Annotated in this window: 57 protein-coding genes and 1 riboswitch (1 of these 58 running past the window's edge); of the genes, 17 read left to right on the forward strand and 40 right to left on the reverse strand. The window is 64.2% G+C overall.

All coding sequences use genetic code 11. The features are described 5' to 3' along the window. The 10 genes from AC19YR_RS05905 to AC19YR_RS05950 all read right to left on the reverse strand — a co-directional run. Positions 1 to 982: type VI secretion system Vgr family protein (locus tag AC19YR_RS05905; RefSeq protein ID WP_500597547.1), on the reverse strand; the 982-nt coding region annotated here is incomplete at its 3' end. 313 nt (positions 983 to 1295) lie between these two features. Next, positions 1296 to 2873 (reverse strand): flagellar hook-associated protein 3, encoded by a 1578-nt coding sequence (locus AC19YR_RS05910; RefSeq protein WP_095106980.1) that lies wholly within the window; start codon positions 2871 to 2873, stop codon positions 1296 to 1298. Between the two features lie 14 nt (positions 2874 to 2887). Then, positions 2888 to 4945 carry a flagellar hook-associated protein FlgK gene (gene flgK / locus AC19YR_RS05915; protein ID WP_500597548.1) on the reverse strand — a complete coding sequence of 686 codons (2058 nt, stop codon included), beginning with the start codon at positions 4943 to 4945 and terminating at the stop codon, positions 2888 to 2890. A 10-nt stretch (positions 4946 to 4955) separates the two neighbouring features. Then, complete coding sequence (gene flgJ / locus AC19YR_RS05920; protein WP_500597549.1) at positions 4956 to 6227, reverse strand: flagellar assembly peptidoglycan hydrolase FlgJ; 1272 nt, start codon at positions 6225 to 6227, stop codon at positions 4956 to 4958. 9 nt (positions 6228 to 6236) lie between these two features. Then, a complete protein-coding gene (locus AC19YR_RS05925) occupies positions 6237 to 7346 on the reverse strand; it encodes a flagellar basal body P-ring protein FlgI (RefSeq protein ID WP_095106974.1) in 1110 nt (369 codons plus the stop codon). Between the two features lie 15 nt (positions 7347 to 7361). After that, positions 7362 to 8057, reverse strand: a complete 696-nt coding sequence (flgH, locus tag AC19YR_RS05930) for a flagellar basal body L-ring protein FlgH (protein ID WP_095106972.1) — start codon at positions 8055 to 8057, stop codon at positions 7362 to 7364. A gap of 51 nt (positions 8058 to 8108) precedes the next feature. Then, complete coding sequence (flgG, locus tag AC19YR_RS05935; protein ID WP_095106970.1) at positions 8109 to 8894, reverse strand: flagellar basal-body rod protein FlgG; 786 nt, start codon at positions 8892 to 8894, stop codon at positions 8109 to 8111. Positions 8895 to 8939: 45 nt separating this feature from the next. Next, positions 8940 to 9680, reverse strand: a complete 741-nt coding sequence (locus AC19YR_RS05940; RefSeq protein ID WP_095106968.1) for a flagellar basal body rod protein FlgF — start codon at positions 9678 to 9680, stop codon at positions 8940 to 8942. Between the two features lie 469 nt (positions 9681 to 10149). Continuing rightward, the gene (locus AC19YR_RS05945; protein ID WP_176465042.1) at positions 10150 to 11517 is read right to left on the reverse strand and encodes a DNA recombination protein RmuC; all 1368 of its coding nucleotides are present in this window, start codon (positions 11515 to 11517) and stop codon (positions 10150 to 10152) included. 175 nt (positions 11518 to 11692) lie between these two features. Continuing rightward, on the reverse strand, positions 11693 to 12016 hold the full coding sequence (locus AC19YR_RS05950; protein WP_500597552.1) for a sel1 repeat family protein: 324 nt from the start codon (positions 12014 to 12016) through the stop codon (positions 11693 to 11695). A 947-nt stretch (positions 12017 to 12963) separates the two neighbouring features. Between AC19YR_RS05950 and AC19YR_RS05955 the strand changes: the two genes are divergently transcribed. The 3 genes from AC19YR_RS05955 (at position 12964) to AC19YR_RS05965 (ending at position 15372) form a co-directional block, all read left to right on the forward strand. Further along, positions 12964 to 13188: a hypothetical protein gene (locus AC19YR_RS05955; RefSeq protein WP_007898912.1), complete on the forward strand. Its 225-nt coding sequence runs from the start codon at positions 12964 to 12966 to the stop codon at positions 13186 to 13188. 278 nt (positions 13189 to 13466) lie between these two features. Further along, positions 13467 to 13949 (forward strand): hypothetical protein, encoded by a 483-nt coding sequence (locus tag AC19YR_RS05960; RefSeq protein ID WP_500597553.1) that lies wholly within the window; start codon positions 13467 to 13469, stop codon positions 13947 to 13949. A 148-nt stretch (positions 13950 to 14097) separates the two neighbouring features. Continuing rightward, positions 14098 to 15372, forward strand: coding sequence for an OmpP1/FadL family transporter (locus AC19YR_RS05965; RefSeq protein WP_095106960.1), 1275 nt, complete (start codon positions 14098 to 14100; stop codon positions 15370 to 15372). Between the two features lie 66 nt (positions 15373 to 15438). Here the strand turns inward: AC19YR_RS05965 and AC19YR_RS05970 are convergent, their stop codons facing one another. The 14 genes from AC19YR_RS05970 to cobO all read right to left on the reverse strand — a co-directional run bounded on the left by AC19YR_RS05970 (position 15439) and on the right by cobO (position 26802). Next, positions 15439 to 15990 (reverse strand): glutathione peroxidase, encoded by a 552-nt coding sequence (locus AC19YR_RS05970; protein WP_095106958.1) that lies wholly within the window; start codon positions 15988 to 15990, stop codon positions 15439 to 15441. A gap of 56 nt (positions 15991 to 16046) precedes the next feature. Continuing rightward, a complete protein-coding gene (locus tag AC19YR_RS05975) occupies positions 16047 to 16169 on the reverse strand; it encodes a hypothetical protein (protein WP_256576493.1) in 123 nt (40 codons plus the stop codon). Then, positions 16166 to 17356, reverse strand: coding sequence for an MFS transporter (locus AC19YR_RS05980; RefSeq protein WP_176465041.1), 1191 nt, complete (start codon positions 17354 to 17356; stop codon positions 16166 to 16168). Before AC19YR_RS05980 ends, AC19YR_RS05975 begins: the two co-directional genes overlap by 4 nt. A gap of 60 nt (positions 17357 to 17416) precedes the next feature. Beyond that, a complete protein-coding gene (locus AC19YR_RS05985) occupies positions 17417 to 17821 on the reverse strand; it encodes a MarR family winged helix-turn-helix transcriptional regulator (RefSeq protein ID WP_095106951.1) in 405 nt (134 codons plus the stop codon). A gap of 72 nt (positions 17822 to 17893) precedes the next feature. Continuing rightward, positions 17894 to 18625, reverse strand: a complete 732-nt coding sequence (locus tag AC19YR_RS05990) for an adenosylcobinamide-GDP ribazoletransferase (protein WP_500597556.1) — start codon at positions 18623 to 18625, stop codon at positions 17894 to 17896. Between the two features lie 2 nt (positions 18626 to 18627). Beyond that, positions 18628 to 19203 carry an alpha-ribazole phosphatase family protein gene (cobC, locus tag AC19YR_RS05995; RefSeq protein ID WP_500597558.1) on the reverse strand — a complete coding sequence of 192 codons (576 nt, stop codon included), beginning with the start codon at positions 19201 to 19203 and terminating at the stop codon, positions 18628 to 18630. Further along, complete coding sequence (cobT, locus tag AC19YR_RS06000; protein ID WP_500597559.1) at positions 19200 to 20252, reverse strand: nicotinate-nucleotide--dimethylbenzimidazole phosphoribosyltransferase; 1053 nt, start codon at positions 20250 to 20252, stop codon at positions 19200 to 19202. The genes cobC and cobT overlap by 4 nt, the downstream gene beginning before the upstream one ends. Then, positions 20249 to 20770: a bifunctional adenosylcobinamide kinase/adenosylcobinamide-phosphate guanylyltransferase gene (gene cobU / locus AC19YR_RS06005; protein ID WP_095106939.1), complete on the reverse strand. Its 522-nt coding sequence runs from the start codon at positions 20768 to 20770 to the stop codon at positions 20249 to 20251. The genes cobT and cobU overlap by 4 nt, the downstream gene beginning before the upstream one ends. A gap of 65 nt (positions 20771 to 20835) precedes the next feature. Continuing rightward, positions 20836 to 22287, reverse strand: coding sequence for a cobyric acid synthase (locus tag AC19YR_RS06010; RefSeq protein WP_500597561.1), 1452 nt, complete (start codon positions 22285 to 22287; stop codon positions 20836 to 20838). Then, the gene (gene cobD / locus AC19YR_RS06015; RefSeq protein ID WP_095106935.1) at positions 22284 to 23276 is read right to left on the reverse strand and encodes a threonine-phosphate decarboxylase CobD; all 993 of its coding nucleotides are present in this window, start codon (positions 23274 to 23276) and stop codon (positions 22284 to 22286) included. Before cobD ends, AC19YR_RS06010 begins: the two co-directional genes overlap by 4 nt. Beyond that, positions 23269 to 24177, reverse strand: a complete 909-nt coding sequence (cbiB, locus tag AC19YR_RS06020) for an adenosylcobinamide-phosphate synthase CbiB (protein WP_500597563.1) — start codon at positions 24175 to 24177, stop codon at positions 23269 to 23271. Before cbiB ends, cobD begins: the two co-directional genes overlap by 8 nt. Continuing rightward, positions 24174 to 24824 (reverse strand): 5,6-dimethylbenzimidazole synthase, encoded by a 651-nt coding sequence (gene bluB / locus AC19YR_RS06025; RefSeq protein WP_095106931.1) that lies wholly within the window; start codon positions 24822 to 24824, stop codon positions 24174 to 24176. Before bluB ends, cbiB begins: the two co-directional genes overlap by 4 nt. Continuing rightward, positions 24821 to 26197, reverse strand: coding sequence for a cobyrinic acid a,c-diamide synthase CobB (locus AC19YR_RS06030; RefSeq protein WP_500597653.1), 1377 nt, complete (start codon positions 26195 to 26197; stop codon positions 24821 to 24823). Before AC19YR_RS06030 ends, bluB begins: the two co-directional genes overlap by 4 nt. Further along, complete coding sequence (cobO, locus tag AC19YR_RS06035) at positions 26191 to 26802, reverse strand: cob(I)yrinic acid a,c-diamide adenosyltransferase (protein WP_500597564.1); 612 nt, start codon at positions 26800 to 26802, stop codon at positions 26191 to 26193. The genes AC19YR_RS06030 and cobO overlap by 7 nt, the downstream gene beginning before the upstream one ends. 78 nt (positions 26803 to 26880) lie before the next feature. Continuing rightward, positions 26881 to 27110: riboswitch (cobalamin riboswitch) on the reverse strand. Positions 27111 to 27265: 155 nt separating this feature from the next. Here cobO and AC19YR_RS06040 point away from each other — a divergent pair. Then, positions 27266 to 27850: a hypothetical protein gene (locus tag AC19YR_RS06040; RefSeq protein WP_095106927.1), complete on the forward strand. Its 585-nt coding sequence runs from the start codon at positions 27266 to 27268 to the stop codon at positions 27848 to 27850. A gap of 64 nt (positions 27851 to 27914) precedes the next feature. Beyond that, entirely contained in the window at positions 27915 to 29228 is a 1314-nt protein-coding gene (locus AC19YR_RS06045) for a PQQ-dependent sugar dehydrogenase (protein WP_500597566.1), read from the forward strand. Here AC19YR_RS06045 and AC19YR_RS06050 read toward each other — a convergent pair. The 6 genes from AC19YR_RS06050 to AC19YR_RS06075 all read right to left on the reverse strand — a co-directional run bounded on the left by AC19YR_RS06050 (position 29225) and on the right by AC19YR_RS06075 (position 34509). Further along, the gene (locus AC19YR_RS06050; protein ID WP_500597568.1) at positions 29225 to 29887 is read right to left on the reverse strand and encodes a class I SAM-dependent methyltransferase; all 663 of its coding nucleotides are present in this window, start codon (positions 29885 to 29887) and stop codon (positions 29225 to 29227) included. The two genes, AC19YR_RS06045 and AC19YR_RS06050, sit on opposite strands and share 4 nt — an antisense overlap. Positions 29888 to 29911: 24 nt before the next feature. Next, positions 29912 to 30445, reverse strand: coding sequence for a C40 family peptidase (locus AC19YR_RS06055; protein WP_095106921.1), 534 nt, complete (start codon positions 30443 to 30445; stop codon positions 29912 to 29914). A gap of 195 nt (positions 30446 to 30640) precedes the next feature. Further along, on the reverse strand, positions 30641 to 31264 hold the full coding sequence (locus AC19YR_RS06060; RefSeq protein ID WP_095106918.1) for a C40 family peptidase: 624 nt from the start codon (positions 31262 to 31264) through the stop codon (positions 30641 to 30643). Positions 31265 to 31477: 213 nt separating this feature from the next. Beyond that, complete coding sequence (gene hda / locus AC19YR_RS06065) at positions 31478 to 32182, reverse strand: DnaA regulatory inactivator Hda (protein WP_095106915.1); 705 nt, start codon at positions 32180 to 32182, stop codon at positions 31478 to 31480. 184 nt (positions 32183 to 32366) lie between these two features. After that, positions 32367 to 33440: an AI-2E family transporter gene (locus AC19YR_RS06070; protein ID WP_095106912.1), complete on the reverse strand. Its 1074-nt coding sequence runs from the start codon at positions 33438 to 33440 to the stop codon at positions 32367 to 32369. Between the two features lie 34 nt (positions 33441 to 33474). Next, positions 33475 to 34509, reverse strand: coding sequence for a DUF2066 domain-containing protein (locus AC19YR_RS06075; protein WP_176465030.1), 1035 nt, complete (start codon positions 34507 to 34509; stop codon positions 33475 to 33477). A 387-nt stretch (positions 34510 to 34896) separates the two neighbouring features. On the opposite strand from AC19YR_RS06075, the gene purM reads away from it, so the two are divergent. From purM to AC19YR_RS06090, 3 genes are read left to right on the forward strand one after another with little or no spacing between them, the layout of a single operon-like run. Continuing rightward, complete coding sequence (gene purM / locus AC19YR_RS06080; RefSeq protein ID WP_095106907.1) at positions 34897 to 35955, forward strand: phosphoribosylformylglycinamidine cyclo-ligase; 1059 nt, start codon at positions 34897 to 34899, stop codon at positions 35953 to 35955. Then, complete coding sequence (gene purN / locus AC19YR_RS06085; RefSeq protein WP_095106904.1) at positions 35955 to 36605, forward strand: phosphoribosylglycinamide formyltransferase; 651 nt, start codon at positions 35955 to 35957, stop codon at positions 36603 to 36605. Before purM ends, purN begins: the two co-directional genes overlap by 1 nt. Positions 36606 to 36613: 8 nt before the next feature. Further along, a complete protein-coding gene (locus tag AC19YR_RS06090; RefSeq protein ID WP_095106902.1) occupies positions 36614 to 37327 on the forward strand; it encodes a DUF3108 domain-containing protein in 714 nt (237 codons plus the stop codon). Between the two features lie 86 nt (positions 37328 to 37413). On the opposite strand, the gene AC19YR_RS06095 is transcribed toward AC19YR_RS06090, so the two are convergent. From AC19YR_RS06095 to AC19YR_RS06125, 7 genes are all read right to left on the reverse strand, one after another. After that, the gene (locus AC19YR_RS06095) at positions 37414 to 37959 is read right to left on the reverse strand and encodes a DUF2058 domain-containing protein (RefSeq protein ID WP_095106900.1); all 546 of its coding nucleotides are present in this window, start codon (positions 37957 to 37959) and stop codon (positions 37414 to 37416) included. 4 nt (positions 37960 to 37963) lie between these two features. Beyond that, a complete protein-coding gene (mazG, locus tag AC19YR_RS06100) occupies positions 37964 to 38818 on the reverse strand; it encodes a nucleoside triphosphate pyrophosphohydrolase (RefSeq protein WP_095106898.1) in 855 nt (284 codons plus the stop codon). 106 nt (positions 38819 to 38924) lie between these two features. After that, positions 38925 to 41168 (reverse strand): GTP diphosphokinase, encoded by a 2244-nt coding sequence (gene relA / locus AC19YR_RS06105; RefSeq protein ID WP_500597572.1) that lies wholly within the window; start codon positions 41166 to 41168, stop codon positions 38925 to 38927. A gap of 124 nt (positions 41169 to 41292) precedes the next feature. Continuing rightward, entirely contained in the window at positions 41293 to 42645 is a 1353-nt protein-coding gene (rlmD, locus tag AC19YR_RS06110) for a 23S rRNA (uracil(1939)-C(5))-methyltransferase RlmD (RefSeq protein ID WP_500597573.1), read from the reverse strand. After that, positions 42645 to 43547 (reverse strand): cysteine synthase CysM, encoded by a 903-nt coding sequence (cysM, locus tag AC19YR_RS06115; protein ID WP_095106892.1) that lies wholly within the window; start codon positions 43545 to 43547, stop codon positions 42645 to 42647. The genes rlmD and cysM overlap by 1 nt, the downstream gene beginning before the upstream one ends. 112 nt (positions 43548 to 43659) lie before the next feature. Beyond that, entirely contained in the window at positions 43660 to 45021 is a 1362-nt protein-coding gene (locus AC19YR_RS06120; RefSeq protein ID WP_095106890.1) for a sensor histidine kinase, read from the reverse strand. Continuing rightward, positions 45008 to 45730: a response regulator transcription factor gene (locus AC19YR_RS06125; protein ID WP_500597576.1), complete on the reverse strand. Its 723-nt coding sequence runs from the start codon at positions 45728 to 45730 to the stop codon at positions 45008 to 45010. The genes AC19YR_RS06120 and AC19YR_RS06125 overlap by 14 nt, the downstream gene beginning before the upstream one ends. Positions 45731 to 45932: 202 nt before the next feature. Between AC19YR_RS06125 and AC19YR_RS06130 the strand changes: the two genes are divergently transcribed. From AC19YR_RS06130 to AC19YR_RS06145, 4 genes are all read left to right on the forward strand, one after another. Beyond that, positions 45933 to 48686 (forward strand): response regulator, encoded by a 2754-nt coding sequence (locus tag AC19YR_RS06130; protein WP_095106886.1) that lies wholly within the window; start codon positions 45933 to 45935, stop codon positions 48684 to 48686. A gap of 137 nt (positions 48687 to 48823) precedes the next feature. Next, the gene (locus tag AC19YR_RS06135) at positions 48824 to 49813 is read left to right on the forward strand and encodes a 2-hydroxyacid dehydrogenase (RefSeq protein WP_500597578.1); all 990 of its coding nucleotides are present in this window, start codon (positions 48824 to 48826) and stop codon (positions 49811 to 49813) included. 89 nt (positions 49814 to 49902) lie between these two features. Then, a complete protein-coding gene (locus AC19YR_RS06140) occupies positions 49903 to 50340 on the forward strand; it encodes a hypothetical protein (RefSeq protein ID WP_095106882.1) in 438 nt (145 codons plus the stop codon). Then, on the forward strand, positions 50337 to 50741 hold the full coding sequence (locus AC19YR_RS06145) for an META domain-containing protein (protein ID WP_095106880.1): 405 nt from the start codon (positions 50337 to 50339) through the stop codon (positions 50739 to 50741). Before AC19YR_RS06140 ends, AC19YR_RS06145 begins: the two co-directional genes overlap by 4 nt. Positions 50742 to 50810: 69 nt before the next feature. On the opposite strand, the gene AC19YR_RS06150 is transcribed toward AC19YR_RS06145, so the two are convergent. Further along, positions 50811 to 51281 (reverse strand): TlpA family protein disulfide reductase, encoded by a 471-nt coding sequence (locus tag AC19YR_RS06150; protein WP_095106878.1) that lies wholly within the window; start codon positions 51279 to 51281, stop codon positions 50811 to 50813. A gap of 107 nt (positions 51282 to 51388) precedes the next feature. Between AC19YR_RS06150 and arsC the strand changes: the two genes are divergently transcribed. From arsC to AC19YR_RS06165, 3 genes are read left to right on the forward strand one after another with little or no spacing between them, the layout of a single operon-like run. Further along, positions 51389 to 51742, forward strand: coding sequence for an arsenate reductase (glutaredoxin) (gene arsC, locus AC19YR_RS06155; RefSeq protein ID WP_095106874.1), 354 nt, complete (start codon positions 51389 to 51391; stop codon positions 51740 to 51742). After that, positions 51739 to 52344: an NAD(P)H:quinone oxidoreductase gene (gene wrbA / locus AC19YR_RS06160; protein WP_095106872.1), complete on the forward strand. Its 606-nt coding sequence runs from the start codon at positions 51739 to 51741 to the stop codon at positions 52342 to 52344. The genes arsC and wrbA overlap by 4 nt, the downstream gene beginning before the upstream one ends. Continuing rightward, a complete protein-coding gene (locus tag AC19YR_RS06165) occupies positions 52337 to 52744 on the forward strand; it encodes a DUF2069 domain-containing protein (RefSeq protein WP_095106870.1) in 408 nt (135 codons plus the stop codon). Before wrbA ends, AC19YR_RS06165 begins: the two co-directional genes overlap by 8 nt. A 112-nt stretch (positions 52745 to 52856) precedes the next feature. On the opposite strand, the gene AC19YR_RS06170 is transcribed toward AC19YR_RS06165, so the two are convergent. Next, entirely contained in the window at positions 52857 to 53528 is a 672-nt protein-coding gene (locus AC19YR_RS06170) for a DNA-3-methyladenine glycosylase I (RefSeq protein WP_500597582.1), read from the reverse strand. 68 nt (positions 53529 to 53596) lie between these two features. Continuing rightward, positions 53597 to 54421 carry a tRNA 2-thiocytidine(32) synthetase TtcA gene (gene ttcA, locus AC19YR_RS06175; RefSeq protein ID WP_500597584.1) on the reverse strand — a complete coding sequence of 275 codons (825 nt, stop codon included), beginning with the start codon at positions 54419 to 54421 and terminating at the stop codon, positions 53597 to 53599. A 271-nt stretch (positions 54422 to 54692) separates the two neighbouring features. On the opposite strand from ttcA, the gene AC19YR_RS06180 reads away from it, so the two are divergent. Then, a complete protein-coding gene (locus AC19YR_RS06180; protein ID WP_095106864.1) occupies positions 54693 to 55295 on the forward strand; it encodes a Yip1 family protein in 603 nt (200 codons plus the stop codon). Between the two features lie 147 nt (positions 55296 to 55442). Further along, a protein-coding gene (locus AC19YR_RS06185; protein WP_500597585.1) for a SprT family zinc-dependent metalloprotease crosses the window boundary here: on the forward strand, positions 55443 to 55706 show its 5' portion. Its footprint extends 231 nt past the window's final position; only the first 264 of its 495 coding nucleotides appear in the window; the start codon lies at positions 55443 to 55445; its stop codon lies beyond the right edge, outside the window.

Here is a 55706-nt window from a genome sequence, read left to right on the forward strand (position 1 = left end):
CCCGGCAAAAAAACTGCAAGGGCCCAAGCTCAGGGTGGCCCTGCAGCCCATAACACACCCCCAACTGCAACCCAGGCTCCGCGCCTTCACCCTGAAAGTCATGGGCCCGCAGGCGCCGTGCGCCCAGCTGCTGTTCGGCACTGCCCTGGGCATGCTGCTCGGTAGCGAACACAGCGCCAGGGGCGGCGTCGAACACCTGCAACGGCGGCAGCGCCGGGCCTGCGTCGGCCGTTGCTTGGGCGCTACCACTCACCCCCAGCAACTGCGCAGCGTTCCACGAGCAGGTGACGGTACTGTCGCTGCTGATCTGTCGGTGCTCGCTGAAACGCTGAATGCCGTGGTCGAGTTGCGCCGCGTCTGTGCGGCTAAAAGGCAGGGTCACGCCCGCCGGCCATTGCCGCTGGCTGTCGACAATCAGCAACCGGGCACCGCCCTCGGCGTCGTGGTCGAGGTAAAAACTCAAGCCCTCTTCGGACCACACGCGGCAGATGAAGTCGAAATCCGTCTCACGGTGCTGCGTGCACAGTGCCCGCTTCACCAACGGCTGGGTGACGTGGGCCTGCCACTGCGCCAAGGGGTAATCGGCGAACACCCGAGCGGTGATTTGCAGGGCATCCAGGCCTTGGAATATCAGGGTGTTGCGCCGCTGCTTGAGCAACCCCAGCCAACTGCCCACCTGCAATCGATAGCGCGCCACGGCCCCGTCACCCCCGAGCGCCAGCACCTGTGCCACCACCCCCTGCCACGCGCGGGCGCGGCCATCATTGAGGGCCAGTTGCAGGGTCACGGCCGTGCCCGGCAATTGCTCGATATCCAGAGAAGCGGCAGGGCTCAGGCAGTCGAGGGTGAACGCCAGGTCCTGATTGATCGTCTCAGTGCCCTGAAACCGCGCCACCAGCAAGGCATCGGTCAGCACGGTGTGTAGTTGCAGCAGGCGGTTACGCTGGGAAAGCAGCTCACGCCATAGGAGTGTCTCCATCATTTCAACCTCGCAAACAAGCAAGGCGCGATGGTAACGACGCCGATTCCGGCTAGAAATCAGACTAAACGGACGCGATAAGTGGGAATCGGCCTACGACTGTTCAGGCCCTTAGCGGAGATGGCGGCAGGGCGGCTGCCGCCAGAGGTGCATGACGGCCCAATCGCGGGCGAGCGGAGCACCGCCCGGCCGCTCCCACAGAGGCTCCTCACACAGAAGCTCTTTCACTGGGAGGAGGTGAGTATCGCAACGCCCAAAACAAAACCGGCCAGCCCTGGTGTCAGGGCCGGCCGGCAGTGGTGCGTCACGCGAAGGGTCAGAGCTTGTTGAACAGGCTCAACTGGGAGATTTTCACGAACGCCAGTTGCGAGGCTTGCAGCATCGCCTGCTGGAACGCCAGGTCGATGGAGGCGGTGCCGATGTCGGTGTCCACGATGGCCGATTGGGAGCTTTTGTTGGCCAGGGTCTGGCTGGTGTTTTCCGTCTCCTGGATGGTCAGGGAATTGAGGCGCGAGCCGATAGCGCCGCGCACGGTGTCTACCTGGGTGCTGGCGTTGGCCAGGTTGGAGATGGCGGCATCCACGGCGTCCTTTTGCTTGGCCTGGGCCAATACGTCACCATCGGTGGGCACTTCCAGGGCCTTGCGCAACTGCGCCAGGGTGTCCAGTGCGCTCTGGCTGCGGTGGCTATCGGAACCTACGGCAAATTGGTCGCCGTTTTCGGGAACGCCACTGATCTCGAACTTGACGCCCGCGACCGTAATCGAGCTGCCCGTCATGGTGCCATCGGCAATGGGCTTGCTGTCGGGCCCGTAAGGCTGGGCGTAGACCTTGTAATCCGGGGCCGTGGTGAACTTGATGACCGCGCCGCCACTGGGGAACCCGGCCACATAGTCGGCCTTGTTATCCACCGCCGCACCCGTGACCTGGGCCGTGGAGGTGTTACTGGGCGTGCGCGAGACGTTGAAACTGTCCGGCTTGGTCGCAAGCTGGAAGATATGGTCCTTGACGGCCGCATCCGGGTCGATATCGGTGTCCTTGAGGTTCAGGCTGATGTCGAACTTCACGCCACGCAGCTCAATGCTCGAGGCCCCTTCCTTCTTCGCGTCGAAGAGGCCATTGCCCGGAATCTCCGAGGTCACGTCCGCCCCGCTGGCCCCTTTCACGGTGTACTGGGTGCTGCTGGTGAAATGCACCGTGTACGGCTCGTCGGAAGCGAAGCTCTTGGTATAGGCATTGGTGGAGGTCATCAGGCCGGCCGAAATCAACACCTTGTCGTCATTGACCGACAGCGGGTCCTTCACCACTTGGGTGCGGCCGGAGTTGATCGCCACTTCCAGAATGTTTTTGCCGGTGTCGTTGCTGGCGATTTTCAGCGTGTCCGACACTTGCAGGCTCAGCTCGGTTTCGTCGCCCTGATAGCTGTAGCTGCCATCGTTGTTCAACACATAGGGCGGCGTCGACGTCTTGGAGCCGGAGAACATGTACTGGCCCGCGGAATCCTTGGTGTTGAGCAGGCTCAGGACCTGTTTTTCCAACTCGCCGATTTCACCGGCAATCGACTTGCGATCGGCATCACTGATACCCGCACCGCCCGAACCACCGGCCTTGAGCGCCAGCTCACGGCCACGCTGAATGGCATCGTTGATGCTCACCAGCACGCTTTCTTCGTTGGCCAGGCTGTTCTTCAAGCTGCCGATATTGCCGTTGTACTGGGTCAGCATGTTTTGCTGCTGTTGCAGCAGCAGCAACTTGGCCGCACCCACCGGGTCATCCGCGGCCGACTGCAGGCGCACGCCGGAAGTGACCTGCTCCTGGGTCTTGACCACGTTGGAGAAGTTGTCGGAATACTTGTTCGCCGTGAACTCAAAATACTGGGCGGTAGAAATGCGCATCGTCGACGACTCCCTTAAAGACTGTTAATCAGCGTGCTGAAGGTTTCTTGCGCGGCTTTGATGATTTGCGACGACGCCGTGTAGTACTGCTGGAACTTGAGCAGATCGGAGGCTTCGTCTTCCAGGTTGACCCCGGACACCGAGTTACGCGCAGCCTTGGCGCTGGTCAGGATGGCGTTATTGGCCGCGTTGTCGACGCCGGCCTTGCTGGCATTGGCACCCACCTGCTCGACCAAACGGCTGTAAGAGCTGGTGATGCTGAACCCGGCATTGCCGTTGCTGATGCCCACCGTGGGCTTGTTCTGCAACTCCAGCATGGCGTTGGCGTTGCGGTTATCCGACTTACCTTCGGCGTTGAACTTGACGGTAAAGCCGTCGCCGTCGGCGGGGGCACCGCTGATGGCCGTGTTGAAGGCAAAGGTCCGTGGCTGCGAGGCGGCATCGAGCATCGGCGCGCCGGTTGCATCGCGCATCGGTACGTTGATGGTCAGCGCGTTCTTTTGCCCTGGAATGATGCTGCCACTGCCGATGTCCGCGCCTTTGGAGTCGAACACCTTGTAGCTCTGGGTGCCCGTGAGCGGGTCCGGTTTGCCGAAGGCGATCTTGACCGGCATGGCGTGTTCGATGCCGATGCGCTGTTGCGCCAGGTCCGCGCCGCCGTAGATGTCCAGGGGCAGAGTCAAGGACGGCGCATCCATGATGCCGGTGCCATCGTTGCCAGTGCTGGTGGCCACCAATGGGCCAGCAAACGCCAATTTGTTGGCATCGGTCAATTGCACGCCAATGTTGCTGGCGCCCGAGCGGGTCGGCGACACGGTGAAACTGTCACCGGCCTGCATGGGCCCGGCGCCATCCGGCGCCAACGAAACACCGTCGAACACCAGCGGCGGGTTGGGCGCCGGCAACGCGGAGTCAAACGAGCCCATGGCCTTGCCGTCCGAGCGGGTGACGCTGTAGGCCGTCGGGCTGCTGAAGGTCACTTTGTAGTCGAACACCGACAGCGCACTGGTGTCCTTGATGCTGACGTTCAGGTTGCCGGAGCCGGCGCTGTTGGTCGTAGCACCCTGGCTGCGCTGGGTAATGGCCGTGGCGCTGTTGAGGTTGTTGAACAACGACGTACCGAACTCACCGTTGGCGTCCAGGCCCTGGCCCAACTGGGTGTTGATCGCCCCGGTCACCACCATCGCAGTGCGGCCCAGGTCGTTCATGGCCGGCGCCAGCACTTCATCGCGATAACGCACCAAGCCGCCGATCTTGCCGCCGGTGACCACCGAGGTGATGTCGGCGCTGGTCTGGCCGTAGTTGATCGAGATGTTGTACTGGTTCTTATCGTTGGTCGATGGCGTCGCCGACAAGGTATTGGCGATGCTGCCCAATACCAGGGACTGGCCGGTGCCCAGGGAAATATCGTAGCTGCCATCACGCTCGTGAACCTTGACGCCCACCAGTTCGTTGAGCGAGCGCACCGCTTCGTTACGGGCATCGAGCAGGTTGGCCGGGCCGCTGCCGCCGGTGCTCGACTGCGAGATCTGCAGGTTCAGCGCGGCAATGGACGAGGTCAACTGGTTGACCTGGCTGGTCAAGGTGCCCAGTTGGCTGTTGATGCCTTCGTTCTGCTGGTTCAACTGCGAGGCGATGGAGTTGAAACGGTTGCTCAGGGTCTCGGCGCTGGTGAGCAGCAATTGCCGGGCCGGGACGTTGTCCGGGGTGGCCGCCGAAGTCTGCAGGGCGGAGAAGAAGCCGCTCAGGGCCGTGGTGATGCCGGTGGTCTTGTCCGAGAGCAGTTTGTCCACGGAGCCGATCTGGTCCAGGTACGCCTTGGCGTCGCTGCTCAGGGCCGTGGTGGTCTGCAACTGGCTATCAAGGAAGGAGTTGTAGATCCGGCGCACGTCGGCAAGGGTCGTGCCGCTGCCGATGAAGACGTTGCCGAACTGGTTCGAGGCCGAGCTGACCTGCACGTTCGACTGGCGCGAGTAGCCAGCAGTGTTGGCGTTGGCAATGTTATTACCAACGGTCGCCAAACCTGACTGGCTCGCGTTGAGCCCAGACATCCCGATGTTGATCAAACTCATGGCTCAAACCTTATAAAGTCGTGGTAACACTCGCCGAAGCGTAGTTTTCGTAGCTCTTCATCTGCTTGGCAATCTGCGAGATCTTGCTCGCATAGTTCGGGTCGGTGGCATAACCGGCCTTTTGCAACTCACGCACAAACTGTTCCGGGTTATCGGCCGACTTCAGCACTTCTTGATAACGATTGTTGCTCTGCAACAAGGTCACCAGGTCGTGGAAGCTGTCCTGATAGGAGTCATAGGAACGGAACGCCGCCGTCTCCTTGACCATCGCGCCATTGCGGAACTCGCTGGTGATGGCGCGGGCCTGGTCGCCCTTCCAATTGCCCGTGGCCTTGATGCCGAACAGGTTGTGGCTGCTGCTGCCGTCCTGCTGGCGCATGACCGACTTGCCCCAACCGGTTTCCAGGGCGGCCTGAGCCACCAGGTAACGTGGGTCGATGCCGATGCGATCCGCCGCCTGCTGGGCCATGGGCAACATGGTGGCGACAAACTGATCCGCCGAATCGAACGCCTTGCGCGCCGGCGCCAGCGGTGGCTGGGCCACGGCCCGGCCGTACACCTGCATACGCCCCCCAGGCGCGGCGAAGCTGCGCGCCGCTGGCCAGTCGCCCTTGACCACGCCATCGGCGGCGGCCGTGGCGCGCTCCGGCAACGCGGTGTGAGCCGCAGCGCTGGCGGACGGGACGATCCCGGCCAGCAGGCGATCGGCCATTTTCGGCGGCAAAGCCAGGCGCCGCTGGTTGAGCAGCGCCATGTCGTTGCGCACGCTGCCCGTCTCGCCGCTGGCGGCCACCGTGTGCTCGGCGCGCGAGGCCCACAACGGCCGCTGGCCATTGACCCGGCCCAGCGGCCCGTCAGCAGTGGTGCCGGCGGCAATCGGCGTGGGCACCGCCACAACGGCCGGGGCCTCGGTGCCCGAGATCAGGCCGGAGCCATCGGCGGGCTTGAGGTTTTTTTCTTTGGACATCTGGCGCATCAGCACATCGGCCAGGCCGATGCCGCCGCCCTCGCGGGACATCGAGACCGCCAGTTGCTGGTCGTACATTTCCTGGTACTGCTTGGCCGCCGCGGTGTTGAGCGGGTTGTCCTGGCCCAGAGTGTCGGTGGCCTTGCGCATGGACTTGAGCATCTCGTTGATGAACAGCGATTCGAATTCCTGGGCCACCTTGCGCAGGTTGCCGTCGCTGTTCTTGTCGCCCACCTTGAGCTGGTTCAAGCGATTGAGGTCCGAATAGGCCCCCGAATCCTGGCTCGACACCACACCGCTCTTACGAATATCCATGGCTGGGCCTCAAATCACGATCAGGTCGGCTTGCAAGGCGCCGGCCTGTTTCAGGGCTTCAAGGATCGCCATCAAGTCACCTGGCGCTGCGCCGACCTGGTTCACCGCCCGCACGATCTCATCGAGGGTGGTGCCCGGGCCGAACTTGAACATCGGCTTGGCTTCTTGCTGGGCATTGACCCGCGAGCGCGGCACCACGGCGGTCTGGCCGTTGGACAGCGGGCCGGGTTGGCTGACGATGGGGTCTTCGGTGATGGTCACCGTCAAGCTGCCGTGGGTGACCGCAGCCGGCGAAACCTTGACGTTCTGCCCGATAACAATGGTGCCGGTACGCGAATTGATGATGACCTTGGCCACCGCTTGGCCCGGATCGACCTCGAGGTTTTCCAGGATCGACAGGTAGTCCACGCGCTGGCTCGGGTCCAGGGGCGCGGTCACGCGGATCGAGCCGCCGTCGATGGCCTGGGCCACGCCTGGGCCGAGCATGTCGTTGATCTTGTCGACGATGCGCTTGGCGGTGGTGAAGTCGGAACGGTTGAGGTTCAGCGTCAGGCTGTTGCCCTGGTTGAAACCACTGGGCACCGCACGCTCCACCGAAGCACCGCCCGGGATGCGCCCGGCCGACGGGACGTTGACGGTGATCTTGGAACCATCACGGCCCTCGGCGTCGAACCCGCCCACCACCAGGTTGCCCTGGGCGATGGCGTAGACGTTGCCGTCGATGCCCTTGAGCGGCGTCATCAGCAGCGTGCCGCCGCGCAGGCTCTTGGAGTTACCGATGGAGGACACGGTGATATCCACTTGCTGGCCCGGCTTGGCGAACGCCGGCAGGTCGGCACTGATAGACACCGCCGCGACGTTCTTCAACTGCACGTTGCCCGAGCCCGGCGGCACCTTGATGCCGAACTGCGAGAGCATGTTGTTGAAGGTTTGCAGGGTAAACGGGGTCTGGGTGGTCTGGTCGCCCGTACCGTTGAGCCCCACCACCAGGCCATAGCCGATCAATTGGTTGGAACGCACGCCCGAAATACTGGCGATGTCCTTGAGCCGCTCGGCGTGAGCGGCCAAGGGAATGCCCGTCAACAACAGGGCCGCCAGCAGGTGCTTGAAATTGCGCATGAGACGTTTCATCACCTAGAAAGGGAACAGCGGGCTGAGGAAGAACCGGTCGAACCAGCCCGGCTGGCTGGCGTCGGCGAACGAGCCGGTGCCCGAGTACGTGATGCGCGCGTCGGCAACCCGGGTCGAGGACACCGTGTTGTCGGTAGCGATGTCGTCGGAACGCACCAGCCCGGCTATACGCACCAGCTCATCGCCGGTGTTGAGGGTCATCCACTTCTCGCCGCGTACCGCAATGATGCCGTTGGGCAGCACATCGGCCACGGTCACGGTGATCGAACCGGTCAGGCTGTTGCCCTGCCCGGCCTTGCTATCGCCCTTGGTGGCGCGGTCGCCGCTATAGCCCACGTCCAGGCTCAAATCGCCACCGCCCACTGGGTTATTGGTGTTCAGCCCGCCACCGAACAGCGACGTCAGGCCAATGCCGGTCTTGCTGTTCTTGGCCAATTGGGAGTTGGCGTTTTTGCTGGCCTGGGTCTTCTCGTTCAGGGTGATGGTGATGATGTCACCGACCCGGAACGCCTTGCGGTCGCCATACAGGTTCTGCTCGAAACCGGCCTGGTAGATCGAACCGTTATTGGCCGCCGCAGGCAAAGGGGTGCGCGGCAACACCGGCGCGTAGTAAGGGTCATTGGGCTTTGGCGGCGGCGCGACACAGCCCGCGAGCACCACGGCCCCACTCAATGCAAGCACACACACAAACCGATTCATGACCCTTCCTCACGGTGTAGCTGGCCCCCTCACGGGCGCCTTAAAGACTGATTACAGATTCTGCGTTACGAACGAGAGCATCTGGTCGGCGGTGGAAATCACCTTGGAGTTCATCTCGTAGGCACGCTGGGTGGTAATCATGTTGACCATCTCCTCCACGGTGCTGACGTTGGAGGTTTCCAGGGTGTTTTGCAGCGTCAGGCCAAAGCCGTTCAGGCCCGGGGTGCCGATCTGCGGCGCGCCGCTGGCGGCGGTTTCCATGAACAGGTTGCCACCGGCGGCTTGCAGGCCGGCCGGGTTGATGAAGTCGGCGGTCTGCAGGTTGCCGATCACCTGGGCGGCCGGGTTGCCGGCGATGGTGATGGACACGGTGCCGTCCTGGCCCACGGTGAAGGTCTTGGCGTCGGCCGGCACGACAATGGCCGGCTCCAGCGCGTAGCCGTTGGCCGTAACGATCTGGCCGTTGGAGTCCAGGTGGAAGGTGCCGTCACGGGTGTAGGCCGTGGTGCCGTCCGGTTGCAGGATCTGGAAGAAGCCCCGGCCGTTAATGGCCATGTCCAGCGGCTGCTCGGTGGTTTGCAGGCTGCCGGCGTTGAAGTTCTTCTGCGTGCCGACGATGCGCACACCGGTACCCACTTGCAGGCCCGACGGCAGTTCGCTGTCCTGGGTCGACTGGGCGCCAGGCTGGCGTTTGATCTGGTAGAGCAGGTCCTGGAACTCGGCGCGATCGCGTTTGAAACCCGTGGTCGAGACGTTGGCCAGGTTGTTGGAAATGGTAGTCAGGTTGGTGTCCTGGGCGGACAGGCCTGTTTTGGCAACCCATAGAGCCGGAAGCATTCGATTCTCCTCGTGCGCCTGTTTTACGGCGCGACGTTGTGGTGATTAGCTGATCTGCAAGACCCGAGCCATGGCCTGGTCGTCTTCTTTGGCGGTGTTCATCATCTTGATGTGCAGCTCGAACTGCTTGGCCAGGGCCAGCACCGAGGTCATTTCCTCAACCGCATTGACGTTGCTCGACTCCAGGAACCCAGACACCAATTGCACGTTGGCGTCGGCCGGCGCGGGCTGGCCGTCCTTGGTGTGGATCGAACCGTCCAGGCCTTTGGTCATGGTCTTGAGGTCCGGGTTGACCAACTTGATGCGGTCCACTTCGGCCATCACCCGCGGGCCTTCACCCATGGCGCGGATACTGATGGTGCCGTCCTGGCCGACTTCGATCTTCTGCTCGGGCGGCACGGCAATCGGCCCGCCATTGCCCATCACCGGCATGCCATTGCCGGCGCGCAACATACCCAGGGCGTCGACATTCAGGCTGCCAGTGCGCACATAACCTTCACCGCCATCCGGGGTCTGCACGGCGATCCAGCCATTGCCGCTCACGGCCACGTCCAGGTCCCGCCCGGTTTCCACCAGGGAGCCGGCGCTGAAATCCGTGGCCGGCCGCTCGGTCAGGGCAAAGGCCCGCGCCGGAAAGCTGTCGCCGAACACCGGCATCGAGCGCGCCTGCTCCAGGTCGCGCTGGAAACCGTTGGTGGAGATGTTCGCCAGGTTGTTGGCATGAGCCTTCTGCGCCAAGGCATTCTGGCTGGCGCCGGTCATTGCCACATAAAGGTACTTGTCCACAGTCGTTCCTCTGCATGCCGGACGTTTGCCGCCCACTGCTGTACTGACTGAGCCACAAGCAATTTGCAGACCAACTCACTCTGTGACGCCTCGCGAGCAAGCGCCACGGGGGGATTGGCCGCTGGCAGCCCATTGCAAGGGCCAACACAAAGACGAAAAACCGGCGGTGTTATGCCGCTGGGCGGCAAAGATCGGTGGCTTGAGCGACCCGGGGGGAGTTAATCCTTGTGGGAACGGGTTTGCCCGCGATGGCGGTGGTTGGGCTGTATAGAGGCGGCTTGGCAGTACCGGCCTCATCGCGAGCAGAGCCCGCTCCCACAGTTGAACAGTGGTGTGGGTGGGATTTTGATCTTTCCTCTGTGGGAGCGAGCCTGCTCGCGATGGCCGCTGAGTGGCGGTGACGAATGGCAGGGGTAATACAGTTGCTCCCACAACAAACTCGGGCCTACAAAAAAACCTGCTGCGCGCTCTACTCCGGCAACTCCAGCATCTGCCCATCTTCATCGGTCATGGCCCGCTCCAGCAGGTCGGCCGGCAGGCTTTTGCTGGCGCGGGCGCCGAGCAGTTTGAGTTGTTCGCTACGGCTGACCAGGTTGCCGCGCCCTTCTGTCAGCTTGTTGCGCGCCGAGGCGTAGGCTTTGTCCAACTGCTGTAAACGCCCGCCAATTTCGTCCAGATCCTGGATAAACAGCACGAACTTGTCGTACAGCCACCCGGCGCGCTCGGCGATTTCCCGGGCGTTCTGGCTCTGGCGTTCCTGCTTCCACAGGCTGTCGATCACCCGCAACGTGGCCAGCAGGGTGGTGGGGCTGACGATCACGATATTGCGGTCGAACGCCTCCTGGAACAGGTTCGGCTCGGCTTGCAGGGCGGCGGAAAACGCCGCCTCGATGGGCACGAACAGCAACACGAAATCCAGGCTGTGCAGCCCTTCCAACCGCTTGTAGTCCTTGCCGGCCAAGCCTTTGACGTGATTGCGCAACGACAGCACATGCTGCTTGAGGGCAATCTGGCCGACGCCGTCATCGTCGGCCGCCACGTACTGCTGATACGCAGTGAGGCTGACCTTGGAGTCGACCACCACCTGCTTGTCGCCCGGCAAGAGGATCAGCACATCCGGTTGAAAGCGCTCGCCGTCCGGGCCCTTGAGGCTGACCTGGGTCTGGTACTCGCGGCCCTTCTCCAGCCCGGCGTGCTCCAGTACCCGCTCCAGGATCAGCTCGCCCCAGTTGCCTTGGGTTTTCTGGCCTTTGAGGGCGCGGGTCAGGTTGGTGGCTTCATCACTCAGCCGCAGGTTCAGTTGTTGTAGGCGTTCAAGCTCCTTGCCCAGGGAAAAACGCTCGCGGGCTTCGGCCTGGTAGCTTTCCTCGACGCGCTTTTCAAAGGACTGGATGCGCTCTTTCAAGGGGTCGAGCAATTGCCCCAGGCGTTGCTGGCTGGTCTCGGCAAAACGTTGCTCGCGCTCGTCGAAGATTTTCCCGGCCAACTCGGCGAACTGCGCGCGCAACTCGTCCCGCGAGCCTTGCAGATCGGTCAGGCGTTGCTGATGGCTGTCCTGCTGCTCACGCAACTCGGCCGCCAGGGCCGCAGCCTGGGCGTCGAGGCGGCGCAGTTCGGCGTCCTTGCCGGCGCGTTCCAGGTTCCAGGCGTGGGCGGCATCGCGGGCATTGTCGCGCTCGATCTGTAACAGCTCGACCTCGCGGCGCAGGGCCGCCAGTTCCGCCTGTTTGAGGGTATTGGCCTGGCCCAGGTCGCTGATTTCGTCGCGGGCCGCGTCGAGTTGGGCATTGAGCCCTTCCTGGGCCAGTTGCGCGGTGTTGAGGCGCTCTTCGAGCAACGCCAGGCCAGCCTGGGCGCTGGCGGCGCGGCGCTGGATCTGCCAGGCCAGCACCAACAGCGGCAACCCGGCGGCCACCAGCCCCAGCACGATGCTGATTAAGTCCACAGCCATAGCCACTCCTGCCATCGGGATAAAAGCCGAAGGTTAACCAAGGCCTGGCGCCAGGGACAGCTCAGCCTTCGATTTGCGCCAGTTCTTGCTGGGCGCGCTCATCGCCGGCGCGGGCGGCCTGGCGCAGCAGGTCGTGGCCGATGCGGCGGTCGCGGGCATTGCCGCATTCGCGGCACATCAACTGGCCCAAACGGCTCTGAGCCATCACCACCCCTTCACGGGCCGGTTGCTTGAGCAAACGGCCGGCCAGGTGCTTGACGCTGTAGTTGGCGGCCAGGCGCGGGTTGTCCAGCAGCCACACGGCCACGCGCAAGGTGAAACGGCGAGGTTCGGTAACACCGCTAGGTGGCTGGATAACAGAGTTTGATACTGAGCGAAACTTCATAAAGCACTGTGGGGTAGATCGCAGGGCGCGCCACTCTACTCCTTTTTTCCCACGGGTAAAGCTGAAAAAATTGCGGCACGCCCGTGCTAGAGCAAGCGCCTGGGACAATCCACAGAAGCTGTGGATAACTCAGTGGACAACTGCCCCCGAACCGCCTCAAACCCCCACGGGCCGGGGCTCGCGCTCAAACTGACGATTTTTTCACCAGCAAAAAAAAACGATGTTTTTCATTGACTTAAATTTCCCATGCAGGCAGCACCGGCGCAGCGGGGCCAGGTGACAGCACGGTGACAAGCGGCGCAACTTTTGTGCACAAGTACCCATGAAGCGGTTATATCGGCGCCCCTTTTTAGCTCGCCACGGCGATAATCCCCGCCCCCATCCGCCACCACGCACCACAAGCGCACAGCCAGCCGGCGTGCAGGCAAAAAAACAATTTTGTGCTACCCCCGCCAAGCGCGCCAAACCCACCCTGGCAAGTTTTTTTGCCTATCACACTTCCTTTCTCAAATTCAATGCGTTAGTATCCGCGGCGTTAGTACCAAGCTGAAAGTCAATTACGGTCGCACAGTCCCCCGGTAAACCTTCCCTAAAGAGAAGCCTCTACCGACAACACGGGGTCCGACCACCTCGATGGTTTCCAGGTATCACTTACGCCAACACTGCCTTTGAACTGCAAAGGGTGCTGCGAAGTTTTCATACTCTGACCGAACCAACCTGCAAATTGATCAGGATCTTCACCCTGGGCCCAGAACCTTTGCCCTTGATGTGCTGCCTGCCCTCCTAAGTACCTACCTGCCAGCCCAAGCGCGCCAATTAATTGCGCTCTCCACTGGCTGCTTTGTTCCAGTCGGGTTCTTCGTTCGACCAATGGTGGTCGACGTTACTGGAACGTTTTAACGTTGCACGGTTCTTAACCGTGTCATTTGTAGGAACACCTAATAACTATGTCGACTCAAATCCATACTCAGGATGCCATTCGCACCCTAACCAATGCTTTTGCACCTATGAACTGCCTCATCATGGCAGCACGCAAAGGCTGTTTCAGCTTCACGCTGGTCAACGAACACGGTATCGCCCGTCACAGCGAACGCCTGTACCCCGACCAGTACTCCAGCGCCGAGCCGCTGCAGGCCGTGATCGAGCGTACCCGTCAGGCACTGGTTGCCTGATACGCCGTAAAGGCTGAAACACCCAAAAGCCTCGCCTTACAAAGCGAGGCTTTTTATTGCCTGCACACTTTGCCCGATCGTTGGACAACTAAGATCGAACAGATATATCGGTTATAACTCGCCGACAGAAATGTTGTTAAAACAGGCCTTTACAGCCGCAATATGACACTACACTTCAACTCAAGCGGCATGATCCGCTTGCGGCGAGCCTGATCCTCCCTTCCCTGCTGCCAAGCGCCATCAGGCATCGCCGCCCACCTTTCGGTTCCGAGGGTTTTATGGGTATCGCCGCCAGCGAACTGTGCCGCTACGTGATTCGTCCGACCCTGCTTTACCTCGGGGCCCACAGTCAAACCGCAGAAACCCTGCTGCTGGGCATCGCCGCCAGCCAGTCGGCCCTCGGCACCGCCCTGCACGACCGCCGCGGCCATGGCCTGTACCGCATCGCCGAACCCCGCCACCGCGCCCTGTGGGACCACTACCTGGCCCTGGACCCGGAGCGCGCCAGCCTGGTACGCGGCCTGGCCAGCCAACATGCCTTCCTCAGCGGCCCGCACCTGGAGCTAACGGTCAACCTGCGCTACGCCACCGCCATTGCCTGGCTGTTGGTAGAAGAACAACAGGCCGTACTCCCCGAACCCGGCGACCTTTTGGGCATGGCCCGTATCTGGCGTCAGACGTTTCAACCCCAGGGTCGCCTGCGGGATTTCACCCGTGCCTGGCACACCTGCATCGCCCCTGCCAGCCAAATCGCCTGCTAATCGGGCGTTTTGCAAGATTGCATGGAACGCGCTGGGAAAATGGTCGGATTGTCCTACAAAACCGCTCTAACTCAAGCATTACAGCGCTATAGCGCTTGAGCGAAAATGTTGGTAATTTCCGCCCCGGTGATTTCCCGGAGTTCTAATAATGAAAAAAGTAATGCTCAAATCCAGCCTTAGCCTTGCCGTCATGATGGCGTCCACGCAGGTCTTCGCCAGTGGCTTTGCCATCAACGAACAGAGCATCAGTGGCATGGGTACTGGTTTTGCCGGGCGTTCGTCCATCGCTGACGACGCCAGCACCGTTTTTGGCAACCCTGCCGGTATGTCCCGCCTCAAGCGTGAACAAGTCACCGGCGGTATCGCACTGCTCGACGCCCACACCGATATCAGCGATGTCAGCGCCAGCCACCCCGGCTCCAGCAAGGGCGACATGGTGCCGTTCATCGGCGTGCCCATGGGTTACTACGTCAAACCCATCGACGACCACTGGACCTTCGGCCTGGGCATGTATGCCCCATTCGGCCTGGTCACCGACTACGAAAGCGGCTTTGCCGGCCGTTATTTCGGCAGCAAGAGCGACGTCAAGGTCATGACCTTGCAGCCCACCGTGAGCTACGCCTTCAACGACCAGGTGTCGATCGGTTTCGGCCCGACCATCAACCGCATCACCGGTGCCCTGGAGTCCGCCCTGTCGGTGACCCCGGCCGCCGCGAACATCCCCGATGGCAAGGTCAAGATCAAGGGCGACGACGTGGCCCTGGGCTACAACGTGGGCATTCTGGTACAGGCCACCGACAGCACCCGCGTGGGCCTGACCTACCACTCCAAGGTCAAGTACAAGCTTGAGGGCGACACCAAGGTCAACTACGGCGTGCTGGGCCTGATCGGCCAGAAAGCCAGCCAGAAGTACGACGCCTCCCTGAGCCTTGAAACCCCAGAGTCGGTGGACTTCTCGGTGACCCACGCCCTGGACGACCAGTGGACCCTCTACGCCGGTTCCACCTGGACCCGCTGGAGCCGCCTCAAAGAAATCACCGTGGAAAACAGCGGTGTACCCGGCGCATTGGCCGGCCAGTTCGGCGAAATCACCGAAGAACAGAACTGGCACGACACCTGGGCCCACGCCATCGGCGCGTCGTACCAGTTGAACAAGCAATGGGTGCTGCGCACCGGCCTGTCGTTCGACCAGGCACCGACCAACAACACCAACCGCTCGCCGCGCATCCCCACTGGCGATCGCAAGATCCTCAGCATCGGCGCTGGTTGGAGCCCGACCGACGACCTGACCATCGACGTGGCGTACTCGTACCTGCGTGAAGAATCGGTGCGGGTCGACGACAACAACGGCCGCCAATCCTACAAAGCCAAGTATGAGAACTCGGCCAACGGTTTTGGCGTAGGCGCTACCTACCGCTTCTGATAGGCCGCCGCGTACAAAAAAGCCCCGCGCTCTTACACAGAGGCGGGGCTTTTTCGTGGCCGGCGATCAGGGTTTGGAGGCCAGGGCCTGCTCCACGGCCTGGAGGAATTCAGCGTTGTCCGGCTTGGTCAGGCTGGAAAAATTGGCAATTACCCGGCCCTGGCGGTCCACCACGTACTTGTAGAAATTCCACTTCGGCGCGCTGCTCTGTTCGGCCAGGACCTTGAACAGATGGGTGGCATCGGCGCCGCGCACGTGCTGCGGCTCGGTCATGGTGAAGGTCACCCCGTAATTGACGTAGCACACCTTAGCCGTCTCGGCGCCGTCCTTGGCTTCTTGCTTGAAGTCGTTGGACGGCACGCCGATCACTTCAAGCCCCTCGCCCTGGTAACGCTGGTACAAGGCTTCGAGGCCTTTGAACTGCGGGGCGAAGCCGCAAAAGCTCGCCGTGTTGACCACCACCAGCGGCTTACCGGCGAAACGCTGGCACAGGTCGATGGTTTCCTTGGCATGCAACTTGGGCAGCGAGCCCTGCAACAGCGGCGCGCATTCCCCCGCCAAGGCCGAGCCGCCCATGGCCGCCAAGAGGGCGGGAACCGCAAGCCAGCGCATCAGCATGGTGAATGTCCTTTGAAAAGTCGTTGGAGGGTGACGTTACTCGCCCTCCCGCGCCTCTAGCAAGCGCCCATGCCCAGTTGCATCAACGCCAGGCCCCCCTGGTGCCAGCCCCACCAGGCCAGGCCCAGCAACAGCGCCGCCAGGGCCAGAGCCACACAGGTGCGCAGCACTCGCTTCATAGCGCGACCTGCAAGCGCGCCACCGGGCGCTCGCGTACCGGCCAGTTGAGCGCCGCCGCCAGCAGGCTGAGGAGGATCGCCACCTGCCAGATCAGGTCATAACTGCCCGTGCGGTCGTACACCACGCCGCCTAGCCAGCCACCGAGGAACGAGCCCAATTGGTGGAAGAGAAAGACAATGCCGCCAAGCATCGACAGGTTGCGCACGCCGAAGAGTGTGGCCACGGTGCCGTTGGTCAGCGGCACCGTGGACAACCACAAAAAGCCCATGGCCATGCCGAACAGGTAAGCGCTGACCTGGGTTACCGGCAGCCACAGGAACAGGCCGATCACCACCGCGCGCAGCAGGTACAGGCCCGTGAGCAGGCGTGGCTTGGACATCCGCCCGCCCAACCACCCGGCGGTGTAGGTGCCGAAGATATTGAACAAGCCAATCAGCGCCAGCACCGTGGTACCGGTGGTGGCGGGCAGGTGCTGGTCCACCAGGTAGGCCGGCAGGTGCACGCCAATGAACACCACTTGAAAGCCGCAAACGAAAAACCCCACCGCCAGCAGCCAGAACCCGGAATGGGAACACGCCTCGCGTAGCGCTTCGCCCAGGGTCTGTTCATGGCCCAGCAGCGGCAACGGCTTGTCCTTGAGCATGCTCACCAGCGGCACGATCAGCGCCACCAGCAGGCCCAGCACGAGCAAAGCCGCCGACCAGCCCAGCCAACCGATCAGGCCCAGGGTGCCGGGGAGCATGGCGAACTGGCCGAAAGACCCGGCAGCACTGGCGATGCCCATGGCCAGGCTGCGTTTCTCCGGCGCCACGGCGCGCCCCACCACGCCGAGAATCACTGAGAACGAGGTGCCCGACAGGCCCACGCCAATCAGCAAACCCGCGCTCAGGGACAGGGTCAGCGCCGAGTCGGACAAGCCCATGCAGATCAGCCCCACGGCGTACAGCACGCCGCCGATCAACACCACTTTGGCCGCGCCGAAGCGGTCGGCCAGGGCGCCGGTGAAGGGTTGGGTCAGGCCCCAGATGAGGTTTTGCAGGGCGATGGCGAAGGCGAACACTTCCCGGCCCCAGCCAAAATCGGCGCTCATCGGCGCCAGGAACAGGCCAAAGCCGTGCCGCACGCCCAAGGACAGCGCCAAAATCAGCGCGCTGCCCAGCAAAATCCAGCCACTGGTTCGCCACATCGTTGTCATTTTTATTCTCCAGTCGCGGGTATATACCCGTTTATCAACAAACAAAATCGCTTAGGCGAGTTCGTCCAGCAAGGCCAACAAGGTTTCGCGTTTTTCTGCGCCCAGTCGTTCGATCAAGCGTTGCTGCGCCGCTTCCCATGCCGGCAGGGCCGCTGCCAGTCGTTCGCGCCCCGCTTCGGTGAGTTGCACGACGCGGTTGCGCTGGTCTTCGCCCTCCACCAGGGTCACCAAGCCATCACACTCCAGCACCCGCAGGTTGCGGCCCAAAGTGCTGCGGTCCAGGCCCATGGCCTGGGCCAGGTTGGAAATGCTCGGCTGGTCCAGGCGTTGCAGGTTACAGAGCAGGGAGTACTGGGCGACGTTGATCCCGAAGCCATCCAGGGCGCCGTCGTAATGCCTGCTGACGCCACGGGCGGCGCGACGCAGGTTGGTGCACAAACACTGAGAAGGAAGCATGGTGCGTGTATATACCCGCAGTCAGGCAAAAAGCAACAAAATGATTCAGCGCCGGCCGCGCCGCCGCCCCGTTCAAAACAGCACCCAACCCACCAGCACCGCCATTTCCAGCAGCTCCAGCAGTGCCCCGGCGGTATCGCCCGTGGTGCCACCCAGGCGCTGGATCATCACCCGGCGCAGCCATACGAACAGCAGCGCCGCCAGCAGCACCGCCAAGCCGCCGGGGATACCGCCCAGCGCCACACACGCCACACCACTGGCCACCAACACCTGCTGGCCGACCTGGCGCGGCACGTGGTCGGCCAGGGCCTGGCCCAAACCGCCGGCACGCACGTAGCGGGTGGTGAGGAACAGCGCAAGCAAAGCGCTGCGGCCGATCAACGGCGCCACCACCAGGGCCATGGCGCCGCCCTGCTCGATCAACGCCACCAACGCGGTGAACTTGAGCAGCAACACCAACCCCAGGGTGACCACGGCAATGGGCCCGCTGCGCGGGTCTTTCATGATCTCCAGGGTGCGCTCCCGGTCGCCAAAACCGCCGAGCCAGGCATCGGCGCTGTCGGCCAGGCCATCGAGGTGCAAGCCGCCGCTGAGCACCACCCAGGCCGCCAGCAACAGCGCCGCGTGCAGCAATAATGGCGTACCCGCCAGCAACCCGTGCAGCCCCCACAGCACCGCGCCGAACAGCAAGCCCACCAGCGGATAAAACAGCAGGGAACGCCCCAACTCTTGCGGCGCGGGCATGCCCGGCAAGCGGATCGGCAGGCAGCTGAGAAATTGCAGGGCGATCCAGAACGCCAACATGCTCAAGCCTCCTCGTGCAACACAGCGTCAGCCTCGACCCGCAAGGCGAACAGCGCGCCATGGGCCACTTCGACGTTAAGCAATTGCTCGCGGGGCAAGCCCCGGGCGCGGGCCAGCAGCAGGCGCATCACCCCGCCGTGGCTGACCAGCAACACCCGCTGCCCGGCGTAGGCGCGGTGCAAACGCTGCACCGCCGCCAGCACTCGCGCGGCGAACTGCGTCACCGGCTCGCCCTCGGGTGGGGTGAAGGCGTAAGGGTCGCTCCAGAACAGGCCCAAGCCTTCGGCGTCGGTTTCCATCAGCGCCGCCGCGCTGCGCCCTTCCCAGGCGCCAAAATGCAGTTCTTGCAGATCGGCTTCCAGGTCCACCGGCACACCGAGGCGCGCGCCCAGTTCTTCGGCGAAACGGGCGCAGCGTTGTAGCGGCGAGCTAAGCACTCGGTCCCACGGCCCCTGGGCCTGCACCGCCGCGCGCATCTGCGCCCAGCCGTGCTCGGTCAGGGCGTCGTCCAGGCTACCGCGCAAGCCGCCGCCCAGCTCGGTTTCGCCGTGGCGCAGCAGGTCCAGGCGCAAGGTCATGCCGGGCGATCCGCCACGGCGGCTTCGGCGAAGGTAGCCATTTGCCCGTGCAGGTCGCAGGCCAGGCGCAGCAACGGCACCGCCAGCGCCGCACCGCTGCCCTCGCCCAGGCGCAGGCTCAGGTCCAGCAACGGCTCAGCCTGCAAGGCCTGCAGCACATGGCGATGACCCGGCTCGGCACTGCGATGGCCAAACAGCAACCACGGCCGGCAGCCTGGGTTCAGGCGCACGGCCACCAGGGCCGCGACGCTACAGATAAAGCCGTCAACCAGCACCGCGATGCCTTCCTGGGCGCAGGCCAGGTAAGCGCCCACCAGCGCTGCCACTTCAAAACCGCCCAGGTTATAGAGGGTCTGCAACGGGTCGCCGCGCTGGGCGGCGTGCAGGGCCAGGGCCCGTTCGATGACCACGGCTTTGTGGCTGACCCCCGCCGCGTCCAGCCCCGTGCCGGGCCCGGCCAAGTGGCTCACCGGGCAATCGAGCAAGGCGCAGGCCAGGGCGCTGGCGCTGGTGGTGTTGCCGATGCCCATTTCGCCACCAATCCACAACTCGGCGCCCGCCGCCCGCGCCCGCAGCACGCTGTCGCGCCCCGCCGCCAGGGCCTGCTGGCCCTGGGCCGCGGTCATGGCTGGGGCCTTGGCGAAATTCGCCGTGCCCGGCCCCAGGTTGAGGTGGCGCACGCCCGGCAGGTTCAGCGCCGGGTCGATGGTGCCTAGGTCGACCACCTCCAATTGCGCCGCCAGTTGCCGCGCCAACACGCTGATGGCTGCGCCGCCGCTGACGAAGTTGTGCAGCATCTGCCCGGTCACCGCTTGCGGGTAGGCGGACACGCCCTCGGCCACCACCCCGTGGTCGCCGGCGAAAATCGCGATCCACACCTGCTGCGCCGCAGGTTTGAGCCGCCCTTGCAGCGCCGCCATCTGCACCGCCAACGCTTCGAGCTGGCCCAGGGAGCCGGCCGGCTTGGTCAATTGCTGCTGGCGCGCCAGGGCTTGCTCGCGAGCCTGGGCGTCGGGGGTGCGGCACGGGTTCAGCCACCATTGCTTCATAAGGGGGTTCCTTTCAACGTCAGGGGTAGCCCGGCGACGGTCAATACCACGCGCTGGCAACGCTCGGCCAGGGCTTGATGCAGCCAACCGGCCTCGTCGACATAACGGCGCGTCAGCTCACCCATAGGCACCACGCCCATGCCGGTTTCGTTGCTGACGAAAATGATCTGCCCCGGCAAGGCGCCGAGGCAGTCGAGCAGGTGTTCGCGCTCCTGGGCCAGGCGCGCGGGGTCGTCCTGCATCAGCAGGTTGGTCAGCCACAGGGTCAGGCAATCGACCAGCAGGCAAGTGTCGGCGCGGGCGTTGTCGCGCAGCACCCGGGCCAATGCCAGGGGTTCTTCGATCAGCCCCCAGTGGGCCGGGCGGCGCTCGCGGTGATGGGCAACGCGCGCGCTCATTTCACCGTCAAGGGCTTGGCTGGTGGCGATATAGGTCACCGCCAGAGCGCTGTCGGCAGCGAGTTTTTCCGCCAGGCGGCTTTTGCCGGAACGGGCGCCGCCGAGGATCAGTTGGTGCATAGGGCTTTTTCCTTTAAAGGGGGTGTGGTGACGGGCGCTATCGCGAGCAGGCTCGCTCCCACCACTCAAACCCCGCATAACTCGCGCAACAGGCCGGTATCCAAATGCTGTTCCACCATGTCCGCCAGGCGTTCGATATCGCGCTCGCGCAGGGCGTGGTAGTCCACCTCCTGCACCTGTTGCACCCCAGCCCAGCGCAGCAGCGCGGCGCAGGCTGGGGGGGCTTCAAAGAGGCCGTGCAGGTAGGTACCCAGAATCTGCCCATCAGCACTTCGGGCGCCGTCGCGACGGCCATCGTCCAGGTGCACGGCGGGGTGTTCCAGGGCCGCACCGGTGGTCACCCCGGCGTGGATTTCGTAACCGCTGACCGCCGCGTTCTCCAGGGCCAGGTGGCCGCGCACGTTGCGCAGTTGCTTCTCTTGCTCCAGCACCGTGTCGAAGGCCAACAGGCCCAGCCCGGCACTGGAACCCGGCGCGCCTTCCAGGCCCAAGGGGTCGTGGAGCTGCTGGCCGAGCATCTGCAAACCGCCGCAAATGCCCAACAGCTTGCCGCCGTAGCGCAGGTGGCGGCGGATGGCCGTGTCCCAGCCGTTGGCGCGCAGGTACGCGAGGTCGCTGCGCACGCTTTTGGAGCCGGGGAGGATTATCAGGTCTGCCGCCGGGATAGCCTGGCCGGGGCCGATGAACTGCAAATCCACCTGGGGGTGCAGGCGCAGCGGGTCGAAATCGGTGTGGTTGCTGATGCGCGGCAGCACCGGCACCAGCACCTTGAGCACCTGTTCGGCCTTGTCGGCCTGGCGTTGGTCGATGCCGTCCTCGGCCTCCAGGTGCAGGTCCATCACGTAGGGCAGCACGCCCACCACCGGTTTGCCGGTGCGAGCCTCAAGCCAATCCAGGCCCGGTTGCAGCAGGGCGAGGTCGCCGCGAAAGCGGTTGATGATGAACCCCTTGACCCGCGCCTGTTCGCTGGCCGAGAGCAGCTCCAGGGTGCCGACCAAATGGGCGAACACGCCACCACGGTTGATGTCGGCGATCAGCAGCACCGGGCAGTCCACCGCTTCGGCAAAGCCCATGTTGGCGATGTCACCGGCACGCAGGTTGATTTCCGCCGGCGAGCCGGCGCCCTCCACCATCACCACCGGGTAGGCCGCACTCAAACGCCGGTGGGAGGCCAGCACCGCTTGCATCGCGATGGCCTTGTAGTCGTGATAGGCCACCGCGTTCATGCTGGCGACCGCGCGGCCATGGATGATGACCTGGGCGCCCGTATCGCTGTTGGGCTTGAGCAGCACCGGGTTCATGTCGGTGTGGGGTTGCAGGTTCGCAGCCTGGGCCTGCACCGCTTGGGCGCGGCCGATTTCGCCACCATCGGCGGTCACTGCACTGTTGAGCGCCATGTTTTGCGGCTTGAACGGCACCACCGCAACGCCTTGGCGCACCAGCCAGCGGCACAGCGCGGTGACGAGGGTGCTTTTGCCAGCATCGGAGGTGGTGCCCTGCACCATCAGGGTGGTCATGGGTTTTCCTGGGTGTAGGCGGCAAAGGCCTGATCCAGGCGCAGCCAGTCGGCCTCTTCCCCTGGCAGGCCAAAGCGCAGGCTGCTGTCGTGGGCGAACAGGCGCAGCAAAATGCCGCGCCGCGCCATGAAATCCTGTACCTGCGCGGCGTGCTCGGTGCGCAGCCACTGGAACAGCGCGCAACCGCCCTGGGGCGCAAAGCCGTGTGCTTCCAGCAGCTGGGCCAGGCGTGCGCTGGCCACTTCGCTACGCTGGCGCTGGCGGGCGTGGCCAGCGCTGTCGGCCAGGCACAATTGCCCCAGCACCCGCGTCGGCCCGGCCACTGCCCAGGGCCCGACCTGATCGGCCAGCAAGCGCAGCAGTTTGCGCTCGGCCAGCACGAAGCCCAGGCGCACCCCGGCCAAACCGAAGAACTTGCCGAACGAACGCAGCACGATCAGCCCAACCTGGTGCGCATGCCCGGCCAGGCTCAGGTGCGGGGTGTTGTCCATAAAGGCTTCGTCCACCACCAGCCAGCCGCCGCGCTGGGCCAGGCGTGCGTGCCAGTCCAGCAGGCGCTCGGGGGGCAGGCTCAGGCCCGTGGGGTTGTTGGGGTTGACCACCACCAGCACGTCGAGTTGGTCGATAAAGAAGTCGACTTCAGCCTGCGACACTTCCCGCACGATGTAGCCGCCACGGCGCCACGCCTCGGCATGTTCGGCATAGCACGGCGACAGCACGCCGACCTTGCCCACGCGGCGCAAACGCGGCAGCAATTGGATCGCCGCTTGCGAGCCGGGCACCGGCAGCACGTGGGCGGCGCCGTAGTAGTCGCGGGCAGCTTGCTCCAAGCCGTCCTCGGTTTCCGGCAGACGCGCCCAGGCCCGCAGCGGGATCGGCGGGATCGGCCAGGGCCACGGCGCCAGGCCGCTGGAGAGGTCCAGCCACTCGTCTTGGGCAATGCCGTATTGCGCGCAGGCTTTGCGCAGGCGCCCACCGTGCTCAAGCATAGAATTCGGCCCCCATGCACAAGATCAGCAACCACAGCCACACGCCGCGCTGCACCAGTTGCCAGCCACGGTCGATGGCATCGGCGTCGGCCGGTGGGCCTTCGCCCAGGGTCGGGCGCTGGTGCAACTCGCCGTGATAGACCGCCGCGCCGCCCAGCTCCACCCCCAGGGCACCCGCGCCGGCAGCCATTACCGGGCCAGCATTGGGGCTGTCCCAAGTAGGGCCTTGCGTGCGCCAGCATTTAAGCGCCAGGCGTGTTTTGCCCAGTAGCGCGTAGGTCAAGGCGACCAGCCGCGCGGGAATGTAGTTGAGCAGGTCGTCGATTTTTGCCGCCGCCCAGCCGAAGCGCTCGAAGCGTTCGTTGCGATAGCCCCACATGGCGTCCAGGGTATTGCTCAGGCGATACAGCACCACCCCCGGCGCGCCGGCCACGGCAAACCAGAACAGCGCGGCGAACACCGCGTCGCTGCCGTTTTCCAGCACCGACTCGGTGGCCGCCCGGGCGACGGCAGTGTCGTCCAGCTCGGCGGTTTCGCGGCTGACCAGGTAGCCAACGCGTTTGCGCGCCTCTGCCAGGTCACCGGCGCGCAGGGCCTGGGCCACTGGCGCCACATGCTCGCCGAGGCTGCGCAGGCCGAGGGCGCAGTACAGCGCGAGGACTTCCACCAGCCAACCGATGTAGGGCAGCCACGACAAAGCTGTAGCCACCAGGGTCAAGGGCAGCACGGCCAGCACCCACGCGGTCACGCCGTGGCTACGCCAGCCGCGCCCGGCGGCATTGAAACGCCGCTCGATGCGCTCGGCGAACGCGCCGAACGCCACCAGCGGATGCCAGCGTCTGGGCTCGCCCAGCAACGCATCCAGCGCCACCGCGGCGGCACTCAACAACGCCACACTCATTGACTCACTCCCCATTGGTTCTCAAACAACAACTCACTCAACGGCCGGGCCTGGGCCCAGCCTTCGAGCACCAGCATCGGTGCTGGATAAAATGCCTCCACCGGCCCCAGGCACAGCACCGCCAAGGGCTTGGCCCCGGCGGGCAGGCCCAGCAGGTCGGCCAGGGCCTGGGGCTCGAACAGCGACACCCAGCCCAGGCCCAGGCCTTCGGCGCGGGCCGCCAGCCAGAGGTTCTGGATGGCGCAAGACAGCGAGGCCAGGTCCATTTCCGGCAAGGTGCGGCGGCCGAACACGTGGCGCTCGCGGTCATCGCTCAGGGCCGCCACCAGCACTTCGGCGCAGTCGTTGATGCCTTCGACCTTGAGCTTCATGAACTCACTGGAACGCTCACCCAACGCCTCGGCGGTGCGCACCCGTTCCTCTTCCACCAACTGCTGGATGCGCCCGCGCAGCGCCCGGTCGCTGATGCGGATAAAGCGCCAGGGCTGCATCAGCCCCACGCTGGGGGCGCAATGGGCGGCTTCGAGCAAGCGGCGCAGCAACGCCGGCGCCACCGTGCCGCCGCTGAAGTGGCGCATGTCACGGCGCTCGGCGATGGCGCGGTAGACGGCGGCGCGGTCGGCCTCTGGGAAGGCGTTGTCGGTCATTGGCTTATCGCGAGCAGGCTCGCTCCCACAGGAGTTTCACCGGCCTCTGTGGGAGCGAGCCTGCTCGCGATAGCGGTCTGGGGCATAAACAAAGCCGCCACCGCCCGCGGGTTGGACGGAAAGTAAAAGTGCACATAGGAGGCCGTCATCCGCCCGTCCCGGTACACCGCTTCGGCGCCGCGCCCGCCGTTGGGGCTCAGGCCCCGGGCGATGGGGGCCAGCGTGGTGGTGGTCAGCGAATGGTGATAGGTGTGGCCACGCAGGCTGCCTTCGGGCAGGTCCACCGTTTGCAGGGCCAGGGCGGCCAAGCGTTTTTGCATCACCGCAGCGCCCGGCAACAGGCCCAGCAGCGGTGCACTCACGCCTTCGACGTCCGTGAGGGAGTCGAGCAGATACAGCATGCCGCCGCACTCGGCCAGCAACGGTTTGCCCGCGCGGTGGTGGGCGCGGATAGCCTCCAGCATCGGCGTGTTCTGCGCCAACGCGACGTGGTGCAACTCCGGGTAACCGCCGGGCAGGTAAAGGCTGTCGACCTCGGGCAACCCGCTGTCATGAATAGGTGAGAAGAAGTGCAACTGGGCGCCCATCGCCCGCAGCAGGTCGAGGCTGGCGCCATAGGTGAAGGCGAACGCCTCGTCCCGCGCCACGGCGATGCGCACGCCGGCCAACAACGGCTCGGCAACCACAGGCTGGGGCGCGGCGAAGGCCACGGCGGGCGGCAGTGCCACTTCGCAACTGCTGGCCAGAGCCGTGGCGGCCGCGTCCAGGCGCAGGTCGAGGTCGTTCAGTTCACTGGCCTGCACCAGGCCCAGGTGGCGGCTGGGCAGCTCGATGCCCGTCTCGCGGGACAACGCGCCGTACCAGCGCAGGCCTTCGGTGAGGCTGCCTTCGAGCAGTTGCGCATGGCGCAGGGTGCCGACGCGGTTGGCCAGCACCCCGGCAAAGGGCAGGTCCGGCTGGTAGCGCGCCAAGCCCAGGGCCAGGGCGCCGAAGGTCTGGGCCATGGCGGTGCCGTCGATCACGCCCAGCACCGGCACGCCGAAGTGGCGCGCCAGGTCGGCACTGGAGGGCGTGCCGTCGAACAGGCCCATGACGCCTTCGATCAGGATCAGGTCGGCCTCCCCCGCCGCTTCCCACAACAGGCGACGGCTTTCCTGCTCGCCCACCATCCACATATCCAGTTGGTACACCGGCGCACCGCTGGCACGCTCCAGAATCATCGGGTCGAGAAAGTCCGGGCCGCATTTGAACACGCGCACCTGGCGCCCCTGGTTACGGTGCAGGCGCGCCAGGGCGGCGGTGACCGTGGTTTTGCCCTGGCCGGACGCCGGCGCCGCAATCAGCACGGCCGGGCACTGGCGCACACTCACAATTCGATGCCTTTTTGCGCCTTGATGCCGGCCTGGAAGGCGTGCTTGAGCAGCCCCATTTCGGTGACGGTGTCGGCCAGCTCGATCATTTGCTCCTTGGCCCCACGGCCGGTGACCACCACGTGTTGCATCGGCGGGCGGGCCTGCAGGTCGCTGAGCACTTGGTCCAGGTCCAGGTAGCCGTGCTTGAGGGCGATGTTCAGTTCATCGAGCACCACCAGGCCGATGGCCGGGTCGCTGAGCAACTGGCGCGATACCGCCCACGCCGCTTGGGCGGCGGCGATGTCGCGCTGGCGGTCCTGGGTTTCCCAGGTGAAGCCTTCGCCCATCACGTGAAAGCGCACCTGCTCGGGGAAACGGCGGAAAAACAACTCCTCGCCCGTGCTGTTGCGGCCCTTGATGAACTGCACCACGCCGCACTGCATGCCGTGGCCCATGGCGCGGGCGAGCATGCCGAACGCCGAGCTGCTCTTGCCCTTGCCGTTGCCGCTGAGCACCAGCAGCAAGCCGCACTCGTTGGGCGAGTTGGCGATGCGTTCATCGATCACGGCTTTTTTGCGCAGCATGCGCGCCAGGTGGCGCTCGTCGCGTTCGGGGGAATCGGTCATGGGGCAGCTCTCCGTTGGGGCTGGATAACGGCGGGCAGGAATAAAGGACGGCAACAAGCCTGGCATCGCCCACCGTGATGCCGTTGGATGGATCAGGCCGGTCTCCGGGCTCATGAGTGGGTTGCCCCGGGCGGTGCGCCTTCCCATGCCCGGGTGGGCACAGTGGCAAAAAGCACAGCCTTGACTCATTTACCGTTGCGGGGGCAGCGCCGGGATCGTGACCGCGCGCTTGGCGCACGCACTCACCGGCTTCCCTGTTTCACCCTGTCGACCGCTGGCCACAGGGCACCTGAAACAAGCGGCGAAGGTTAGAGGGTTGGGGGTGGAGCGTCAATGAAACCCGGGGCCGCCAGGGTTGATTGACTGCGATGGGTCAATAAACGGGCGCCAATCTTGTGCCAGGCTGGAAGCGGCGATATCAAATAGCCATAACCCAAACACGATCGACTCAAGGGAGTGAACGATGCAAGGCATGATTATCAGCAACCCCAAGCTGGAATTTTTGCGACCGATGCTGGAGCGCTGGTTTGACTGCATTGATCGCTACAACCGGGTGCGCGGCGACAACAAGGCGCCGTACTGGTCAGACGAGCGGGCCAACCTGGGGCTGCTCTCGGCCGCAGCCTGGATGGCCGAAATGGTCACCCTGGAACATGCGCCCACCAAAAAGCAGTTGGAAAACGGTGAGCGCAATGCCCGCGCCGACCTGTACATCGCCAGCAAGGACGAATGGGCCTACGTGCAAGCCAGCCAGCGCTGGCCCCAGATCAACCACCTGAACCTGGAGCAGGCCCTGCTCGATATCACCAGCGCCGCCCGCCGCATCAGCTACCCCAGCGACCTGAAGCTGGGCTGCCTGTTCGTCGCCCCGCAAAAAACCCAGCACAGCGCCACCCCCGAAGAACTCCAGGACATGGTCGACGACCTGCAAAAGGAGTACAGCTGCGCCGTGGCCTGGTACTTCCCCTATGCCTACCGCAAGTTGCGCAACGAGGCGGGCAACTACCAACCCGGCATCGCCGTGCTGTTCAAAGAGGCTCGCGGATAAGGTTGAACCCCGCGCCGCGCCCACTGCCCTATGCTTACCGCCGCGTACTCATAGGGAAATGCCCATGTTCAAGCCTCGCTCCGCCTTTATCGTTGTGCTCGCCGCCGGGTTGGTTGCCTGCGGCGAGACGTCCACCTTGCAAGTTTCCGACGGCACCGGGCCGTCGCCGCGCCTGCCGGCGCCGAACAAAACCCTGATCCCCACCGTCAACGTCGCCCCGGCCATCGGCTGGCCGGCGGGCGGCAAACCCGTGGCGGCGGCCGGCACCCAGGTCGCCGCGTTCGCCGAAGGCCTGGAGCACCCGCGCTGGCTTTACGTGCTGCCCAACGGCGACGTGCTGGTGGCCGAAACCAACGCCCCGGCCAAACCCGAGGACAGCACCGGGTTGCGCGGCTGGATCAGCGAAAAAATCATGGCCCGCGCCGGCGCCACCGTGCCGAGCCCGAACCGCATCACCCTGCTGCGCGACGCCGACCACGATGGCGTCGCCGAAACCCGCACGGTGTTCCTGGACAACCTCAACTCGCCGTTCGGCATGGCCCTGGTGGGCAACGACCTCTACGTGGCCGACACCGATCGCCTGCTGCGCTTCCCCTACACCGCCGGCCAGACCCGCATCGAAGCGCCGGCCAGCAAGGTGGTGGATTTGCCCGGCGGGCCGCCCAACCACCACTGGACCAAAAACGTCATCGCCAGCCAAGACGGCAGCAAGCTGTACGTCACGGTGGGCTCCAACAGCAATGTCGGGGAAAACGGCCTGGAGAAAGAAGAAGGCCGCGCGGCGATCTGGGAAGTCGAGCGCGCCAGCGCTAAGGCGCGGATATTCGCCTCGGGCCTGCGCAACCCCAACGGCCTGGCCTGGGAGCCGGACAGCGGTGCGTTGTGGACGGCGGTCAACGAGCGGGACGAAATCGGCAGCGACCTGGTGCCGGACTACATCACCTCGGTGCGCGACGGCGGCTTCTACGGCTGGCCCTTCAGCTACTACGGCCAGCATGTAGACGAGCGCGTCACCCCGCAAAACCCGGACCTGGTGGCCAAGGCCATCGCCCCGGATTATGCGGTGGGGCCGCACACCGCGTCCCTGGGCCTGGCCTTCGCCACGGGCAGCCAATTGCCGGCGCCCTTCACCCACGGCGCTTTTATCGGCCAGCACGGCTCGTGGAACCGCAAACCCCACAGTGGCTACAAAGTGATCTTCGTGCCCTTCAACGCGGGCAAGCCCAGCGGGCCGCCGGTGGATTTACTGACGGGGTTCCTCGACACCGAGGAAAACGCCATGGGCCGCCCGGTGGGCGTGGCGCTCGACCGGCAAGGCGCAGTGCTGGTGGCCGATGATGTAGGCAACAAGGTGTGGCGGGTAACCGCAGCGCGCTAGCGCTTGCGGCACAGGGTCAAACCATCGCCCACCGGCAACAGCGACAGATCGACACGCGGGTCATCCTTCAAGGCCAGGTTCAGGGCCTGGATGGCCAGGGTGTCGGCGCTTTGCGGGTGGGCCTCCAGCACCCGCCCGCTCCACAGGGTGTTGTCGAAAATCGCCAAGCCGCCACCGCGCAGCAAGCGCAAGGCGCTTTCCAGGTAAGCCGGGTAGTTGGCTTTATCGGCGTCGATGAACATCAAGTCAAAGCTGCCGCACAAGCCCTGGCGTTCGATGTGCTCCAGGGTTTCCAGGGCCGGGCCCAGACGCAGCTCGATGCGCGCGGCCACGCCCGCTTCCCGCCAATACTCCTGGGCGGTGGCGTTGTAGTCGCCGGGGATGTCGCAACACAGCAGTGTGCCGTCGTCCGGCAAGGCCTGGGCCATGCACAACGCGCTGTAGCCGGTGAAGGTGCCTACTTCCAGCAAACGCTTGGCGCCGGTCAGTTTCACCAGCAAGGCAAGGAACTGGCCCTGCTCGGGCGCCACCTGCCAGCGGGCCATGGGCAAGGCTTGGGTGTGCTCGCGCAAACGCTCAAGCAACGGCGTTTCGCGCAGGGACACGGCCAGCAGGTATTGGTAGAGGGGGTCGTCGAGGGTGATGCTGCGAGCGGTCACGAGAACCTCCGCGAGGGGGACGCCTTAAGGGTTGTGCGCCAGCTGAGCCGGCGCAAGCACCCGCTTGGCACTCAGGTAAGCCTTCTGCCAGTAGGCCTTGGACAGGCTGTCGAGCTTGACCGTACCGCCCGTGGCCGGAGCGTGGACGAAGCGGCCCTCACCCACATAGATGCCCGCGTGGCTGACCTGGGAACCGCCATTGGTGGCGAAAAACAGCAGGTCGCCGGTTTGCAGGGCATTCTGGTCGACGTCCTGGGCGCGCATGCCGATCATTTCCCGGGTAGAACGCGGCAAGGCGATGCCCGCCGCATCGCGGTAGACAAAGCCGATCAGGCCGCTGCAATCAAAACCCGAATCCGGCGTATTGCCGCCCCAGCGATAGGGCGTGCCCACCAGGCCGAGTGCGCGGAACAGCACATCATCAGCAACCGGGGAGAAGCCCTGGGTCGGTGCGAACACCGGGGCGCGTACCACTTTGGCCGGCGGTACGGTATGGCTGGCACAGCCGCCCAGCAGGGCAACGAGCATAAGGAAGGCGAGACGGGCGGAGGTCGACATGGGCAGAACAATCCTGATCTGGCTGCGGCTTTCTCTGCCGAGGCGCTGAAAACAAAGCCGCGCATGCAAGGCATACACGGCTCGTTAGCAACAACATGTCGGGATTCTAGCGGCTATGAGTCAAACTTCAAGTAAGACTTTAAGTTCGGCTTATAAAGTGAAGGGTTATCCCCGGGCGGTGCCCAGGGAAGACGCTTACTTGCGAGCGGTCATCGTGGTCGGGGCCATGGCCAGGGCGCGCTTGGCTTCGATGAACGTCTTGCTCCAGTAGCTGTCGCCCAGCTTATCGACCCGCACACCACCGCTACGGCGGCTGCTGGAGTGGATGAACTGGTCGTCGCCCAGGTAGATCCCGGCGTGGCTGACGCGGCCACGGCCATTGGTGCTGAAGAACAGCAGATCACCCGGCTTGAGGTTGTTGCGCGCGACCAGGGGGGCATCGACGTTAATCATTTCGCGGGTGGAGCGCGGCAGGTTCATGCCGGCTTCTTCACGGAACAGGTAACCGATGAAACCGCTGCAATCGAAACCGGCTTCAGAGGTGCCGCCGAAACGGTAGCGGGTACCGATCAGGGACATGCCGCGTTCGAGAATGCTGTCGGCCAGCAGCGGGAGCTGGTACGGCTTGCTGTCAGCGAACTCGGCCAGTTCTTTTTCGGTGACCAGTTCTTCCTGATAAACAGTGGAAGACTGAGCGGCAACGGAGCGTTGAACCTGCTGTTGTGGCGCGTGCTGCTGGGACACTGGAGAGTGTGCGGCGCAACCAAACAACAGGGTGACGAGTGCGAGAGGCACGAGGGGTGCGAAGCGATTTAGCATGGGCACGACCGTGGCTGAAGTTGTAAAGAAGGCGAGACTATGCCCTCTATCACCCTCATTTGCAAATTCAATCGACCCGAATGTGACTTATGGGTTTTGGCCCGACATCTAAGGCCTTAAGCCCCGAATAAACGTCCGCGCCTCCTGGAACCCTCCACGGAGCAGGTTTTCTAGTGCCTTGAAAATGCCGAAAACGCCCTGCAGGCCACGGTTTTACCAGCCCAGGGTTTCTTTCAGGAAGGGAATGGTGAGCTTGCGTTGGGCCTGCAACGAGGCCTGATCGAGGCGTTCGAGCAGCTCGAACAACGCACTCATGCTACGGGTGCCGCGGGTAAGAATGAAATGCCCGACTTCGTCGGTCAGGTGCAAACCGCGGCGGGAGGCACGCAGTTGCAGGGCACGCAACTTGTCCTCGTCGGACAGCGGGCGCATCTGGAAAATCAGCGCCAGGGTCAGGCGCGACTTGAGGTCGGCCAGTTTGATCGGCAGCTCGCGCGGCGAGGTGGAGGCAGCAATCAGCAAGCGCCGGCCGCTGTCACGCAAGCGGTTGAACAGGTGGAACAGCGCCTCTTCCCAATCGGCCCGCCCCGCCACGGCTTGCAGGTCGTCCAAACAAACCAGTTCGTATTGTTCGAGGTTATCGAGGATCTCGATGCCACGGTCCAGCAGCTCGGCCAGGGGCAAGTACACCGCCGGCTCGCCCATCTGCTCGAAGCGCAGGCACGCCGCCTGCAACAAGTGGGTGCGCCCCACACCGTCCTTGCCCCACAGATAGATCAGGCTTTCGGTCCACCCGGCGTCGGCTTCGCAGAGCCGCTCGACATAGCCGAGTGCAGCGGCATTGGCGCCTGGGTAGTAGTTGATAAAGGTGGCGTCGTCACGCAGACGCACACCTAGGGGCAGCTGAATCGGTTTCATGCTGACTGAACAGTTCCAAACGAACCGTTAGTGGCCTCTGTGAAAAGTTTGCAAAGTCTATACCCGTGACGCGGGCCACACAATGCAGCAGACGTTAAGCAAAATCAAAGGTTTGCGTTAACCGGGCGGTGATCGCCATGGCCCGGCGCGAACCGGGCAAGGCATTGGGCCCCGGTGTGCGGGGTTAGAGCTCGGGGTCTTCAGAGCCGCTATACATCTGCGAATCCTTATACAAATCGTGCACATGGCGCACCAGCACCATGATGACCGCCGCCACCGGCAGGGCCAGCAGAATCCCGGTGAAGCCGAACAACTCGCCCCCGGCCAGGATGGCGAAAATCACTGCCACCGGGTGCAGGCCAATGCGGTCGCCCACCAGCCACGGCGTCAGCACCATGCCTTCCAGGGCCTGGCCGATCATGAACACGGCGACGATGCCGATCATCGGGTACAGGTCGCCGCCAAACTGGAACAACCCGGCGATCAGCGCCGCGCCAATGCCGATCACGAAGCCCATGTACGGCACGATGGCCGCCAGCCCGGCGATCATGCCGATCAACAGGCCCAACTCCAGCCCCACCAGCATCAGGCCAGCGGAGTAGATCACCCCCAGGGCCACCATCACCATCAACTGCCCGCGCACGAACGCGCCGAGTACCTCGTGGCATTCACCGGCCAGCGATACCACCCGCTCCTCCCGATCGCGGGGCAGCAGGCTGCGGACCTTGGCCATCATCACGTCCCAATCGCGCAGCAGGTAGAAACTCACCACTGGGATCAGCACCAGGTTGGCCAGCCAGCCAATCAGCGCCAGGCCAGACGCCGTGGCCTGGCTCAGCACCACACCGACGATGTCAGTGGTCTGGCCCATGTGCTCGCTGATGGCGGCCTTGACCTTGTCGAACTTCCAGAAGCCGTCCGCCAGCCCCAGCTTGGACTGCACCCAAGGCATGGCCGAGTGCTGCAGCCAATCGAGCATCTGCGGCGCCAATTCATATAGGCGCAGCAACTGCTTGGCCAACATCGGCACCAGCACCAGCAACAGCGCCATGACGATCAAGGTGAACAGCGCAAACACCGCCACCACACCCCAAGTGCGCGACAGGCCGAGTTTTTCCAGGCGATCGACCAGCGGATCAAACAGATAAGCCAACAGCAACGCCACCAAAAACGGCGTCAGGATCGGATGCAACAGATAAACCAGCGCACACAGCAGGACCACCCCGCCAAGCCACACCCAACGCCGCGTATCGGCCATGAATCCACCCGCCCTTATATAAAGAAAGAAAAACCTACCACTTGAAATGCAGTTGCGCGGTCGGCGCTGCCGCCACTGCCGGTACGCCGCCCTCGGCCACCGGGGCGGCCGGCGGCGCCGCTACTTCCTGCAGTTGGGCCAGGGCCAGTTGCGCCTTGAGCTGCTCGGCGCTGCCATTGACCCGATAGACGATGCGGTCGCCCTCGACGCTGTACAACTGCCCGCCAAACGGCTCGAGCAAGTGACCCAAGGCGGCGTAGCGCTCCAGGTTCATGCCCTGCACTTGCAGCAGCTGCTCGCTGGACGTGCCGGGCTTGGCGACAAAACGCGGCGCCAGGCGCTCACTCACCGCCAACAGCACGGCATCGGCCAGGGCCGCTTGATCCGCCCCCTGCACGCTGCCCTGCTCGCGCTGGTCGCCCAGCCACAGGCGCCACTTGGCCTGCCACTGGCCGGGGGTTTCTTCTTTGGCATGCACCGCCAAGAGAGCGTCGGCGCTGTAGCGATCAGACACCTCGCGCAGCGGCGCCGGGTCGGTGGCCTCAAGGTTGGCGGCGGTGGCGACGATCTGCTCGTCCAAATCCCCCAGAGGCAGGCGCAGCGGCAAGCCCCGATGCTGGGCGGCGCGGCGCAGGTCCGCGGCGCTGGCTTGGGCGTCACCCACCAGGGTGGAGCCTTCGGCGCTATCACTCAGCCACCAGCTCAAGATCGACGGCCGATTGCTGCCCCACAACGACAGCCCGGCCTGGCGCAGGGCGCGGTCGGTGCTGACGGGGTCGAAATCCACCTGCAGGCTTTGCGGCGGCCCGGCGTCGTAGCCGTATTGGCTGATGATCTGCTGCGGGTCCTTGCGGACCTCAGCCAACCCCGGGCTTTGCGCGGCCTTGGCATCGCCGGTCAGGCGCAGCACCAGGGTTTGCAGGGCTTTTTGGGTGGCCTGCTCGCGCTCCTGAGGCGTTTGCCCCGCGACCGGCTCGCGCACTTGATACAAACCATTGAGGGTTTCGGCATGACTCACCAGGCTGAACACAGACAAACAACCCAAGACTAGAAATTTACGCAGACCCATGGACGATTCCCGACGGCAAATAAGCGGCTCGATAGCGCGCATGAACAGGATTGAACAAGGCTGTGACCACAACCCCTGGCAAAACATTCACACAAGCGATGGAAGTTTTCGTGCTGTCATAACGATAGCTTGTTAGTGGCGATACCTTATACAGACACCGGCCGGGCAACCCAACCGGAACAATCGGCGGCTTTTTTTACCCGATATGTCCCTGCCGTCGGCCCGAGGATGGCCGCTGCCCCTCAAGCCTGATAAAATCGCGCGCCTTCGCAGACCGGCAACACCGGGGTGCCCGCAAATTCCCGCATGGCATTCGTGCCGCGGCTTTTTCAGCGCAACCCTTGAGTTCGGTCGTTACCCAGAAATCCCCCCCTAAAGGCCTGGATCATGAGCAAGCAACCCTCCCTGAGCTACAAGGACGCCGGTGTAGACATCGACGCCGGTGAAGCATTGGTCGAACGCATCAAGAGCGTCGCCAAGCGCACTGCGCGTCCTGAAGTCATGGGCGGCCTGGGCGGTTTTGGCGCCCTCTGCGAAATCCCGGCCGGCTACAAGCAGCCTGTGCTGGTGTCCGGCACCGACGGTGTGGGCACCAAGCTGCGCCTGGCGCTGAACCTGAACAAGCACGACAGCATCGGCATCGACCTGGTGGCCATGTGCGTCAACGACCTGGTGGTCTGCGGCGCCGAGCCGTTGTTCTTCCTCGACTACTACGCCACCGGCAAGCTCAACGTCGACACCGCCGCCCAGGTCGTGACCGGCATTGGCGCGGGCTGCGAACTGTCCGGCTGCTCCCTGGTGGGCGGCGAAACCGCTGAAATGCCGGGCATGTACGAAGGCGAAGACTACGACCTGGCCGGTTTCTGCGTCGGCGTCGTGGAAAAAGCCGAGATCATCGACGGCTCCAAAGTCGCCGCCGGCGACGCCCTGCTCGCCCTGCCGTCCTCCGGCCCGCACTCCAACGGCTACTCGCTGATCCGCAAGATCATTGAAGTCGCCGGCGCCGACATCGAGAACATCCAGCTCGACGGCAAGCCGCTGACCGAACTGCTGATGGCCCCGACCCGCATCTACGTCAAGCCGCTGCTCAAGCTCATCAAGGACACCGGCGCGGTAAAGGCCATGGCCCACATCACCGGTGGCGGCTTGCTGGACAACATTCCGCGGGTGCTGCCAAAAGGCGCCCAGGCGATCGTTGACGTGGCGAGCTGGCAGCGCCCGGCGGTGTTCGACTGGTTGCAGCAGCAGGGCAACGTCGACGAAACCGAGATGCACCGCGTGCTCAACTGCGGCGTGGGCATGGTCATCTGCGTGGCCCAAGAGCACGTCGAGACTGCGCTGAACGTGTTGCGCGAAGCTGGCGAGCAGCCTTGGGTCATCGGCCAGATCGCCACGGCCGCCGAAGGCGCCGCCCAGGTTGACCTGAAGAACCTCAAGGCCCATTGATGTCCCAGCCCTGTGATGTGGTGGTGCTGCTCTCCGGCACCGGCAGCAACTTGCAGGCCCTGATCGACAGTACCGCGACCGGCGATAGCCCGGTTCGCATCAGCGCGGTGATTTCCAACCGCGCCGATGCCTACGGCCTGCAACGCGCCCGCGATGCAGGCATCGCCACCCGCACCCTCGACCACAAGGCGTTCGAGGGTCGCGAGGCGTTCGATGCCGCACTGGTCGAACTGATCGATACCTTCAATCCGAAACTGGTGGTGCTGGCGGGGTTCATGCGCATTCTCAGCGCGGGTTTCGTGCGCCATTACCAGGGTCGCCTGCTCAATATCCACCCTTCGCTACTGCCCAAGTACAAAGGCCTGCACACGCACCAGCGGGCGCTGGACGCCGGCGATCGCGAACATGGCTGCAGCGTGCACTTCGTCACCGAGGAACTCGATGGCGGGCCTCTGGTCGTACAGGCAGTAATCCCGGTAGAGTTGCACGACTCGGCCCAGAGCCTAGCGCACCGGGTTCACGCCCAGGAACACCGGATTTACCCGATGGCCGTGCGTTGGTTTGCCCAAGGCCGCTTGAGCCTGGGTGAACAGGGCGCCATGTTGGACGGTCAGTTACTCGCGGCCAGCGGCCACTTGATTCGAAACTAGGAGATTTTATGCGTCGCGCCCTGCTCTTCGCTTGTGCTCTGCTTGCCCTGCCCCTTGCCCAGGCCGCAGACCTTCAACCCTTCTCCGCCAGCTATACCGCCGACTGGAAACAGTTGCCCATGAGCGGTACGGCCGAACGCAGCCTGGCCAAGCAGGCCAATGGCGTGTGGAAGCTCAGCTTCAAGGCGTCGATGATGATCGCCAGCCTCACCGAAGAAAGCACCCTGACCCTGGACAAGGACACCCTGCTGCCCCAGTCCTACCACTTTGAACGCGGTGGCTTGGGCAAGGCCAAAAAGGCTGACCTGGATTTCGACTGGACAACCAAGATGGTCACCGGCACCGACCGAGGCGACCCGGTGAAGCTGCCGCTCAACCGGGGCATGGTCGACAAGTCCACCTACCAGTTGGCTTTGCAGCATGACGTGGCGGCCGGCAAAAAAAGCATGAGCTATCAGGTGGTCGATGATGGCGAAGTCGATACCTACGACTTCCGCGTGCTGGGTTCCGAGAAGGTCGACACCAAGGCCGGCCAGATTGACGCGATCAAGGTCGAGCGCGTGCGCGACCCGACACAGAGCAAGCGCACCACCGTGCTCTGGTTCGCCAAGGAGTGGGATTACCTGCTGGTGCGCCTGCAGCAGGTCGAGACCGACGGCAAGGAATACAACATCATGCTGTTGGAAGGTAACGTGAACGGCAAGGCTGTCAAAGGCAGCTAGGCCCGAGCGCTACACCCAAGAGCCCCGCCCCGTGCGGGGCTTTTTATTGGCTGCATGAAAAACCCCGCACAGGGCGGGGTTTGGGGTTACCACATCAGATCGTCGGGGATCTGGTAGGCCGCGTACGGGTCGTCCTCGTCCGGGGTCTGGCTCTCGGTGAGGATGTTGAGCTGGACGATGCGCTCCGGCGCACGCTCCTGGATTTTCAGCGCCGCTTCGCGGGGGATCACTTCGTAGCCGCCGCCGTGGTGGACAATCGCCAGGGCACCGTTGCTGAGCTTGTTGCGCATCAGGGTGTTGACCGACAGGCGCTTGACCTTCTTGTCATCGACGAAGTTGTAGTAGTCCTCGGTGTTGAGTTTGGGCAGGCGCGACACTTCGATCAGCTGCTTGACCTGGGCGGCGCGGGCCTTTTGCTCGGCCTTTTCCTGCTGCTGGCGGTTGAGTTCCTGGTCGCGCTTGACCTTCTCGGCCTGCGCCTCTTGGGCCAGGCGCCGCTGGGTGTCGTCTTCCTCCGCCTGGCCTTTGTGCACCAGGCGCTGCTGTTTCTGCTTCTCTTTGCCGACCTGCTTGGCCTGCTTTTGGTTGACCAGGCCTGCTTTGAGCAACTGGTCGCGTAGGGAAATGCTCATGTGCTTACTCACTCAATCCAGCAGCTGCGCCGCAGCCGGGTAAATTCTGTTCCTGACGTTTGGCTTCGCCCCACAGGGCGTCCAACTCTTGAAGGGTGCAATCTTCCATGGGTCGCTGGGTGTCGCGCAATGCCTGTTCGATAAATCGGAAACGTCGCTCGAACTTGGCATTGGCACCACGCAGGGCGGTTTCCGGGTCGACCTTGAGGTGGCGGGCCAGGTTGACCACGCTGAACAGCAGGTCGCCCAGCTCATCGGCCACGGCCGCAACGTCGTTCTGCGCCATCGCTTCGAGCACTTCGTCCAGCTCTTCGCGGACCTTGTCCAGCACCGGCAACGCATCCGGCCAGTCGAACCCCACCTGGGCGGCGCGTTTTTGCAGCTTGGCGCTGCGCGACAGGGCCGGCAAAGTGGCGGGCACGTCGTCGAGCAGGGACAGTTGCAGCGGTGCGGCCGACTTCTCGGCGCGCTCCTGGGCCTTGATCTGCTCCCAGCGCTGCTTGACCTGTTCTTCGTCCAGGCGTGGCGTGTCCAGCGGCGCGTACAAGTCCCCGGTGGGGAACACGTGGGGGTGGCGGCGGATCAGCTTGCGGGTGATGCTGTCGATCACCCCGGCAAACTCGAAACGCCCTTCTTCACGGGCCAACTGGCTGTAATAGACGACCTGGAACAGCAAGTCCCCCAACTCACCCTGCAAGTGATCGAAGTCACCGCGCTCGATGGCGTCCGCGACTTCATAGGCCTCTTCCAGGGTATGGGGCACGATGCTGGCGTAGGTTTGCTTGATATCCCAAGGGCAACCGTACTGCGGGTCGCGCAGGCGGGCCATGAGGTGAAGCAGGTCTTCAAGGCTGTACATCATTCAATCTCGTCACAAAACCTGTGGGAGCGAACCTGCCCGCGATAGCGGCCGGACTGAAGCACCGCTATCGCGAGCAGGCTCGCTCCCACAGAAACAACCCTTTTTATGGCGTGCGATTACGCCGGGTCTCGATGATGTTGGGCAACTGGGAAATACGCCCCAGCAACCGCCCCAACGCGTCCAACCCCGGGATCTCGATGGTCAGGGACATCAGCGCGGTGTTGTCCTCTTTGTTCGAGCGGGTGTTGACCGCCAGCACGTTGATGCGCTCGTTGAGCAGCACCTGGGACACGTCCCGCAGCAGCCCGGAACGGTCGTAAGCGCGGATGATGATGTCCACCGGGTAAGTCAGCACCGGCACCGGGCCCCAACTGACCTGGATGATCCGCTCCGGCTCGCGCCCGCCCAGTTGCAGCACCGAGGCGCAGTCCTGGCGGTGGATGCTGACGCCGCGGCCCTGGGTGATGTAGCCGACGATGGCGTCCCCCGGCAGCGGCTGGCAGCAGCCGGCCATTTGCGTCATCAGGTTGCCCACGCCCTGGATCTGGATATCGCCGCGCTTGCCCGGTTTGTAGCCGGTGGCCTTGCGCGGGATCAGCTCTAATTGCTCGTTGCCGCGCTCCGGCTCCACCAGTTGCTGGGCCAGGTTGACCAGTTGAGCCAGGCGCAGGTCGCCGGCACCGAGGGCGGCATACATGTCGTCGGCGATCTTCATGTTGGCTTTTTCCGCCAACTTGTCGAAATCCACCTGGGGCAGGCCCAGGCGTGCCAGTTCGCGTTCCAACAGGGTCTTGCCGGCGGCGACGTTCTGGTCGCGCGCCTGCAACTTGAACCAGTGGACGATCTTGGCCCGCGCCCGCGACGTGGTGATGTAGCCCAGGTTCGGGTTCAGCCAGTCGCGGCTCGGGGTGCCGTGCTTGCTGGTGATGATCTCCACCTGCTCGCCGGTCTGCAGGCTGTAGTTGAGCGGCACGATGCGCCCGTTGATCTTCGCGCCCCGGCAGTTGTGGCCGATTTCGGTGTGCACCCGGTAGGCGAAGTCCAGCGGCGTGGCGCCCTTGGGCAGGTCGATGGCGTGGCCGTCCGGGGTGAAGATGTAGACCCGGTCGGGCTCGATATCCACCCGCAGCTGTTCGGCCAGGCCACCGATGTCGCCCAGTTCTTCGTGCCATTCCAGCACCTGGCGCAACCAGGAGATTTTCTCCTCGTAGTGGTTGGAGCCGGACTTGACGTCGGTGCCCTTGTAGCGCCAGTGGGCGCACACGCCCAACTCCGCCTCTTCGTGCATCGCGTGGGTGCGGATCTGTACTTCCAGCACCTTGCCCTCGGGGCCGATCACCGCGGTGTGCAGCGAGCGGTAGCCGTTTTCCTTGGGGTTGGCGATGTAGTCGTCGAACTCTTTGGGAATGTGCCGCCACAGGGTGTGGACGATGCCCAGCGCGGTGTAGCAGTCGCGCATTTCCGGCACCAGCACGCGCAGCGCGCGCACATCGTAGATCTGGCTGAATTCCAGACCCTTGCGCTGCATTTTTCGCCAGATCGAGTAGATGTGCTTGGCCCGGCCGCTGATGTCGGCGTCCACACCCGTGGCCTGCAACTCGTTCTGCAACTGGTTCATCACGTCGCTGATAAAGCGCTCGCGGTCCAGGCGCCGTTCGTGGAGCAAGGTGGCGATCTGCTTGTACTGGTCAGGCTCCAGGTAGCGGAAGGACAGGTCCTCCAGCTCCCACTTGATATGGCCGATGCCCAAGCGGTGTGCCAGGGGCGCGTAGATGTCGAAGACTTCCCGGGCGACGCGGTTGCGCCTTTCGTCGTCGGCGGTTTTCACTGCGCGGATCGCGCACGTGCGTTCGGCCAGCTTAATCAGCGCCACACGCACGTCGTCCACCAGGGCCACGAGCATCTTGCGCAGGTTTTCCACCTGCCCTTGGGTGCCCAGCACCAGGGACTGGCGCGGGCTCAGGCTGGCACTGATGGCCGCCATGCGCAGCACGCCGTCGATCAGCTTGGCCACCACCGGGCCGAAGCGCTGGCTCACGGCCGGGAGCTGGATCTGGCCTTCGCGCACGCCGCGGTAGAGAACCGCGGCCACCAGGGAATCCTGGTCGAGTTTGAGGTCGGCGAGGATCTCCGCGATTTCCAGACCGGTGCGGAAACTCGACGTCCCCTCGGCCCACAGATTCTTCGCCGCGTTGTCTTGTTGCTCAGCCTCACGAGCGAACTCGCAGGCTTCTTTCAAGGCCTGGCGGTCCAGCGCCATATCGACGCTGACCGCATGATCGAGCCATGCCTCGAGATTGATACTGCCGTCGGTGTTGATCGGCTGGTGTGCTCTCACCTGTACCATCTTGCTTACCTTCCCTACGACGCACGTTCAATGCGTCAAAATCGCTGACCTTCGCTACCGTTGCGCCCCCGCTGGGCTGGCGGGGAACGTGCAACGGCGGGCCAGTCGGACCAGACGAGCCATCCTAGCTCGCTTCAAATAACGCCATGGCCTCGACATGTGCCGTCTGAGGAAACATATCGAGGATCCCGGCACGTTTTAACCGGTAGCCCTGCTTGACCAATTCCTGTGTGTCACGCGCCAGCGTGGCCGGGTTGCATGACACGTACACCACACGTTTGGCACCCAAGGAGGCAAGCTTGCGCACCACCTCAAAGGCACCGTCGCGCGGTGGGTCCAAGAGTACCGCACAAAAGCCTTCGCCGGCCCATCCGGCAGCCGCCAATGGCTGGGATAAATCGGCCTGAAAAAACTTCGCGTTATGCAGATTGTTGTTCACCGCGTTCTGCGCCGCGCGCTCGACCATGGCCTGCACGCCTTCGACCGCTACCACTTCGCGCACCTGCCGGGCCAGCGGCAAGGCAAAGTTGCCTAGGCCGCAGAACAGGTCCAGCACCCGCTCATCCGCCTGCGGCGCCAGCCATTGCAGGGCCTGGGCGACCATGGCGGTGTTGACCGCGGCGTTGACCTGGACAAAATCCCCCGGCCGGTAGGCCAGTTCCAGGCCCCAGGGCTCCAGGGGATAACCCAGGGTCGCGTCCGCGTTCAGCGGTTGCGGCTCGCCGTCGCCGTGCAGCCACAGCTGGGCGTCATGGAAGGTGCAGAATTCCTGGAGGATCGCCAGGTCCGCGTCCGCCAACGGCGCCATGTGCCGCAACAGCACGGCGATGGACGAGCCGCTGAACAACTCGACATGGCCCAGGGCCTGGGGCTTGCTCAGGCGCCGGAGCATGTCGGGTAAGCGGCTCATGATCGGCTGCAAAGGTTGTACCAGCACCGGGCAATCGCTGATGGCGATGATGTCCTGGCTGGCGGTGGCGCGAAACCCGACATCCAGGCGCTTGGCCTTGGCGTCCCAGCGCACGGCCACGCGAGCGCGGCGGCGGTAGCCGAACTCCGGCCCGCTCAGGGGCGCGGCCCACTCCTCAGGCTGCACACCCGCGACCCGGGACAACTGCTCAGCCAACATGCGCTGTTTCAGGGCAAGTTGTTCGGCGTGGGGCAAATGCTGGACGCTGCAACCGCCGCAGCGCCCGGCGTGGGCGCAGGGTTCGGCGCGGCGCAGCTCGCTGGCCTTGAGCACGCGCTCGGCGCGGGCCTCGACCACTTTGCCGTGGGCGCCCAGCACTCGGGCGTCCACCTCTTCACCGGCCAGGGCACCGCTGACGAACCAGGTGCGCCCCTCGACAAAGGCAATGCCACGGCCATCGTTGGCCAGGCGTTCGATGCTCAAGCGCTGCTTCTTGCCGGTAGGAACCTGCGGGGCCTTGGTGCCGCCACTGGGCTGGAAGCGCAGGCCTCTCTCGTGCTTGGCCATCAGTTGGCCGCGTCGAAAATGCCGGTCGACAGGTAACGGTCGCCTCGGTCGCAGATGATGGCCACCATCACCGCGTTTTCCACTTCCTGGGACAGGCGCAACATCGCCGCCACCGCCCCGCCCGAGGACACGCCACAGAAAATGCCTTCCTCGCGGGCCAGGCGCCGGGTCACGTCCTCGGCTTCGCTTTGTGCCATATCGACGATGCGATCGACGCGCTCAGCCTGGTAGATCTTGGGCAGGTACTCTTCCGGCCAGCGGCGGATGCCGGGGATGGCCGAGCCTTCCATCGGTTGCAGGCCGATGATCTGCACACTGGCGCTCTGCTCCTTGAGGTAGCGCGAGACACCCATGATGGTGCCCGTGGTGCCCATGGAGCTGATGAAATGGGTGATGCCGCCCTCGGTCTGGCGCCAGATTTCCGGGCCGGTGCTGGTGTAGTGCGCTTCGGGGTTGTCGCCGTTGGCGAACTGGTCGAGCACCTTGCCACGGCCATCGGCTTCCATACGCTGGGCCAGGTCGCGGGCGCCTTCCATGCCCTCCTCCTGGCTGACCAGGATCAGCTCGGCGCCATAGGCGGTCATGGCGGCCTTGCGCTCGGCACTGGAGTTGTCGGGCATGATGAGGATCATCTTGTAGCCCTTGATCGCTGCCGCCATCGCCAGGGCGATCCCGGTGTTGCCCGAGGTCGCCTCGATCAGCGTGTCACCGGCGTGGATCTGCCCGCGCAATTCGGCACGGGTAATCATCGACAGCGCCGGCCGGTCCTTGACCGAACCCGCCGGGTTATTGCCCTCGAGCTTGAGCAGCAGGGTGTTGCTGGTGACGCCGGGCAGGCGTTGCAAACGGACCAGCGGAGTGTTGCCGACGCAATCGGCGATGGTGGGGTACTGCAAGGTCATGGCGTATTCGCAATCCAGACTGCGGGGCGCACATCATACCGGCAAACCGCCACAGGCCATATCACGCAAAGTGTGGTGCTTATGGCATCTGGGAATAAGCGTTGCAGAGGTTTCACCCCACCCGTGCGCGCAATTTCATGTGCACCCGCAGGCCACGCTCGGCGTTTTCCGCCCACAAGCTGCCGCCCTGGCGCTGCACAGCGTTGCGGGCGATGCTCAGGCCCAGGCCGAAACCGCCGTCGCCGGGGCGTGAGCCGTCGAGGCGGATGAAGGGGTCGAACATCCGCTCCAGGTCCTCTTGGGCCACGCCGCCGCCTTCGTCCTGCAACCACAAGTGCCAGTAGTCGCCCTCGCGCTGTGCCGCCAGGCTAACAATGCCGTTGGCCGGAGAATGGCGAATGGCATTGCGCAAGATGTTTTCCAGAGCCTGGGCCAGGGTGTTGAGGTGCCCGCGCACCCAGCAGGAGGCGTCCACCGAGCACTGCAATTGCGCCGGGGGCCAGGCCCGTTCATAGCTGGCGTTTTCGCAGAGCATCTCCCACAACGCCTGGACTTGGATGTCTTCCTCCGGCAACGGTGCGCGCTCGGTGTCGAGCCAGGCCAGTTGCAGGGTGTCATCCACCAGGCGCTGCATGCCGTCGACTTCCCGGCCGATGCGCTCGCGCAGGCGCATCAGGTCTTCTTCGCTTTCGCTGGCCACCCGCAGGCGGCTCAGGGGCGTGCGCAATTCGTGGGACAGGTCACGCAGCAATTGCTGCTGCACTGCCACCGTGCTTTGCAGGCGTTCGGACATCTGCTCGAACGCCCGCCCCAACTCGCCCAGCTCATCGGCGCGGTTGAGGGCCCGCGCCGGCAAACGCGCGCTGAGTTGGTCGGCGCGCCAGGCGTTGGCCTGCTCGCGCAAGGTGTTAAGGGGCAGGATGAGCATGCGGTACAGGCCCACGCACAGCAGCAAGGTGAACAGGCCGGGGATCACGCCGCTGGTAACCACCCGCCAGGCCACGCGGTATTGGCCGGGCAAAAAGCGCTGCGGCAGTTCCATCACCAGGCTGCCCTGGCTGGGGTCGTTGGGGAACGGGATTTTCAGCCAAGGCGCACGGCGGGCGCGGCTGCTCATGGGCCAGTCCAGGCCGCGCAAAAAGGTCATGTGCTGGCTTTGCTGGTGGGTCGGCGGGTAATTGCTCAGGGTTTGCAGGTCGTTGCCGACAACCCCGACCCAGGTGTTTTCCCGCTCGGCCATTTCCAGTTGCCAGGCGTCCAATGCCTCGGCGCCGCCCTTGAGCCAGGCGTGCTCAGCCTCGGCCGCATAGCCACTGAGGGTGACGCGGGCCTCGTCGGAGAGGAACAGGTTGCGCTGCTCCACGTAGCGGCCCCACGACAGGCTCAGCCAGATCATCAGCAAGCAGAAGGCCACCAGCAAAAACGCCAGTTTCCAGAACAGCGAATGCCGGTCCGGCAGGTCAGCCCTTTTCATCGACGGCACTCAAGACGTAGCCCTTGCCCCACACCGTGCGCACTTCGCGCTCGCTGTAGCTGATGGCCTTGAGCTTGCGGCGGATCTGGCTGACGTGCATGTCCAGGCTGCGGTCGTGGGGCGCATAGCCGCGTTGCAGGACGTGCTGATAAAGGAAGGCCTTGCTCAGCACTTCGTCGGCGTTGCGGTGCAGGGTTTCGAGCAGGCGATACTCGCTGCGGGTCAGCCCGGCCCACTGTTCGCCGTAGTGCACGTCGCACAGTTCATCGTCGAAACGCAGGCTCTGCACTTCGCTGTACAGTGGCGCGGGCGGCTGGCGCCGATCCAGGGCGACGCGGCGCAGGATGGCTTCGATGCGCACCCGCAGCTCGGCCATGCTGAACGGCTTGGGCAGGTAATCGTCGGCCCCCAGGCGAAAACCGCTGATACGGTCGGCTTCGGCCCCCAGGGCCGACATCAGGATCACCGGCAGCGTATGGCTTTGGCGCAGGTGGGTGAGCACCGTCAAACCGTTCATGCCCGGCAGCAGGATGTCCATCAGCACCAGGTCGAACGGTGTTTTGCGCGCGATCTCCAGGCCCTCGCTGCCGTTCTGGCACCAGGTCACCTGAAAGCCACAGCGGCCCAGGTGCTCGTGGACATAGGCACCCAGCACGGGGTCGTCTTCAATGGTCAGGATGCGCGGCGGGGCAATAGATATGGGATTCATTGGCCTGTGCAAGTAATTCTCAGTTGGCGATTATTCAAGATTGCCCTCCAAGGAGCAACCTGCATACCCGGACCAAGGCATAACACTTGCACAGGCCACCCGTTAACGGCGTTAATTGGCGGCAATTGCCTGCTAGATCGCCAAGGATGTGTACCAGCATGGCCGCCTACCACTTTTCATACCGCCCCACCGGGAGAGTCGAGTGCTGAAGAAACTGGGGATCAAGGGGCGCATCCTGTTGCTCACGCTGCTGCCCACCAGCCTGATGGCCCTGGTGCTGGGGGGCTACTTCACCTGGATGCAGCTCTCGGACCTGCACACCCAGCTGTTGCAGCGTGGCGAGATGATCGCCGAGCAACTGGCGCCCCTGGTGGCGCCAGCCCTGGGCAGCGACAACAGCGAACTGCTGGAACGCGTCGCCACCCAGGCCCTGGAGCAAAAGGATGTGCGCGCGGTGTCGTTCCTGGCGCCCGACCGCAGCCCACTGGTCCACGCCGGCCCGAGCATGCTCAACCCCGCGCCCAGCGGCAGTAATGGCCACCTGCTGCAAGTCACCGGCAACGATGCCACCCGCTACCTGATGCCAGTGTTCGGCCATCACCGCAACCTGGCCGGCGACCTGATCCCGGACGAATCCGACCGCCTCCTGGGCTGGGTCGAGGTGGAGCTGTCCCACAACAACACGCTGCTGCGCGGCTACCGCAGCCTGTTCGCCAGCCTGCTGCTGATTAGCGCCGGCCTGCTGGGCACCGCGTTGCTGGCGCTGCGCATCAGCCGCACCATCAACCAGCCGCTGAGCCGCATCAAGCACGCCGTGGCCCAACTCAAGGACGGCAACCTGCATACGCGCCTGCCGGCCCTGGGCAGCCAGGAGCTGGATGAGCTGGCCTCGGGCATCAACCGCATGGCCAGCACCCTGCAAAATGCCCAGGAAGAACTGCAGCACAGCATCGACCAGGCCACCGAAGACGTGCGCCAGAACCTGGAAACCATCGAGATCCAGAACATCGAGCTGGACCTGGCGCGCAAGGAAGCCCTGGAAGCAAGCCGTATCAAATCCGAATTCCTGGCCAACATGAGCCACGAAATCCGCACGCCCCTCAACGGCATCCTGGGGTTCACTCACCTGTTGCAAAAAAGCGAGTTGACCCCGCGCCAACTCGACTACCTGGGCACCATCGAGAAATCCGCCGACAGCCTGCTGGGGATCATCAACGAGATCCTCGACTTCTCCAAGATCGAGGCCGGCAAACTGGTGCTCGACAGCATCCCCTTCAACCTGCGCGACCTGCTGCAAGACACCCTGACCATCCTCGCCCCGGCCGCCCATGCCAAGGAACTGGAACTGGTCAGCCTGGTGTACCGCGACACGCCGCTGTCGCTGGTGGGCGACCCGCTGCGGCTCAAGCAGATCCTCACCAACCTGGTGAGCAACGCGATCAAGTTCACCCGCACCGGCACCATCGTCGCCCGGGCCATGCTCGAAGAAGAACACGACGACAGCGTGCAACTGCGCATCAGCATCCAGGACACCGGCATCGGCCTGTCCAACCAGGACGTGCGCGCCCTGTTCCAGGCCTTCAGCCAGGCCGACAACTCGCTGTCCCGCCAGCCCGGCGGCACAGGCCTGGGGCTGGTGATTTCCAAGCGTCTGATCGAACAGATGGGCGGCGAGATTGGCGTCGAGAGCATGCCCGGCGAAGGTTCGGAATTCTGGATCAGCCTGCGCCTGCCCAAGGCCCGCGACGACAGCGAAGACCTGCCTTGCGCGCCCTTGCTGGGGCGCCGCGTGGCGGTACTGGAAAACCACGAACTGGCGCGCCAGGCCTTGCAGCACCAACTCGAAGACTGCGGCCTGGACGTGACCCCGTTCAACACCCTCGAAGCCCTGACCAACGGCGTCACCGGCGCCCATCAGACCAACCAGGCCATCGCCTTGGCCGTGCTGGGCATCACCACCAAGGACATGCCACCGGAGCGCCTCAACCAGCACATCTGGGATCTGGAACACCTGGGCTGCAAAGTGCTGGTGCTGTGCCCCACCACCGAACAAACCCTCTTCCACCTCTCGGTGCCCAACCCCCACAGCCAGTTGCAATCCAAGCCGGCGTGCACCCGCAAACTGCGCCGGGCCCTGGCCGACCTGGTCAACCCGCAGCGCCTGCGCAGCGAGCCGGGGGAGCCGATGTCCAGCCGTGCGCCGAAAGTGCTGTGTGTCGATGACAACCCGGCCAACCTGCTGCTGGTGCAGACCCTGCTCGAAGACATGGGCGCCAAGGTGCTGGCCGTGGACAGCGGCTACGCAGCGGTCAAGGCCGTACAGAACGAAAGCTTCGACTTGGTGCTGATGGACGTGCAGATGCCCGGCATGGACGGGCGCCAGAGCACCGAAGTGATCCGCCAGTGGGAAAACCAGCGCCACAGCACGCCGCTGCCCATCGTCGCCCTCACCGCCCACGCCATGGCCAACGAAAAACGCGCCCTGCTGCAAAGCGGCATGGACGACTACCTGACCAAACCCATCAGCGAGCGGCAACTGGCCCAAGTGGTGCTCAAGTGGACCGGCCTGGCCCTGCGCAGCCAGGGCCAGGAACGCCAGCACGAACACCACGGCCACGCCACCGACCTGCAAATCCTCGACCACGAAGAAGGCCTGCGCCTGGCTGCCGGCAAGGGCGATTTGGCGGCCGATATGCTGGCCATGTTGCTAGCCTCGCTTGAGGCCGACCGCGAAGCCATCCGCATCGCCCGCGAAACCCATGACCAGAACGCGCTGATCGAGCGCGTCCATCGCCTGCACGGCGCCACCCGCTACTGCGGCGTCCCGCAATTGCGCGCGGCCTGCCAGCGCAGCGAAACCCTGCTCAAACAGGAAGACCCCAAGGCCTTTGCCGCCCTGGATGAACTGGATGGCGCCATCTGCCGCCTCGCCAACCAGGCGCGGTTGAGTGCCTGATGGCCCCCCTTGGCCCCCAGTGGGAGCGAGCCCGCTCGCGATGGCGCTGTACCGGGCAACCGAGCCGCTAAATGAACAACCGCTACGGCGAGCAGGCTCGCTCTCACTTGGCCTTCACACGGATAAGGATTCCCCCCATGCGCACCCTCCTCTTCAGCAGCCAAACCTACGACCGCGACAGCTTCCTCGCCGCCGCCCTGCCGCCCGGCGTGGAGCTGCACTTCCAGAGCGCACGCCTGAGCCTGGACACCGTGGCCCTGGCCGCACACCACGAAGTGGTGTGCGCCTTCATCAATGACGACCTCAGCGCCCCGGTGCTCGAACACCTGGCCGCCGGCGGTACGCGCCTGATCGCCCTGCGTTCGGCCGGCTACAACCACGTCGACCTGGCCGTGGCCAAACGCCTGGGGCTGAGCATCGTGCGCGTGCCGGCCTACTCGCCCCACGCCGTGGCCGAACACGCGGTGGCCTTGATCCTGGCCCTCAACCGGCGCCTGCACCGCGCCTACAACCGCACCCGCGAAGGCGATTTCAGCCTCCATGGCCTGACCGGGTTCGACCTGGTGGGCAAGACCGTGGGCGTGGTCGGCACCGGGCAGATCGGCGCCACCTTCGCCAAGATCATGGCCGGGTTCGGCTGCCAACTGCTGGCCTATGACCCCTTCCCCAACCCCCAGGTGCTGGCCCTCGGCGCGCGCTACCTGAGCCTGCCCGAACTGCTGGCCCAGGCGCAGATCATCAGCCTGCACTGCCCGCTCACAGCCCAGAGCAAACACCTGATAAACCGCGACTCCCTGGCCCATATGCAGCCCGGGGCGATGCTCATCAACACCGGCCGCGGCGGCCTGGTGGACACCCCCGCGCTGATCGACGCCCTCAAGGACGGCCAATTGGGCTACCTGGGGCTGGACGTCTATGAAGAAGAAGCCCAGTTGTTCTTCGAGGACCGCTCCGACCTGCCGTTGCAGGACGACGTGCTGGCGCGGCTGCTGACCTTCCCCAACGTGATCGTCACCGCCCACCAGGCCTTCCTCACCCGTGAAGCCCTGGCCGCCATCGCCCAAACTACCCTGGACAACATCGCCGCGTGGGCTGGCGGCACCCCGCAAAACCTGGTCGAAGGCTGAAAGGGCGCGGCCCGCCGGATCGAAGGTCGCACGGGCCAGTCGCCAGATGAGGTCAGCGTGCTAGCATACCGGGCCTATCTGGAGGACCCATGGCCGAACACGATTTCCGCTACACACTGATGAACCCGCAGCACACCCTGACCGAAGTCCGCGCCCTGATGCCCGGCCGCTACCAGGTCACCGGCCAGGGCGGCGCCATCCGGCAGAACGACGTGCTGCTGGTAACCCTCAAGGGCAGCAAAAGCCTGCACATGCGCCTGACCGTCGACAACGTGCGCCACCTGCTCAAGCCCATGGGCCAATGGGTGGCCATGACCCAGGGCCCGGCATTCGGCGAACTGGCGATCCACACCTGGCAGGTCAACTGCGACGGTTGTGCCGCCACCCTGGACTTTGAATTCGCGGTGGACGCCAAGCTCGGCGCCAAGGCGCAAAAACCTGCCGCCACGGCGCGCATCGCCGAACTGGGCTGGAGCAGCGAAGGGGAAAAGCACCTGTGCCAAAAATGCCAGCAGGCTCGCCCATGAAACGTGCGGCCTGGATCGCCGTGTTCGGCGCCAGCCTGCTAGGCTGCGCCGCCGAACCGGTGAAGCTGCAACAGGACCGCAGTTACTTGCTGGAGTGGATCGGCGAAAGGCCGCTGATCGACCGCAGCCACCTGACCATCACCCTCGGCGCCGACGGCCGCGCCTATGGCACCGCCGGTTGCAACCACTGGTTCGCGCCGTACAGCCTGGACGGTGAAAAACTCAGCTTCGGCAAAGTCGGCAGCACCCGCAAACTGTGCGCCCCAGCCTTGATGGAGCAGGAACAACGCTTCCTCAAATCCCTGGAAACCGTACAGCGCTGGGACATCTCGCCCATCGACCAACTGCGCTTCTGGCCCGCCCAAGGCAAACCGCTGCGTTGGTGGTTGGAGGAAAGCTGACAGCAGCGGCAAGCTACAAGGTTGAAGCGCCTTAACTTGCAGCTTGCCGCTAACCGCTCGCAACTGCGCTTAGCTGCCACTTGCGCGTAGCGCTTTGATCTTCGCCAACACGCCTGCGGCGGTTTGTTCGCCCAGCAGTTGTTCGCGCACCTTGCCCTGGTCGTCGATGATGTAGGTCACCGGCAGGGCCTGGCTGCGGGGTACGCCGAAGAATGGCGCGGGGTCTTGGGCCAGTACGGTGAACTTGATACCCAGTTTGTCGCTAGCACTTTTGAGTTCGGCGCCCTGCACGTTGTCGAAGTTGACGCCGAACACTTCCACCGATTGGCCCTTGAGCTGTTCGGCCAGGGCGTTGAGTTCGGGGATTTCGGTGCGGCACGGGGCGCACCATTCGGCCCAGTAGTTAAGCACCAGCCACTGCTTGTCCAAGCGCTCGGCCGCGACCTTGTTGCCCGCCTGATCCACGCCGTAGTCATTACCGCAGCCGCCCAGCAGCAGGGTGCACAACAGCGCCGATGCCGCCGCCAGTCGCCTTGTCATGTGTCGATCCTTAAGCCCGAAAGTGAATATGCCGCACCGCCAAAGGTTCAGGACGCTGCGTCGCGCAGGTAGAATAGCCGCCACCTTACGCAAGATGCGACCCGCACATGACCGATCTGACGCTTTATCACAACCCGCGCTGCTCGAAATCGCGCGGTGCGCTCGAACTGCTCCAGGCCCGGGGCCTTGCGCCCACCGTGGTCAAGTACCTCGAAGAACCGCTCAACGCCGCGCAATTGCAGGGCCTGCTGGGCAAGCTTGGGATCAGCGCCCGGCAACTGCTGCGCACCGGCGAAGACGAGTACAAGAGCCTGAACCTGGCCGACGCCAGCCTGAGCGAGGCGCAACTGATCGCCGCCATCGCCCAACACCCCAAGCTGATGGAGCGGCCGATCCTGGAAACCGCCGACAAAGCCGTGATCGGCCGCCCGCCTGAAGCCATCCTGGAGCTGTTGCCGTGACCGCGCCCTACGTTCTGGTTCTGTATTACAGCCGCAACGGCTCAACCCACGAAATGGCCCGGCAGATCGCCCGGGGCATCGAGCAAGGTGGCCTGGAGGCGCGCCTGCGCACCGTGCCGGCCATCTCCAGCGAATGCGAAGCGGTGGCCCCGGCCATCCCCGCCGAAGGCGCGCTGTACGCCAGCCTCGACGATCTGAAAAACTGCGCGGCCCTGGCCCTGGGCAGCCCGACCCGGTTCGGCAACATGGCCGCGCCGCTCAAATACTTCCTCGACGGCACCAGCAACCTGTGGCTCACCGGCGCCCTGGTGGGTAAACCGGCAGGCGTGTTCACCTCCACCGCCAGCCTGCACGGCGGCCAGGAAACCACCCTGCTGTCGATGATGCTGCCGCTGCTGCACCACGGCATGCTCATCACCGGCCTGCCCTACAGCGAATCGGCGCTGCTGGAAACCCGCGCCGGCGGCACGCCTTACGGCGCCAGCCACCATGCCGGTGCCGACGGCAAGAGCGCCCTGGACGAGCATGAAACAGCCCTGTGCCGCGCCCTCGGCCTGCGCCTGGCGAAAACCGCTGTGCTGCTGGAGAGCGCCCGTGGCTAAGAAGCCGAAAGTCCTGCCCACCATCGAGTGGCTGCAACCGCGTGTGCGCCTGGCGCGCATCTTGAGCCTGGTGTGCTTTTTCGCCCTGGTGGGGGTGCTGGCGCTGTTCTACCTGTGCCTGCTGGACCTGCACGGCGCCCGGCCCTGGGTGATCCTGCTGATCGAACTGGTGCCCTTGCTCATCATGGCCCCCGGCGTGATAAGCGGCAGCCCGCGCGGGCATTCGTGGCTGTGCTTTGTGCTGAACCTGTACTTCATCAAAGGCGCGATCGCCGCCTTCGACCCCAACCGCCAACTGTTCGGCGTACTAGAAATGGCCGCCAGCCTGGCGCTGTTCTGCTCGGCGCTGCTGTATGTGCGCTGGCGCTTCCAGCTCAACCGCCGCTTGGCCGGCGAATAACCCGCCCTGTAGCAAGCGGCCTAGCCCCGGGCGTGGCGACGCTCGGCTGATCCCCGAATCAGGGCTGCTGCGCACCCCAGCGCAGGCGAGCCTGCTTGCTACTGTGGGAACATCAGTGGTTGACGGTGTAGGCCAGCATCATGGAGAGCTGGCACATCGGCCGGCCGCTTTGGGCGTGCCATTGGTTGAAGGCGTCCTGGACGATGGCCAGGTCGCGCAGGCTGGTGGGCACCTTGTCGACGATCTTCTGTGCGTTGAGGGCGGCCACCACGTCGTTGCTGGGCACGAAGGTGTCCTTGCCGACCATGCGCAGGAACCGCGGCGCCGACAACCCGCCCAGTTGATGGCCATGCTTGGCCAGGTACTTCCACAACCCGACGATATCGGTCACCGGCCATTGCGCCAGGAAAGCGCCAAAGCTGCCGTATTCGTGGGCGATGTCCAGCACCAGTTGGGCGTTGCGCGGCACACTCTTGAGTTTGCCCAGGTGGCGGATGATCCGCGCGTCCTGCATCAGCCGCTCCAGGTGCTCGGCGCCCATCAGCACCACTTTTTCCGGGTCGAAACCGAAAAACACCTGCTCGAAGGCCGGCCACTTGGCGTCCACCAAGCTGTGTTTGAGGCCGGCGCGAAACACCCGCAGCGCCAGCGTGGACAGGTAGCGGTCATCGCCGACCTGGCGCAATTGCGCCTCGCTCAGGGGCACCGGCAAATGGGCCTCCAACTGCGCCACCGAACCGAAGCGGTTCAGACAGTATTCGTGCAGCCACTTGTAGTCGCGCATGCCCTCTCCCCAATAAAGAACGGCGCCCGTGAGCGCCGTGAGTCAGCAGTACAGAGCCGGGCCAGCGCTCAAAGGTTCACCACGTTGACGAAACGCGATGCGGCGCTCTCGTCGATTTTCAGGCCAGTGAAGTCAAACAGGTTACGGTCGGCCAATTGCGACGGAATCACGTTTTGCAGGCTGCGAAAGATACTCTCGGTACGCCCCGGGGTCTTGCGTTCCCAGTCCTGGAGCATGTCCTTGACCACCTGGCGTTGCAGGTTCTCCTGGGAGCCGCACAGGTTGCAGGGGATGATCGGAAATTGCTTGAGGTCGGAATAGGCCTGGATGTCTCGCTCATTGCAATAGGCCAGCGGGCGGATCACCACGTTGCGCCCGTCATCGGCGCGCAGCTTGGGCGGCATGGCCTTGAGCGAGCCGTTGAAGAACATGTTGAGAAAGAAGGTTTCGACGATGTCGTCGCGGTGGTGCCCCAGGGCCATCTTGGTCGCGCCGATTTCGTCGGCGAAGGTGTAGAGCGTGCCACGGCGCAGGCGCGAGCACAGCGAGCAGGTGGTTTTGCCCTCCGGGATCAGTTCCTTGACCACCGAATAGGTGTCTTTTTCGACGATGTGGTATTCCACGCCCAGGGTCTTGAGGTAGGCCGGCAGCACGTCTTCGGGGAAACCGGGCTGCTTTTGGTCCATGTTCACGGCGACGATTTCAAACTGGATGGGCGCGACCTTCTGCAGGTGCAGCAGCACATCGAGCATCGTGTAGCTGTCCTTGCCGCCCGACAGGCAGACCATCACCTTGTCGCCGTCCTCGATCATGTTGAAGTCGGCAATCGCCTCCCCGGCCAAGCGGCGCAGGCGTTTTTGCAGTTTGTTCTGGTTGACCGTAAGAGTGCCCATGGCGCTAGGATCCGCGAGGTGGATGACGAAAGGCCGGCATTTTACGCAAAAGGCCGGCACGGCGGAACACACACGCGGCCTGCCAGATGAACCGGCGATTAGCCACCCCTTTTACAGCACGATTTGCTCTAAAGGCCTACGGGCATTGGGCCAAGTCCTTCCTATACTGCGACATAAGGTCGCACACATATTCAGACCTTTACTTACCTGGCCGCTTGGCCCGTAAGCGCTCCGCTGGGGGGCGATGGCAATAACAAAGGAGTGACTGACCATGATTCACCACGTCGTAGGGCTCTTTACCCACCCCGACCAAGAATGGCGGGACATCCGGGGCGATGCCGAAGAAAGCATCAGCCATATGTACCTCACCCACACCTTGATCCTCGCGGCGATCCCCGCGATTTCAGCGTTTATCGGCACCACCCAGGTCGGCTGGGTCATTGGCAACCGCGCACCGGTCATGCTGACCCAGGAAAGCGCGCTGTGGATGACCATCATGTCGTACCTGGCCATGCTCGGCGGCGTGGCCGTAATGGGCGCGTTCGTGCACTGGATGGCGCGCACCTATGACGCCAGCCCCAGCCTCGCCCGCTGCATCGCGTTTGCCACCTACACCGCGACACCGCTGTTCATTGGCGGCCTCGCGGCCCTGTACCCGCACATGTGGCTGGGAATGATCGTCGGCACGGCGGCCATCTGCTACACGGTGTACCTGCTGTATGTGGGGTTGCCGACCTTCATGAACATCCCTTCGGACGAGGGCTTCCTGTTTTCCAGTTCGGTGCTGGCCGTGGGCCTGGTAGTGCTGGTGGCCATCATGGCGTTCACCGTCATTGTCTGGGGCCTGGGCGTCGGCCCCATCTACACCAACTGACGCCGCACCTATAACAACCCCATCGCTGCCAATACCGGCCGCCGCAAGGCGGCCTTCTTTTGCCCGGCAAATGACCGCCCGGCGCCCGGGCAATTCGGAAAGCCCCCGGTTTACGGCATACTCGCAACCTCTGGAGACCCGTACCGCATGCCCGAGCTACTCAACCGCCGCGTCGAAGACTGCTTCCAACAAGCCGAAACCTTTTTCAAACGCCCCTTCAAGCGCCCCGTGGTCAGCCTCAAGCTGCGCGGGCAGAAGGCCGGCGTCGCGCACCTGCACGAAAACCTGCTGCGCTTCAACCCGCAGCTGTACCGGGAAAACAGCGAAGACTTTCTCAAGCAGACCGTGGCCCACGAGGTTGCGCACCTGATCGCCCATCAGTTGTTCGGCGAGCGCATCGCCCCCCATGGC

This window comes from Pseudomonas sp. MF08817, from assembly GCF_059862705.1.

Bases quoted from the DNA above. Each gene is read 5' to 3' on its own strand.
- AC19YR_RS05910 (WP_095106980.1), bottom strand. From the start codon at position 2,873: ATGCGCATTTCTACCGCCCAGTATTTTGAGTTCACGGCGAACAAGTAT.
- flgK (WP_500597548.1), bottom strand. From the start codon at position 4,945: ATGAGTTTGATCAACATCGGGATGTCTGGGCTCAACGCGAGCCAGTCA.
- flgJ (WP_500597549.1), bottom strand. From the start codon at position 6,227: ATGGATATTCGTAAGAGCGGTGTGGTGTCGAGCCAGGATTCGGGGGCC.
- AC19YR_RS05925 (WP_095106974.1), bottom strand. From the start codon at position 7,346: ATGCGCAATTTCAAGCACCTGCTGGCGGCCCTGTTGTTGACGGGCATT.
- flgH (WP_095106972.1), bottom strand. From the start codon at position 8,057: ATGAATCGGTTTGTGTGTGTGCTTGCATTGAGTGGGGCCGTGGTGCTC.
- flgG (WP_095106970.1), bottom strand. From the start codon at position 8,894: ATGCTTCCGGCTCTATGGGTTGCCAAAACAGGCCTGTCCGCCCAGGAC.
- AC19YR_RS05950 (WP_500597552.1), bottom strand. From the start codon at position 12,016: ATGAAGTTTCGCTCAGTATCAAACTCTGTTATCCAGCCACCTAGCGGT.
- AC19YR_RS05955 (WP_007898912.1), top strand. From the start codon at position 12,964: ATGTCGACTCAAATCCATACTCAGGATGCCATTCGCACCCTAACCAAT.
- AC19YR_RS05960 (WP_500597553.1), top strand. From the start codon at position 13,467: ATGGGTATCGCCGCCAGCGAACTGTGCCGCTACGTGATTCGTCCGACC.
- AC19YR_RS05965 (WP_095106960.1), top strand. From the start codon at position 14,098: ATGAAAAAAGTAATGCTCAAATCCAGCCTTAGCCTTGCCGTCATGATG.
- AC19YR_RS05970 (WP_095106958.1), bottom strand. From the start codon at position 15,990: ATGCTGATGCGCTGGCTTGCGGTTCCCGCCCTCTTGGCGGCCATGGGC.
- AC19YR_RS05975 (WP_256576493.1), bottom strand. From the start codon at position 16,169: ATGAAGCGAGTGCTGCGCACCTGTGTGGCTCTGGCCCTGGCGGCGCTG.
- AC19YR_RS05980 (WP_176465041.1), bottom strand. From the start codon at position 17,356: ATGTGGCGAACCAGTGGCTGGATTTTGCTGGGCAGCGCGCTGATTTTG.
- AC19YR_RS05985 (WP_095106951.1), bottom strand. From the start codon at position 17,821: ATGCTTCCTTCTCAGTGTTTGTGCACCAACCTGCGTCGCGCCGCCCGT.
- AC19YR_RS05990 (WP_500597556.1), bottom strand. From the start codon at position 18,625: ATGTTGGCGTTCTGGATCGCCCTGCAATTTCTCAGCTGCCTGCCGATC.
- cobC (WP_500597558.1), bottom strand. From the start codon at position 19,203: ATGACCTTGCGCCTGGACCTGCTGCGCCACGGCGAAACCGAGCTGGGC.
- cobT (WP_500597559.1), bottom strand. From the start codon at position 20,252: ATGAAGCAATGGTGGCTGAACCCGTGCCGCACCCCCGACGCCCAGGCT.
- cobU (WP_095106939.1), bottom strand. From the start codon at position 20,770: ATGCACCAACTGATCCTCGGCGGCGCCCGTTCCGGCAAAAGCCGCCTG.
- AC19YR_RS06010 (WP_500597561.1), bottom strand. From the start codon at position 22,287: ATGACCACCCTGATGGTGCAGGGCACCACCTCCGATGCTGGCAAAAGC.
- cobD (WP_095106935.1), bottom strand. From the start codon at position 23,276: ATGCTTGAGCACGGTGGGCGCCTGCGCAAAGCCTGCGCGCAATACGGC.
- cbiB (WP_500597563.1), bottom strand. From the start codon at position 24,177: ATGAGTGTGGCGTTGTTGAGTGCCGCCGCGGTGGCGCTGGATGCGTTG.
- bluB (WP_095106931.1), bottom strand. From the start codon at position 24,824: ATGACCGACAACGCCTTCCCAGAGGCCGACCGCGCCGCCGTCTACCGC.
- cobO (WP_500597564.1), bottom strand. From the start codon at position 26,802: ATGACCGATTCCCCCGAACGCGACGAGCGCCACCTGGCGCGCATGCTG.
- AC19YR_RS06040 (WP_095106927.1), top strand. From the start codon at position 27,266: ATGCAAGGCATGATTATCAGCAACCCCAAGCTGGAATTTTTGCGACCG.
- AC19YR_RS06045 (WP_500597566.1), top strand. From the start codon at position 27,915: ATGTTCAAGCCTCGCTCCGCCTTTATCGTTGTGCTCGCCGCCGGGTTG.
- AC19YR_RS06055 (WP_095106921.1), bottom strand. From the start codon at position 30,445: ATGTCGACCTCCGCCCGTCTCGCCTTCCTTATGCTCGTTGCCCTGCTG.
- AC19YR_RS06060 (WP_095106918.1), bottom strand. From the start codon at position 31,264: ATGCTAAATCGCTTCGCACCCCTCGTGCCTCTCGCACTCGTCACCCTG.
- hda (WP_095106915.1), bottom strand. From the start codon at position 32,182: ATGAAACCGATTCAGCTGCCCCTAGGTGTGCGTCTGCGTGACGACGCC.
- AC19YR_RS06070 (WP_095106912.1), bottom strand. From the start codon at position 33,440: ATGGCCGATACGCGGCGTTGGGTGTGGCTTGGCGGGGTGGTCCTGCTG.
- AC19YR_RS06075 (WP_176465030.1), bottom strand. From the start codon at position 34,509: ATGGGTCTGCGTAAATTTCTAGTCTTGGGTTGTTTGTCTGTGTTCAGC.
- purM (WP_095106907.1), top strand. From the start codon at position 34,897: ATGAGCAAGCAACCCTCCCTGAGCTACAAGGACGCCGGTGTAGACATC.
- purN (WP_095106904.1), top strand. From the start codon at position 35,955: ATGTCCCAGCCCTGTGATGTGGTGGTGCTGCTCTCCGGCACCGGCAGC.
- AC19YR_RS06090 (WP_095106902.1), top strand. From the start codon at position 36,614: ATGCGTCGCGCCCTGCTCTTCGCTTGTGCTCTGCTTGCCCTGCCCCTT.
- AC19YR_RS06095 (WP_095106900.1), bottom strand. From the start codon at position 37,959: ATGAGCATTTCCCTACGCGACCAGTTGCTCAAAGCAGGCCTGGTCAAC.
- mazG (WP_095106898.1), bottom strand. From the start codon at position 38,818: ATGTACAGCCTTGAAGACCTGCTTCACCTCATGGCCCGCCTGCGCGAC.
- relA (WP_500597572.1), bottom strand. From the start codon at position 41,168: ATGGTACAGGTGAGAGCACACCAGCCGATCAACACCGACGGCAGTATC.
- rlmD (WP_500597573.1), bottom strand. From the start codon at position 42,645: ATGGCCAAGCACGAGAGAGGCCTGCGCTTCCAGCCCAGTGGCGGCACC.
- cysM (WP_095106892.1), bottom strand. From the start codon at position 43,547: ATGACCTTGCAGTACCCCACCATCGCCGATTGCGTCGGCAACACTCCG.
- AC19YR_RS06120 (WP_095106890.1), bottom strand. From the start codon at position 45,021: ATGAAAAGGGCTGACCTGCCGGACCGGCATTCGCTGTTCTGGAAACTG.
- AC19YR_RS06125 (WP_500597576.1), bottom strand. From the start codon at position 45,730: ATGAATCCCATATCTATTGCCCCGCCGCGCATCCTGACCATTGAAGAC.
- AC19YR_RS06135 (WP_500597578.1), top strand. From the start codon at position 48,824: ATGCGCACCCTCCTCTTCAGCAGCCAAACCTACGACCGCGACAGCTTC.
- AC19YR_RS06140 (WP_095106882.1), top strand. From the start codon at position 49,903: ATGGCCGAACACGATTTCCGCTACACACTGATGAACCCGCAGCACACC.
- AC19YR_RS06145 (WP_095106880.1), top strand. From the start codon at position 50,337: ATGAAACGTGCGGCCTGGATCGCCGTGTTCGGCGCCAGCCTGCTAGGC.
- AC19YR_RS06150 (WP_095106878.1), bottom strand. From the start codon at position 51,281: ATGACAAGGCGACTGGCGGCGGCATCGGCGCTGTTGTGCACCCTGCTG.
- arsC (WP_095106874.1), top strand. From the start codon at position 51,389: ATGACCGATCTGACGCTTTATCACAACCCGCGCTGCTCGAAATCGCGC.
- AC19YR_RS06170 (WP_500597582.1), bottom strand. From the start codon at position 53,528: ATGCGCGACTACAAGTGGCTGCACGAATACTGTCTGAACCGCTTCGGT.
- ttcA (WP_500597584.1), bottom strand. From the start codon at position 54,421: ATGGGCACTCTTACGGTCAACCAGAACAAACTGCAAAAACGCCTGCGC.
- AC19YR_RS06180 (WP_095106864.1), top strand. From the start codon at position 54,693: ATGATTCACCACGTCGTAGGGCTCTTTACCCACCCCGACCAAGAATGG.